Annotated in this window: 30 protein-coding genes and 2 riboswitches; of the genes, 12 read left to right on the top strand and 18 right to left on the bottom strand. The window is 72.1% G+C overall.

The window, feature by feature from the left end; all coding sequences use genetic code 11:
* The 6 genes from Ssi02_RS30295 to Ssi02_RS30320 form a co-directional block, all read left to right on the top strand.
* Nucleotides 1–988 (top strand): hypothetical protein (locus tag Ssi02_RS30295; protein ID WP_204030990.1); only part of this gene is annotated, 988 nt, incomplete at its 5' end.
* A 501-nt stretch (nucleotides 989–1,489) separates the two neighbouring features.
* Complete coding sequence (locus Ssi02_RS30300; protein ID WP_204030991.1) at nucleotides 1,490–2,452, top strand: SGNH/GDSL hydrolase family protein; 963 nt, start codon at nucleotides 1,490–1,492, stop codon at nucleotides 2,450–2,452.
* 92 nt (nucleotides 2,453–2,544) lie between these two features.
* Nucleotides 2,545–2,727, top strand: a riboswitch (cobalamin riboswitch).
* A gap of 29 nt (nucleotides 2,728–2,756) precedes the next feature.
* Nucleotides 2,757–3,770: an ABC transporter substrate-binding protein gene (locus Ssi02_RS30305; protein WP_239130096.1), complete on the top strand. Its 1,014-nt coding sequence runs from the start codon at nucleotides 2,757–2,759 to the stop codon at nucleotides 3,768–3,770.
* 2 nt (nucleotides 3,771–3,772) lie between these two features.
* Nucleotides 3,773–4,816, top strand: a complete 1,044-nt coding sequence (locus Ssi02_RS30310; RefSeq protein ID WP_204031089.1) for a FecCD family ABC transporter permease — start codon at nucleotides 3,773–3,775, stop codon at nucleotides 4,814–4,816.
* Complete coding sequence (locus tag Ssi02_RS30315; protein WP_204030992.1) at nucleotides 4,813–5,607, top strand: ABC transporter ATP-binding protein; 795 nt, start codon at nucleotides 4,813–4,815, stop codon at nucleotides 5,605–5,607. The genes Ssi02_RS30310 and Ssi02_RS30315 overlap by 4 nt, the downstream gene beginning before the upstream one ends.
* Nucleotides 5,608–5,732: 125 nt before the next feature.
* Nucleotides 5,733–7,127: a cytochrome P450 gene (locus tag Ssi02_RS30320; RefSeq protein ID WP_204030993.1), complete on the top strand. Its 1,395-nt coding sequence runs from the start codon at nucleotides 5,733–5,735 to the stop codon at nucleotides 7,125–7,127.
* Between the two features lie 156 nt (nucleotides 7,128–7,283).
* Here Ssi02_RS30320 and Ssi02_RS30325 read toward each other — a convergent pair whose 3' ends face one another.
* Nucleotides 7,284–7,814: a D-alanyl-D-alanine carboxypeptidase family protein gene (locus tag Ssi02_RS30325; protein ID WP_204030994.1), complete on the bottom strand. Its 531-nt coding sequence runs from the start codon at nucleotides 7,812–7,814 to the stop codon at nucleotides 7,284–7,286.
* Between the two features lie 112 nt (nucleotides 7,815–7,926).
* On the opposite strand from Ssi02_RS30325, the gene Ssi02_RS30330 reads away from it, so the two are divergent.
* From Ssi02_RS30330 to Ssi02_RS30345, 4 genes are all read left to right on the top strand, one after another.
* Nucleotides 7,927–8,601, top strand: coding sequence for a response regulator (locus Ssi02_RS30330; RefSeq protein WP_204030995.1), 675 nt, complete (start codon nucleotides 7,927–7,929; stop codon nucleotides 8,599–8,601).
* Nucleotides 8,598–10,031, top strand: coding sequence for an ATP-binding protein (locus Ssi02_RS30335; protein ID WP_204030996.1), 1,434 nt, complete (start codon nucleotides 8,598–8,600; stop codon nucleotides 10,029–10,031). The genes Ssi02_RS30330 and Ssi02_RS30335 overlap by 4 nt, the downstream gene beginning before the upstream one ends.
* Nucleotides 10,032–10,075: 44 nt before the next feature.
* Complete coding sequence (locus tag Ssi02_RS30340; protein ID WP_204030997.1) at nucleotides 10,076–10,657, top strand: GerMN domain-containing protein; 582 nt, start codon at nucleotides 10,076–10,078, stop codon at nucleotides 10,655–10,657.
* 228 nt (nucleotides 10,658–10,885) lie between these two features.
* A complete protein-coding gene (locus Ssi02_RS30345) occupies nucleotides 10,886–11,584 on the top strand; it encodes a B3/B4 domain-containing protein (protein ID WP_204030998.1) in 699 nt (232 codons plus the stop codon).
* 15 nt (nucleotides 11,585–11,599) lie between these two features.
* Here the strand turns inward: Ssi02_RS30345 and Ssi02_RS30350 are convergent, their stop codons facing one another.
* The 12 genes from Ssi02_RS30350 to Ssi02_RS30420 all read right to left on the bottom strand — a co-directional run bounded on the left by Ssi02_RS30350 (nucleotide 11,600) and on the right by Ssi02_RS30420 (nucleotide 51,218).
* A complete protein-coding gene (locus tag Ssi02_RS30350) occupies nucleotides 11,600–13,585 on the bottom strand; it encodes a dipeptide ABC transporter ATP-binding protein (protein ID WP_204030999.1) in 1,986 nt (661 codons plus the stop codon).
* Complete coding sequence (locus Ssi02_RS30355) at nucleotides 13,582–14,442, bottom strand: ABC transporter permease (protein ID WP_204031000.1); 861 nt, start codon at nucleotides 14,440–14,442, stop codon at nucleotides 13,582–13,584. The genes Ssi02_RS30350 and Ssi02_RS30355 overlap by 4 nt, the downstream gene beginning before the upstream one ends.
* 7 nt (nucleotides 14,443–14,449) lie before the next feature.
* On the bottom strand, nucleotides 14,450–15,370 hold the full coding sequence (locus Ssi02_RS30360) for an ABC transporter permease (RefSeq protein WP_239130098.1): 921 nt from the start codon (nucleotides 15,368–15,370) through the stop codon (nucleotides 14,450–14,452).
* Entirely contained in the window at nucleotides 15,367–16,905 is a 1,539-nt protein-coding gene (locus Ssi02_RS30365; protein ID WP_204031001.1) for an ABC transporter substrate-binding protein, read from the bottom strand. Before Ssi02_RS30365 ends, Ssi02_RS30360 begins: the two co-directional genes overlap by 4 nt.
* 233 nt (nucleotides 16,906–17,138) lie before the next feature.
* On the bottom strand, nucleotides 17,139–17,588 hold the full coding sequence (locus Ssi02_RS30370; protein ID WP_204031002.1) for a nuclear transport factor 2 family protein: 450 nt from the start codon (nucleotides 17,586–17,588) through the stop codon (nucleotides 17,139–17,141).
* A complete protein-coding gene (locus tag Ssi02_RS30375) occupies nucleotides 17,585–18,004 on the bottom strand; it encodes an ester cyclase (RefSeq protein ID WP_204031003.1) in 420 nt (139 codons plus the stop codon). Before Ssi02_RS30375 ends, Ssi02_RS30370 begins: the two co-directional genes overlap by 4 nt.
* A 96-nt stretch (nucleotides 18,005–18,100) precedes the next feature.
* Complete coding sequence (locus Ssi02_RS30380) at nucleotides 18,101–18,877, bottom strand: SDR family NAD(P)-dependent oxidoreductase (RefSeq protein ID WP_204031004.1); 777 nt, start codon at nucleotides 18,875–18,877, stop codon at nucleotides 18,101–18,103.
* A gap of 40 nt (nucleotides 18,878–18,917) precedes the next feature.
* Complete coding sequence (locus tag Ssi02_RS30385) at nucleotides 18,918–25,082, bottom strand: type I polyketide synthase (RefSeq protein WP_204031005.1); 6,165 nt, start codon at nucleotides 25,080–25,082, stop codon at nucleotides 18,918–18,920.
* A 41-nt stretch (nucleotides 25,083–25,123) separates the two neighbouring features.
* Complete coding sequence (locus Ssi02_RS38985; RefSeq protein WP_275410761.1) at nucleotides 25,124–33,574, bottom strand: type I polyketide synthase; 8,451 nt, start codon at nucleotides 33,572–33,574, stop codon at nucleotides 25,124–25,126.
* 19 nt (nucleotides 33,575–33,593) lie between these two features.
* Entirely contained in the window at nucleotides 33,594–38,459 is a 4,866-nt protein-coding gene (locus Ssi02_RS38990; protein ID WP_204031006.1) for a type I polyketide synthase, read from the bottom strand.
* Nucleotides 38,460–38,485: 26 nt separating this feature from the next.
* The gene (locus Ssi02_RS30415; protein ID WP_204031007.1) at nucleotides 38,486–47,986 is read right to left on the bottom strand and encodes a type I polyketide synthase; all 9,501 of its coding nucleotides are present in this window, start codon (nucleotides 47,984–47,986) and stop codon (nucleotides 38,486–38,488) included.
* A 568-nt stretch (nucleotides 47,987–48,554) separates the two neighbouring features.
* Nucleotides 48,555–51,218: a helix-turn-helix transcriptional regulator gene (locus Ssi02_RS30420; RefSeq protein ID WP_204031008.1), complete on the bottom strand. Its 2,664-nt coding sequence runs from the start codon at nucleotides 51,216–51,218 to the stop codon at nucleotides 48,555–48,557.
* A gap of 320 nt (nucleotides 51,219–51,538) precedes the next feature.
* Nucleotides 51,539–51,675, bottom strand: a riboswitch (SAM riboswitch).
* 204 nt (nucleotides 51,676–51,879) lie between these two features.
* Here Ssi02_RS30420 and Ssi02_RS30425 point away from each other — a divergent pair.
* A complete protein-coding gene (locus tag Ssi02_RS30425; protein WP_204031009.1) occupies nucleotides 51,880–53,583 on the top strand; it encodes a DUF885 domain-containing protein in 1,704 nt (567 codons plus the stop codon).
* A 203-nt stretch (nucleotides 53,584–53,786) separates the two neighbouring features.
* Here Ssi02_RS30425 and Ssi02_RS30430 read toward each other — a convergent pair whose 3' ends face one another.
* Nucleotides 53,787–53,960: a hypothetical protein gene (locus tag Ssi02_RS30430; protein ID WP_204031010.1), complete on the bottom strand. Its 174-nt coding sequence runs from the start codon at nucleotides 53,958–53,960 to the stop codon at nucleotides 53,787–53,789.
* Between the two features lie 538 nt (nucleotides 53,961–54,498).
* On the opposite strand from Ssi02_RS30430, the gene Ssi02_RS30435 reads away from it, so the two are divergent.
* Nucleotides 54,499–54,885, top strand: a complete 387-nt coding sequence (locus Ssi02_RS30435) for a MerR family transcriptional regulator (protein ID WP_239130101.1) — start codon at nucleotides 54,499–54,501, stop codon at nucleotides 54,883–54,885.
* Nucleotides 54,886–55,049: 164 nt separating this feature from the next.
* Here the strand turns inward: Ssi02_RS30435 and Ssi02_RS30440 are convergent, their stop codons facing one another.
* The 4 genes from Ssi02_RS30440 to Ssi02_RS30455 form a co-directional block, all read right to left on the bottom strand.
* Nucleotides 55,050–55,211, bottom strand: a complete 162-nt coding sequence (locus Ssi02_RS30440) for a hypothetical protein (RefSeq protein ID WP_204031011.1) — start codon at nucleotides 55,209–55,211, stop codon at nucleotides 55,050–55,052.
* A gap of 221 nt (nucleotides 55,212–55,432) precedes the next feature.
* Nucleotides 55,433–55,582 (bottom strand): GPGG-motif small membrane protein, encoded by a 150-nt coding sequence (locus Ssi02_RS30445; protein WP_204031012.1) that lies wholly within the window; start codon nucleotides 55,580–55,582, stop codon nucleotides 55,433–55,435.
* A 264-nt stretch (nucleotides 55,583–55,846) separates the two neighbouring features.
* The gene (locus Ssi02_RS30450; protein ID WP_204031013.1) at nucleotides 55,847–56,275 is read right to left on the bottom strand and encodes an SRPBCC family protein; all 429 of its coding nucleotides are present in this window, start codon (nucleotides 56,273–56,275) and stop codon (nucleotides 55,847–55,849) included.
* 170 nt (nucleotides 56,276–56,445) lie between these two features.
* Nucleotides 56,446–57,330: a bile acid:sodium symporter family protein gene (locus tag Ssi02_RS30455; RefSeq protein ID WP_204031014.1), complete on the bottom strand. Its 885-nt coding sequence runs from the start codon at nucleotides 57,328–57,330 to the stop codon at nucleotides 56,446–56,448.
* Nucleotides 57,331–57,671: the final 341 nt, after the last annotated feature.

Raw genomic sequence — 57,671 nt, forward strand, 5'->3', positions numbered from 1 at the left:
GGTCCACCGCCGCGCGCGCGGCGCCCGCCGCCGGCGGCGCGCCGCCGCCTGGAGCGCCCTCACCGCCGCGGGGGCCGCCGCGGTTGCGGCGGCGCTGGTCCTGCCGGGCCTCCTCATACCCGAGGAACCGCCGCGGGACGTCCACGCCGCGGCGACCAGATCCCCCGCCCCCGGAAAGGAGCGCTTCACCGAACCCGACGGCACCGTCTACCGCCGGCTGGGCCGTGTCAGGGTCGACTCCCCGATCCAGAAGTCGGCGTCCATCGAGGTGCCGCTCAGCGGCAAGCCTCTTGCGGTCCGGATGCCGTGTGTCAACCGCGGCATCCCGGAACCGCCGACGGTTACCGTGCGCGTGCCCGGCGTCGCGACCCCGTTCACCTTGGCCGATAAGTGGGCGAAGTACAGCGGCTGCGCGCACGGCACCGCCGTGGACGTCCAGCCGCTCCCGCCCACGGCCCGCACGGCGACGGTCAACGTCGAGGCGTTCATCATGCACCATCCGGTGACGAAGAAGCAGCCCCCGCAGATCTGGACCGTCGACGTCTACGAGTGGACGCCGCCGGCGGTCGCCGGCCCCCCGCCCCCATCCCTCAAGATGCCGCGCAGCCTCGGCGGGCCGGAGGGGAAGGTCCTCGACAAGCAGAGCATCACCTGGCCGCAGGCACGCGAAATCACCCTCGACGTGCCCTACACCAAGAAGGTGGCCGGCCTGGTCATCGCCTGCTCCGGCGGCATCGCCCACCGCTCACGCACGGATGTCTGGGTGAACGGACGCAAGCTGCCCGGCAGCAACGTCTGCGCCTCCCGTCCGAAGGACGGGAGCTACACCTTCACCATCTTGCGCCCGGATGTGGTGGCCGGCGGCGGCAGGCTCAAGGTCCAGGTCCGGTTGCGGACCGACCGCCCCGAATATCTGCGCCGGTCCGGCCGCATGACGGTCGCCGTCTACGGCAACCCGTTCCACCCGGCGCCCCCGCCTCCTCCCTGACGGGCTCGGCTGCGGTCCGCCCCACCTGACCTGGCCGGACCGCACCGAGCCTCACCCGGGTGAGACCCCACCAGGGCGAAGACGCCGGGCCCGCCCTGACCAGGACACCGGCCCCCTGGACCGGCCGCCAGAGACGCGGGCCACGCGGATCAGGCTCGTGCCGTACGGCAGGTGGCCCAGAACTTCGAGGCCGGCCATCCCTTACGACCGGACCCAAGCTCCGCTTCGAGCGCCCTCCGCGCCGCCGCCATCACCGACCGGGTCGCCAGCCGACTACATGCGACCGACTAGGAGCGTGGCCAGGTGGCGTAGCAACGGCCTGTCGCCGAGCGCATGCGTGCCACGCTCTGTGAGACGGCGGACGGTCACGCGATCTGGCCGGCCCGCTGATACCGGTGGAGGGTGATTTCGGGTCGACCCGTTCACGTCTCACCACGCTGCGCACGCGCATGCTCACTCTCCGCTATCGTGTTCTCCTCGTCTCGTGTGACAGGAGGGGCCGTGCCGGGTTCGCGTGTCCGTGCCGCGCTGGTGGGCGTCGCAGTGTGCGCAATGTACACGACGATCGCGGCTGCCGCTCCGTCGACCAGGGCATATTCGTGGGTCGCGCTGGGCGACTCCTTCACCGCCGGGGTCGTGCAGGCGGCTGGGAAGGAGTTCGAGCCGGTGCGTGACGGGTGTGCGCGCACGTCGCTGGCCTATCCGCAGGTGATCGCCGACCGGCTGGGGGCGGTGCTCAAGCTGACCAATGTGAGCTGTGCCAACGCCAGGATCTCGCACATCGCGAAGGAGGAGCAGGAGCCGGCCGGTCGCCACGCTCCCCCGATCTCCGCCGATCCCGATCGGCCCTTCGGCCCGGTGGCGGTGCAGCTCGACGCGGTGCGGCCCAACACCAACCTGGTCAGTGTGGGGGTGGGGAGCGGCACGCTTGGGTTCGGCGACATCCTCGTGAAGTGCATGGAGCTGGGGGCGGAGGCGCGGGGCGAAGGCTCACCCTGCAAGACACACTTCCAGGCGGAGCTGCCGCGCCGGCTGACGGAGCTGCGGGAGCAATACGACGAGATGCTCACGGCGATCCACGACAAGGCGCCCTACGCCAAGGTGATCACGGTCGGTTATCCCTACATCATTCCGCACGACGCGAAGAAGTGTGTTTACGGGAGCTTCACGGGGTTCGGCACGATCACCTGGGCCGACCTGGCGTGGTTGCGCACCCGCGTGCTCGAGCCGCTCAACACGGCGATCAGCCAGGTGACCGAGGAGCAGGGCGACATTCACGTCGACCTATACGAGCCCGGCCGGAAACACAGCGTGTGTGACAAGGCCAACGGCCAAAACTGGGTCGACGGCCTCTATAGCCGCTACCCCGACAGCCCCGCCCTCATCCACCCCAATGCCAAGGGCCACGCCGACACGGCCAACCGCGTGGAAGACGCCCTCCTCATCGCAGTCGGCCTGGACTGACCTGCGGGGACATGAAACTGCCACAGCCGGATCCCCGGAATCCGGTCAAAGGATTGGCTTTGCCGTACCTGGCCCCGGGTGGTGTTTGCTGGAACGGTGCGAATACGCTTTTGTCCGTCAACATCGCGATGGAGGCCAGGAAGCCGGTGTGAATCCGGCGCGGTCCCGCCACTGTGACCGGGGAGCGGACCCCACTGTGACCACTGCGTAAGCGGGAAGGTCGGGGCGAGTGTTGAGCCGGGAGTCAGGAGACTGGGCTGTCGCGTTCGTCCCTACGAGGCGCGTGGACACCTCAGGAGGCTGCGTGTTCGGCATTGCCCGACCCTTTTCCCTTGCCGTCGCCACAGTGACGGCTGCCGTGTTGTTGTCCGCCTGTGGTGGCGCCACTCCCAAAGCCACTCCCCAGGCCGCCCCCGAGGCCGCAAAGGAAAGCCATCAAGCGGGGTTCCCCGTCACGGTGGACAACTGCGGGGTAAGTGTGACGTTTAAGGCGCCGCCCAAGCGGGTGGTGACGATTCACCAGCATCCGGCGGAGTTGATGCTCGCGCTCGGGCTGGAGAAGGCGATGGTCGGCACGGCCTTCCCCGACTCCGCCGTGCTGGAGGAGTATCGCGCGGCCTATGAGCGTGTGCCGGAGCTGGCGAAGAAGGAGCCGTCGTTCGAGACGGTGCTGGAGGCCGATCCCGACCTGGTCTACGGCGGTTACGCCAGCGCGTTCACCGAGAAGGAGGGCCGGGGCCGCAAGGCCTTCCAGGACGCTGGTGTGAACACCTATCTCAACCTCGAATACTGCCCGCGCGAGAAGCTGAGCGTGGAGCAGGTCTACGAGGAGGTTCGCACCGTAGGGAAGATCTTCGGGGTGAACGACCGGGCCGAGGCGCTCGTAGGGGAGATGAGGAAGCGTCTCGACACCGTCGCCGCCGCCGTCAAGGACGTGAAGCCGGTGCCGGTGTTCGTCTACGACAGCGGCGACAAGTCGGCCTTCACGGCGGGCGGGGCCGGCATGGGCCAGGAGATGATCCGGCTGGCCGGCGGTGAGAACGTCTTCGGAGACCTTCGCAAGGTGTTCGGCGACGTGTCGTGGGAGCAGGTCGTGGAGCGCAAGCCGGAGGTGATCCTGATCTACGACTACGCGGGGGCCGGTTCGGTGGAGGACAAGAAGAAGTTCCTCCTCTCCCACAAGCCGCTCGCCGACGTGCCCGCCGTCAAGAATCAGCGTTTTCTCGTCGTGCCGCTGACCGCGACACTCGTCGGGGTGCGCCCGCCTGCCGCAGTGGAGGAGCTGGCGCGTTTCCTGCACCCGAAGAGCTTTTCGTGACCATGCGCTTCACGCTGGTCGTGGGGCTTCTCGCAGGTGCGCTGGCGGTGGCGATGACGGTCGCGCTCGGTGTGGGCGCCGTTCAGGTGCCGCCCGCCGAGGTGTGGGGCATCGTCGGGCACCGGCTGGGGTTGCCCTGGCCGGCCGAGGTGTCCTGGACGCGGGCCCGCGAGACCATCATCTTCGACGTGCGCGCCCCGCGTGTGCTGCTGGGCGCGGTGTGCGGGGCGGGGCTCGCCGCCGTCGGCACGGCGATGCAGGCGCTGGTCCGCAATCCGCTGGCCGACCCCTATCTGCTCGGCGTCTCGTCGGGGGCGTCGTTCGGCGCGGTGACGATGATCGTGCTGGGCACGACGTTGTTCGGCACGCGCGGGTCGCTGCCGTTGGCGGCGTTCGCCGGGGCGCTGGCCGCGATGGTGCTGGTGTTCGCGGCGGCGCGGGCCGGCGGCGGTGTTTCGTCGCTGCGGCTGGTGCTGGCGGGGGTGGGGGTGGCGTCGGTGTTCGCGGCGCTGACCAGTTTTCTGCTGCTGACCGCCGAGCGCGGGAACGAGGCCCGCGAGGTGTTGTCGTGGACGCTCGGCGGGCTCGGCGGCGTCGGCTGGGACACGTTGTGGCTGCCGCTCGCGGTGCTGGTGGCGGCCTCGGTGTTCCTCATGACGCAGGCGCGCAACCTCAATCTGCTGCTGGCGGGTGAGGAAGCCGCCGCCACCATGGGGCTCGCCGTGGGGGCGTTCCGGGTGCGGATGTTCGTGCTGCTCTCGCTGGTCACGGGTGTGCTGGTCTCGGCCGCCGGGCCCATCGGGTTCGTCGGCCTGATGGCGCCGCACGCGGTGCGTGTCCTGGTGGGCGGCGACCATCGGCGTGTCATGCCGGCCGCGATCCTGGGCGGCGCGATCTTCCTGGTGCTGGCCGACGTGGCGGCCCGCACGATCAGCGCGCCGCAGGAGATCCCGGTGGGAGTGCTGACGGCGCTCTGCGGCGGTCCGTTCTTCCTGTGGCTGATGCGGCGCGGAAGCAGGCGCGCCGAGGGAGGTGCGGCGCTGTGAACGACGCGTACGGCACAAGCCCGGCAGGCCGCCTCGACGTCGACGGCGTGTCCCTCAGCGCGGGGACGTTCCGCATCGTGCGCGACCTGTCGCTCACCGCCGCCCCCGGTGAGGTCGTCGGTCTCGTCGGCCCCAACGGCAGCGGCAAGTCCACTCTTCTCCGCTCGGTCTACCGCGTTGTGCGTCCGGCGGCGGGGCGGGTGTCCGTGGACGGGCAGGACGCGTGGTCGATCGGATCGCGGTCCTACGCCCGGATGGTGGCCGCCGTGGTGCAGGAGGCGGCGTCCGTCGAAGGCGACCTCACCGTGCGGGAGGTCGTGGCCATGGGGCGCACGCCGTACAAGCGGCTGCTCGACGGCGAGACGCCGGACGACCGGCGGGCGATGACGACCGCCCTCGACGGCGTCGGCGCCGCGCATCTCACGCACCGCACCTTCACCCACCTGTCGGGGGGTGAGAAGCAGCGGGTGCTCATCGCGCGGGCGCTCGCCCAGCGGCCGGCGCTGCTGGTGCTCGACGAGCCGACCAACCACCTGGACATCCGCCACCAGCTCGACGTGCTGGCCCTGCTGCGGCGGCTGCCCGCGACGGTGCTGCTCGCCTTGCACGACCTCAACCTGGCCGCCGCCTTCTGCGACCGGATGTATGTGCTCAAAGCCGGGCAGGTAGCCGCCAGCGGCCCGCCCGCCGAGGTGCTCACCCCCGCACTCATCTCCGAGGTGTACGGCGTGGCCAGCGAAGTAGCCGTACATCCTCGCACTGGCACACCTCAGGTGACATACCTGACTTAGGGAGGGAAACTTACTTACAGGTCACGACAACCACCACACGTGGGCAAGTATCCCCGGTCTCCCCCGCCTGCCTAGGGTGAAAAGGCGAGCGTATGTGACACGTCAAACAGCATAAGGGGAACCACTTGTCTGCCGCCGACGTGAACGCCCCACTAGCCGCACCCGGGCAACCGCGGAGGATTCCCCGGGCCTCCGGGGGGCTGCCGCTGATCGGGCACAGCCTTCGCCTGCTGCGGGATCCGCTTCCGCTCCTCGACTCCCTGTCCGCCTACGGCAACCTCGTCAGCGTGCGTGTGGGCCCCCTGGACCTGATCTTCATCTGCGATCCGGCACTGGCCCGCCGCGTGCAACTGGACGACCGCACCTTCGACAAGGGCGGGGCGCTTTGGAGGCGCATCCGCGAAACCCTCGGCGACGGGCTGCTGACGTGCCCGCACAGCAGGCACCGCCGCCAGCGCCGCCTGACCCAGCCGGCGTTCAACTCGCCCCGGATGCCCGGCTACGCCAAGACGATCGGCGACGAGACCGCCGCCCTCCTCGCCACCTGGCACAACGGCAGGCTCGTCGACGTCGTGGCCGAGACGACGGAACTCAGCATGCGCATCGCGCTGGCCACGATGTTCTCCACCGGCCTGCCGCCCGAGTCGCGCGACCACTTCATCGCCGATCTCGACGTACTCCTCCAGGGTGCCTACCGCCGCTCGCTCACGCCACCCGCGATCACCCGCCTCCCCACGCCCGGCAACCGCCGCTATCTGCAGGCCGGCGAACGTATGCGGCACATGCTGGAGACCATCGTGGCCGAACGCCGCGCCCGCGGCGGCGACCGGGGCGACCTGCTGTCGGCGCTCCTCGCCGCCCGCGACGAGGAGGCCGATCCTGCGGTTGGCGAGTCGGCCAGGTTGTCCGACGGCGAGGTCATCGACCAGGTGGTCACGTTCTTCACCGCCGGGTCCGAGACCACCGCGGGCATCGTCCAGTGGGCGCTGCACGAACTCACAAAGGCCCCCGAGGTGGCCGAGCGGGTGCGCGCCGAGGTCGACGAGGTGCTCGCGGGGGCGCCGGCCGGCATCGAGCACCTGCCGCGCCTGGCGGAGACCGGCAGGGTCGTCTCGGAGATCCTGCGGCTCTACCCGCCCGGCTGGTTCGTCATGCGGCAGGTCACCGCCGACATCGACCTCGGCGGCCACCGCCTGCCTGCGGGCTCGACCCTGGTCGTCAGCAGCTATGTGATCCACAACCGGGCCGACCTCTACGAGAACCCGCGGCACTTCGACCCCGCCCGGTGGCTTGATCCCGGCCGCTCGTCCCCGCAGAACGACGCCTACTTCCCGTTCGGCATGGGCGCCCGCAAGTGCATCGGCGACCAATTCGGCCGGCTTTCGAGCACACTCATGCTGGCGGACATCATGGCGAAGTGGCGGCTGGAAGCCGTGCCCGAGCATCCGGTACGGCTGGAGGCCGGGTTGACGCTGCGCCCCGCGGGCTTGAAGCTCCGCGCGATCGCCCGCACCCCGTAGCCCTCCCGTCCGTCGACCCGGCCCGGTGCGTGTTCGCCCGGCGGAGTTTCATCGCGGCGTTCTTCCACCGGCGTCTGAGGCGGCGCGGCGGTGGTCTGCTCGGCGGGCCGTCGGCGAGGTTCCCGGAGTTCGTGCACGTGCCCCGACTAGCTGATCTCAGCCTGCGGCGGTGGCGTCGGGTTTGAGGTCGGGGCAGCGCCGCTCGCGGGCATAGCGGTAGGAGAACTCGAAGTGCCACCACTCATTGGCATAGATCCGGCACAGGCCGTACCTACCGTTTGTGCTCTCCAGCCAGCGTGCGGCGGGCTCCGGGCCGACGTCGATCGCCAGGCCCTTCACGTGGGCCGATTTTTCGGGCGGCAACACATATTCACGGGCTTTGGCGGCTGAGCCGTACTTCCGCACGGCCTGGCGGAACTCGCTCCGCTGCTGCTCGGCGGTGCGGTAGCCCGAGGTGATGTGCAGGGTGTGACCCGCCGCCGCGGCGGCCTTGGCCGCGCGGTGGTAGGCCTTGCGGGTGCCGGGGGTGAGGCCGCCCTTGGGGGTGTCCGCCGTGCGAGGGGCGGGGTCCCGCCGCACGGCGTCCGCGGACTGTTCGGGGAGTACGGCGCAGCCGGTGAGCATCGCCAAGATCACCATGGCACCGGCTACGAGCGCCGAAGGCGGGTGGTTTCTCTCGTTTTTCACAGGACCCAGGCTGGAAAGACGAGGACCTGACCACGTCCATGGATTGTCATGGTCGTGCCACAGAATCGGCCCCCAGTCCGGTTTAGGTGTGTTTTGCCTGGATACTGGGGTCATGGCTCACGTACTACTCATCGAGGACGACCCGGCGCTGCGCACCGGGCTCGGCATGGGCCTGCGGCAACAGGGGCACACGCTCCATGAGGCGGCCACCGGCGAGGAGGGGCTGGACCTGCTCCGGGCCGTGCTCCCCGACATCGTCGTGCTCGACCTGATGCTGCCGGGCATCGATGGGTTCGAGGTGTGCAGGCGGATCCGCGCCGCCGGCACCACCCCGATCGTCATGCTGACCGCCCGCGACGACGACCTCGACGTCGTCAGCGGTCTTGAGGCGGGCGCCGACGACTACGTCGTCAAACCCATCCGCCCCCGCGTGCTCGACGCGAGGATCCGTGCGGTGCTGCGCCGCGCGGACCACACGCCGACCGGGCCCGAAAGGTACGGCGAGCTCACCGTCGACAGGGGCGCCCTCACGGTGACACGCTCCGGGGAGCCGATCGCGCTGACGCCGACCGAGTTGCGCATGTTGCTGGAGTTGTCCCGCTCGCCGGGCCAGGTGATGTCCCGGCAGCACCTCCTGCAGGCGGTGTGGGAGCACGACTACCTCGGGGACTCCCGCATCGTGGACGCCTGCGTGCAGCGTCTCCGCGCCAAGATCGAGGAGAACCCGTCGCAGCCCGTCTACGTGCGAACGGTGCGCACCTTCGGCTACAGGTTCCACCCCGCGTGAGAGGCCGCCCGCTGCTGCGCGGCCTGCGCCCGCGGCTCATCCTCGCCTTCGGCGCGCTCGCCTTGATCACGGCGGTCGGCACCACCGCCGGGTCCTACTTCGAGGCACGCCGGGTGATCCTCAAGGAGGTGCAGGACAGCGTCGGCATCCGCGTGCGCGACACACTGCGCGAACTCGCCCCCCGCCTCGACCAGCCGCTGACCGACGCCTCGCTCGGCTTGATCCTGGGAGCGCTCAACACCCCCGCGGGCAACGACGAGGTGGCGGTCGTGCACCGGGGCCGGGTGCTGGAGGACATTCCCGGCACGGTGGCGCGGGTGCCCGCCGAACTGCGGGAGGAGGTACGGCGCACCGGGAATCTCACCTTTCAGCGCTTCAATCGGGATGGCAGGCCGTTCTTCGCCGTGGGAACCACCATCGCGATCACCCGTCCCGTCGGGGACGACATCCCGCCCGAGGTCTATGTGGTGGTGGACATGGCCGCTCAGCAGCGCAACCTCGCCACTGTCGGCACGACCTCCGTGCTGATCGCCGCGGGCGCGCTGCTGCTCGCCGTCGGCCTCGCCGTTTTCTTCGCACGGCAGGTGCTCCGGCCGGTGCGCGACCTCGGAACCGCCGCCAGGCGTATGGCCGAGGGCGACCTCACCGCCCGCCTGCGCCCCGTCGGCCACGACGAGCTCGCCGACCTGGCCGCGACGTTCAACCGGACCGCCGCGGCGCTGGAGGACACCCTCAAGGAGCTGCGAGACCGGGAGAGCGCCGCCCGCCGGTTCGCCGCCGACGTCTCCCACGAGCTGCGCACCCCCGTCGCGACGATGATGGCCGTGGCCGACGTGCTCGACGTGGAGGCGGCCCGCGCGGGCGGCGACCTGCCGGTGGCCGCCCGGACCGTCGGCGAGGAGGCCCGCAACCTCGCCGGGCTGGTCGAGGAGCTGCTGGAGATCTCCCGCTTCGACGCGGGGGTGGCGGCGCTGACCCTCAACACCGTCGACCTGGCCGATGCCGTACGCGCCTGCCTGCGCACCAGGGGCCGCAAGGACACCGTACGCACCGATCTGCGGGACGGCGTCGTCGCCGATGTCGATCCGCGCCGGTTCGGCGTGATCATCGGCAACCTCGTCGGCAACGCCTTCCGCCACGGGGCACCTCCGGTCGAGGTACGGCTGCGCGCCGACGGGGCCGACGCCGTCGTCGAGGTGGCCGATCGAGGGCCGGGGCTGCCGGAGGGGCTCGGGGATCGGGTCTTCGAACGGTTCGTGAAGGGTGACGCCGCCCGCACCCGCATCCTTGGGCACTCGGCGGGGTCGGGGCTCGGGCTGGCGTTGGCGTGGGAGAACACCCGCCTCCACGGCGGCACGCTCACGGCGGGCCCCAATCCGGGGGGCGGGGCCCTGTTCGTCTTGCGGCTTCCGCTGGGGGGAGTGCGGTGAGGGGCTTCTCGATGGTTGCGGCCTGGAACGCTCCACTGAGGGCCGTGAGGTCGGGAAGCACGCGTGGCCGGGCCGCGTCGGGAAGCACGCGGGGCCGGGCCGGTCCCTCACCCGGCGCGGGCACTCCGGCCCGGCGCCGGCCCGGCGCACGCACGCGGCACGGTGTTCGCCGTGCGACGACGAGTTCCCTGCTCACACTGCTCGCGGCCGTGGTGATGACCGGGTGCGGCATCCCGGCCTCCCTCCCGTTCGACGCGGGCCAGCCGCCGGGAGGTCTCGGGTCGGGTGAGCGCCTGTTCTTCGTCTTGGACGGCAGGCTGCAATCCGTGGCCCGGGTGGGCCCCGGCATGCGGGAGCCGGTCTCGCGCCTGCGTCTCCTGTTCGCCGGACCCGACGAGGACGAGACCGCGAGCGGCTTGAGCACCGCGCTCCCCGCCGGGCTCACCGTCGCCTCGGCCTCCTCCGACGGCACACGCCTCCTGCTCTCCCTGAGCGGAGCCGCCTCGATCCCGAGTCTCGGACTGCGTCAGATCGCCTGCACGGCGGCCGAGGACGACCTCTTCGACGTCCGCATCACCCTCGGCGACCGCCCCCTGGGCACTCACTCCTGCCCGACCGACCTTTAGCCGCGAGTCCTCTCCTCGCCCCCTCTTGAGCCGGCCTGCCACCCGGCCGCCGACGGTCGCAAATGGTCCGCAAAACCGAAACAAGAATGGCCCTGCCTATCGGACCATTCACTCGGCAGGCTGAACTCTCGCCGATGGGTTGGACTTCAGCGTGCCGATTGCCGCAGAGTCAACCTGCCGATTCAACCTATCGATCGTCATGTCCGTCAACAGAGGTCCGACATATCCATGTACTTGCAGCACTCCTCCGCCATCTGGTCGGAGTTCCCCGAGCTTGTCGCGGGCGCGGTCGTCGCCGTGGGCGTTTCCGGCCGTGCCGACGTCGACGAGCGGATCGCGAGATTCACCGCCGTCGCCGAGGCGCGCCTGGCCACCTCCTCCGAAGCGGAGTTCCCCGAGATTCAGGCCTGGCGGCGGACCTTCTCCAAGATGGGCCTCAAACCGACCCAGTATCGCTGTGCCTCCGAGGCGCTGCTCCGGCGGTTCAAGAAGGAGCGGGTGCTGCCGCGCATCCATCCGCTGATCGACCTGTGCAACGCGATCTCGGTGGCCTTCGCCGTGCCCGTCGCCGCGATCGACCTCGAAAGGGTCGAAGGCGGCCTCGACGTACGGCACGCCAAGGGCGACGAGCACTACCTGACCTTCGGCGGCGACACCGAGCACCCCGCCCCCGACGAGGTCGTCTTCGCGGACGCCGCGGGACGGGCGCACGCCCGGCGGTGGACCAACCGGCAGAGCGGCTATTCGGCGGTCCGGGAGTCCACCCGCGCAGTCGTCATCGTGGCGGAGGCCATGCACGAGTCGGCACGCGACGACGTGCCCGCGCTGATCGCCGCGATCGCGGAGGAGGTCGGGGCGGCCTGGCAGACCACACCTCGCAGCGCGATCCTCACCGCCGCCTCCCCCCGCTTCGAGTTCGACCGCTGAGCCGCCACCACCCCCTCAGCCGGCAACCTCACGGACTCCCGGCAGGACGGGCACCGCGGCCAGCAGTTCCTTGGTGTACGGCTGCGCCGGGTCGCGGAACAGCTTCTCCACCTCGCCCGTCTCCACGACCTTGCCGTCTTTCATCACCACGACCCGGTCGCTCACATGGTGGATCACGCCGAGGTCGTGGGAGATGAACAACATCGCGAGGCCGAGGTCTCGTTGCAGGGCCACCAGCAGGTCCAGGATCTGGGCCTGGATGGAGACGTCCAGCGCCGAGACCGGTTCGTCGCAGACGAGCACGTCCGGGGCGGGGGCCAGGGCGCGGGCGATGGCGACGCGCTGGCGCTGGCCGCCGGACAGGTCGCGGGGGCGCCGGGCGAGCGTGGCCGCGGGGAGGCCGACCTGGTCGAGGAGGGCAGCCGCGCGGGCACGCTTCGCGGCCCGTCCCCGGGTCCCGGTGCGGGCGACGGCGTCGCCGAGGAGGCGTTCGACGGTGTGGCGCGGGTCGAAGGAGCTCAGCGGGTCCTGGTAGACGGCTTGGATGCGGGTCCTGCGGGTGCGGCGCACCCTCTCACGCACGCCGCTCCACAGGTGCCCGTCGAACAGGACGGTGCCCTGGTCGGGTTCGACCAGGCCGAGCACCATGCGGGCGACCGTGGTCTTGCCCGAGCCGGACTCGCCCACCACGCCGAGGGTCTCGCCGGGGTGGAGGTGCAGCGACACCCCGTCGACCGCCGTGTGCCAGGTGCCGTCGGGGCTGCGGAACCGCTTGCCGACCCCGTGAACCTCGATCAGGGGCACCACCGCATCGGGCACCACGCGGGGCACCGCGACGGCGGTGGCCTGCGCGGGTGCACCTGGCGGGAGGCCGGGGTGGTGGCACGACACGCCCTGCCGTTCGGAAGGCAGGTGGTCGCGGCAGGTGTCGTCGGCCAGCGGGCATCGGGCGGCGTAGGGGCACCCGCCGTGGACGCCCACGACACGGCCGCCGACAGCGGGATCGGGCGACGCTCCCTCACCCCCGGCACTCGCCGGGGAGGCACCGGCACCTGCGAAGGCGCCACGGGAGCGGGACGTGCCTTCCGCGTCGTCCGATGAGGGGGGAGCACCACCCGTGACCCGGGCGACCGGGGTCGACAGCGGCGTGCCCCGAGGCCGGGCGGAGGGAACCGCGGCGAGAAGGGCCTGAGTGTAGGGATGCCGAGGCGAGGTAAGCACCTCCCGGGCAGGGCCGTGCTCGACGATCAGCCCCCCATACATCACCGCCACCCGATCGGCCAACCTCGCCACCACAGCCAGATCGTGACTGATAAGCAGGACCCCGGCCCCACGGTCCTTGAGCCTGCCCAGCAGATCGAAGATCTGTGCCTGCACCGTGACGTCGAGCGCCGTCGTGGGTTCGTCGGCGATGACGAGATCCGGCCCCGCGGCGATCGCCGAGGCGATGAGAGCCCGCTGCCGGAGCCCCCCGGAGAGCTGGTGGGGATGCTGACGGGCCCGCCGCGCCGGGTCAGGCACCCCGACGTCGCCGAGCAGCCCGAGCACCCGCCGCGCCGCCTCGCCACGCCGCGTGAGGCCGTGGGTCAGCAGAGGTTCGGCGATCTCCGCCCCGACGGTGCGCAGCGGGTCGAGGGAGACGAGGGCGTCCTGCAGCACCAGGCCGATGCGCCGCCCCCGGACGGCACGCCATCCCCTCTCGTCGAGCGTGGTGAGATCGTGCCCTTCGAAGGTCAGGGCACGTGCGGTGACGTGGGCCTTCGCGCCGGTGAGGCCGACCAGGGTGCGGGCGGTGACGCTTTTGCCCGACCCCGACTCCCCGACGATCGCCAGGCATTCGCCTCGCTCCAGGCTGAAGGAGACGTTCCGTACGGCGCGGACCTCCTCCCGCCCGGTGCGGAAGGTCACGCTCAACCCGTCGACGACCAGCAGGTCGGGCGGATGACCTGCCGTGCTTCGCCGTACCTCCGACTTGACGGAGCTGTCTGCTGCGGGGGTCACCTGGGGGCCCTCCTGGTGAAGCGGTTCTGCGCGGCGCGGCCGACGATGTTGACCGCGATCACGGTGAGGGTCATCGCGCCGCCGGGGAACACCCCGAGCCACCACGCGGTGGACAGGTAGTTGCGGCCCTCCGACAGCATGACCCCCCACTCCGGGGACGGAGGTTCGGCGCCGAAGCCGAGGAAGCTGAGGCCGGAGGCGGCGATCAAGGCGGTGCCGAAGCCGACGGTGGCGAGCACCAGCAGCGGGCCGAGCGCGTTGGGCAGGACATGCCGCACGACCAGGACGGACTGCCGCAGGCCGAGCGCGCGGGCCGCCTCGACATAGCCGCTGCGCACCACGACGAGCGCCTCAGCCCGCACGATCCTTGCATAGCCTGGGATGAAGGCGATCGCGATGGCGAACATCACGTTGCCCGAGCCTTCGCCGAGCACGGTGATGACGAGCAGCGCCAGCAGCATGGTCGGCAGCGACAGCAGGATGTCGACGAGACGCATGAGCACCTGTTCGGCATATCGCATGCCCACGACGGCGAGCAGCCCGATCAGCGCGCCGCCCGCCACGGCGAGGACGGTGGCGCCGAGCCCGATCAGCAGCGACGGCCGGGTGCCGTGGACGACGCGGGTGAACTGGTCGCGGCCGAGCTGGTCGGTGCCGAACCAGTGCGCGGCGCCCGGCCCGCGCATCGCGCCCGCCGGGTCGATGGCGATGGGCGATAGGTCGCTGAACAGCCCGGGGGCGACGGCGAAGGCGGCCACCACCACAAGCACGGCCCAGGCCGCGACCTCCGGCAGGCGCCCGGCGCGCCACTGCACGCGACGGACGGGTACGGCACGGGCCGGCGAGAACGTGGTCACCGTATGCTCACCCCGCCTTCAGCCGCGGGTCGACGACCGCGTAGAGCGCGTCGACGACGGCCGAGATGACGACGAACACCACGGCCGACAGCAGCACCACGCCGATGACTACGGGCATGTCCTTGTTCGACACCGCCTGCAGGGTGAGGGCGCCGACGCCGGGCCGCCCGAAGACCGTCTCGACCAGCACGGCGCCGCCGAGCAGCGACCCGGTGAGCCACCCGGTGAGCGTCGCCAGCGGCACGGTGGCGTGCCTGAGGGTGTGCCGCACGCGGACGGCGGTGTGGCTGAGCCCCCTCGCCCGCGCGGTCACCGCGAACGGCTGCGCCAGCGCGGCCTCCAGCCCCTCACGCAGCACCTGGGCGAGCATGCCCGCGATGGGCAGGGCGAGCGTGACCGCCGGGAGCACGAGGGCGGAGATGCCTTCACCGCCGACGACGGGGAACATCCCGAGCTGGAACGAGAAGACGGTGAGCAGCAGGATGCCCAGCCAGAAGGAGGGCAGCGACACCGCGGCGAGTTCCCAGGCCGTCGCGACGGCGCGGCCGGCCCGCCGCCCCGCCGTGACCACTGCGGAGAGCACGGCGAGGGCGACGGCGAGCGCTATCGCGGCCAGGGCGAGCTGCGCGGTGGGCCAGAGCTGCTCGGCGAGCAGCCCCGCCACGGGCCGGCTCAACTGGTAGGAGTCGCCGAGGTCGCCGCGCACGAGCCTGCCGAGATAGTGGAGATATTGCACGACGATGGGCCGGTCGAAGCCGTATTCCGCGCGTATCTGCGCCTTGACCTGCTCGGAGGCGGAGGTCGCGGGCCCGAGCAGGGCCGCGACCTTGTCCCCCGGGATCAATTCCAGCGCGGCGAACGCGAGGGTCGCCGCGCCGAGGAGTACGGCGAGAGCCGAGGCGGCCCGCCTGATCAGGACGGCGATCACCGCTTGGTGGTCCAGACGTTGTGGAAGCTCGGCCAGGTGTTGGCGTCGGTGACGAGCCCTTCGACGTGCTTGCCGTAGCCGAGGGCGTTGGTGCCGGTGTAGATGGGGATGGCGAGGGCCAGGTCGATCACCCGCTTCTGCACCTTGCCGTAGAGCTCGGCGCGGACCTCCCGGTCGAGGGTCTTGCGTCCGGCGTTCGTCCAGGAGTCGATGTCGGCGTCCTTGGCGAAGGTGGCGTTCTGCCCGCCCTTGGTGGCGTGGTTGGCGCTGTTGAACAGCAGCCAGAGCACGTCGGGCTCGAACCGGCCCCACGAATAGTCCGCGATGTCCGCCTTACCGCCGTAGACCTGGGCGGTGTAGGTGCCGATGTCGTTCTGCGGGCGGTTGGCCTGGATGCCGACCTTCTTCAGCTCCGCCTGGAACGCCTGGCCGAGGATGTTGCGCTGGTCCCTGACATATTGCGCGGGCAGCAGCGGCCACTCGACGACGAGGCGTTTGCCGTCCTTGGTGCGGTAGCCCTCGGAGTCGCGGGCCGTCCACCCCGCTTCGTCGAGCAGCTTGCCGGCCTTCACCGGGTCGTGGGGCACGCTGTTCTCCAGCGAGGCGTCGTAGCCCGGAGTGGAGGGCGAGAGGGGGCTCCACGCGCGCTTGTACTGCCCGAAGTAGAGGCTCTTCACGTTGAGGTCGACGTTGAGCGCGTGCTGGACCGCCTTGCGCACCTTCTCGTCGCTGAACGGCGCCTTGGAGACGTTGAGATAAAGCGAGTAGTTGCCGCCCGGATGGTCGCTGCGCAGCAGCTTGAGCGCCGGGTTGGCCTCCACAGCCTTGATGTCGGTGGGCTGCACGGCGGCGGCCAGGTCGATCTGGCCGCTGTTCAGTGCGCCGACCCGGACCGACGCCTCGGGCAGGAAGCGGATGGTCAGCTTGTCGAGGTGGGCGGGACCGGCGTTGGCGGAGGTCTTCGGCGGCCAGACGTAGGCGGGGTTGCGCTTGAGGACGAGGCTCTGCCCCTTGCTGTAGCTTTCCACCACGAACGGGCCGGTGCCGACCTGGGCGGGACCACCCGCGCCGAAGACGGCGCCGCTCGCCTTGATGGCCTTGGGCGAGTAGAAGCCGAGGTAGGCGGTGCTGGCGGCCTGGAGGAAGGGGGCGAAGGGCTCCTTGAACCGCACCTTGATCTTGTGGGTGCCGAGCACGTCGCTGCCGGCGTAGGGGCCGAGGAGGCTCGCCGCGAGCTGTGACTTGGTCTTGGGGTCGGCGATGCGGTCGAAGTTGACCTTGACGGCCTCGGCGTCGAAGGCGGTGCCGTCGGTGAACTTCACGTCCTCTCTCAGGGTGAAGGTGTAGCTTTTCAGGTCTTTCGCGATCTCCCAGGAGGAGGCGAGCCACGGGTGGAACTCCCCCGCGGTGTCCTGGGAGATCAGCGAGTCGAAGACGTTGCGCTGGATCGCGCCGGTGATGTCCTGCGGGCTGACGTGGATGTCGAAGGAGACCGGTTCGGTGTCGGCCGCGTAGGTCAGCGATCCCCCCTTCACCGGTCCCCCTGGCGAGGAGGACGCTGGCACAGCCGTTGGGGGTGCGGAGGAACCGCATGCGGCGACCACGACCAGTGGTGCGACCAGCAGTGCAGTGCGGAGGGATTTCACAATCGACGGGCGCATTTCACCGCTCCGGTAGTTCAGGGAGAAGAAGGAATTCAGAGGTCATGTGGGTGTCGGGGGTGGAGGCCGCCGGGGCCGCCGCTCAATGGGCGGCCCCGGCGGCGAGGTCAGTGGAACAGCCCTTCTTCCAGCGGGAAGCGCGGCGCGGAGACGCGGAGCCGGATGCGCCACCCTTCGGGTGTGCGCGCGAAGGTGTCGAGGAAGTCGCCGTTGTGCGTGCTGCCGTCGGCCAGGACGGCGATGTAGCGGCTGCGGCCCCGGACCACACCCTCGCGGTCGGCCCACAGGTAGGTGTCGAGCGTGTGGTGGTCCGGGCCGGCGGCCCCGATGGCGAGGGACAACTCGCGGATGGCGGCCAGGCCGCGCACCACCCGCCCGGTCTTGCGCAACTCGATGGCGGCGTCCTCGGTGAAGACCCGGTCGAAGACGTCCACCTGCTGGTTGTCGAAGGTGTGGGTGAACAGCGCCAGCAGCCGCTGAACCGCGGCGGTGTCCTCCGAAGAGAGGGCCTCGGCGGTCGGCTGGGGCGTCTCGATGAGGCCGGCCACGGCGCTCATGCCCGGGGCTCAAGGAGCTGGCTCTGAATGCCCAGCCGGTCGGGTAGCACCCTGTAGCGCACGATCTTCCCGTCGCGGAAGGTGATCGTGCTGATGCTGTGCCCGACGAAGTGCCGCCCGGTCGGCGGCACGCCGAACAGGGGACCCTGCTGGACGCCCTCGATGCGCCAGAAGACCACGACGCGGTCGTCTTCGGCGACGGTGTCGAGCACGCTGGCCTTGACGTCCTTGACGGTCGCCCACACCCCCTCGACGTGCTGGCGGAAGCCCTCCCGGGCCAGCGCCACGGCGTCCGCGCCGAGGGTCTCGTCCACCACGTCCTCGGCGACGATCTCGTCCACGAGCTCGGGTCGGTGATTCGTGATCACCTCTTCGTAGAGACGACGCGCGACTGCCTTGTTACTCTCCGTGCTCACAATAGAACTCCTTGTCATGAAGGTGGGCCTGAATCAGGGGATTGATGAGGCTGGCGGGGCTGCTCCGATGTACGGCGAAGCCAAGGGGACCGATCGTCAGCGGGGCGGCTCCCCCGGGTAGGACGGCGGCAGCAGCACGCCGCCGTTCGCGCTGAGCCCGCCGTCCACCGGGATGGTCACCCCGGTGATGTAGGAGGCGGCGGGCGAGGTCAGGAACCAGACCACCTCCGCCTGCTCACGCGGATCGGCCGACCGGCCGAGCGGGATCCGCCCGATGACCGCGGGCCCCAGCGTCGGGTGGGAGATCACGCCCGAGGTCATCGCGGTGGCGGTCAGCCCCGGCGCGATCGCGTTGACCCGGATGTTCTCCACCGCGTAGTCGATCGCGACGCCGCGGACCAGGTTGACGACCGCGGCCTTGGAGGCGTTGTACGCCCACGTGGACGGATCGCCCCGCAATCCCGAGACCGACGACGTCACCACGATCGACCCGCCGCCCTCGGCGCGCAGCGCGGGCAGGGCCGCCCGGATCCCGAGCGCGACCCCCCGCACGTTGACCGCGAGGACGTAGTCGAACCGCTCGATCGCCCCCGGCGAGTCCAGGGGTCCCGCCCCGCCGATGCCGGCGTTGAGCACGACGGCCGAAAGGCCGCCGAACCGGCTCAGCGCGAGCTCGACCATGTCGTGGCTGGTGGATTCGGCTGCCACGTCGCCGACGTAGGTGACCACCCCCGGCAGCGCGGCGAGCTTCTCCAGGCCGTCGGGCGCGACGTCGACCGCCACGACCTTGGCCCCTCGCTCGGCGAACAGTTCGGCCGTCGCCCGCCCGATCCCGGACCCCGCGCCGGTGACGACCACTACGTGGTTGCTCATCTCTGCCTTTCTGTCACTTGTCTTGTGGAAAGTGCTGTTCTCAGAAGTTCCGGCCGTGCTCAGGAGCGCTGAGCCGACGAGGTAGCCCGCCGACCCACTCCCTGACCGCCTGGACCGTCGTCTCGGCGTGCTCCTCCAGCACCGTGAAATGGTCGCCCGGCACGTCGGCCGACTCGTGCGGCAGCGGCCAGAACGCGCGCCAGTCCAACCGGCCCGTAGGGTCGACGACGGTCCCGCGCAGCGGTTCCTCCGCGCGGATCACCAGGGTGCGCCCGCCGATCGGCCGGGGACGCCAGTCCGCGAGGATCCTTCCGTACCAGCCCATCGTGGTGAGGCTCGCGTCGCTCCAGATCATCTGATAGCGCTCGATGCGCTCGACCATCCCGGTCAGCATCGCCTCAAGCCACCAGTCGCGCATGCCTTCGAGCGTCGGACTCTCGATCGGGTAGGTGTCGATCAGCGCCAGCCCTGCGGCGGGCAGGCCTCTGCTCTCCAGCTCCTCGGCCACCGACTGGGCGATGCAGCCGCCCATCGAGCGCCCGAGGATCGCGTACGGCCTGCCGCGCACAAGCCGTTCGACCGCGTCGGCCTGCATCCCGATGTAGGTCTTCTCGCTGTCCGGCAGCGACTCCTCCTCACGGTAGCCGGGTGAGGGCAGCACCCACACGTCGCGCTCGCCGCTCATGCTGTGCCCGAAGCGTGCGTATTCGTGCGGCCCGGAGATCGCACTCACCGCGGGGAAGCACACCAGCGCGACCGCGCCGTCGCCCTCGGCCAGCCGGATCGGTTCCTTGGCGTGGGCGTCGGCCTCCTCCGGGCCGAAGCCGGTGCGCAGGTGGGAGGCCACACCGATGAGTTCGGCGGCGGCGGCGAACTGCCGCGCCCCGACCAGGCCGCGATAGAGCGTCGACAGCGGCCCGTGCCGCTCGTCCGGTGTCGCCCGCGGCCCCTCGTCGACGGTCTCCAGATCGCCGAGCGCACCCAGCAGGTAGCGGGCGAGGGCCGCCGGCGTCGGCTCGTCGAACGTGACGGTCGCGGGCAGCCGCAACCCCGTGGCCGCGTTCAGCCGGTTGCGGAGTTCGACCGCCGCCAGCGAGTCGAGCCCGAGCTCACTGAACCCGCGCTCGTGGCCGATCGCCTCGGGTGTCGTGCCGAGCGAGACCGCCACCTCCGCGAGCACCAGGTCGAGCAGCACACCTTCCCGCCTGCCCTCTCCGGCCTCGCCGAGCCGCCGCAGGAGCGACGGCCCCGCCTCCACGGGCCGCGCGGCCCGCCGCCTGCCGCGCACCAGTCCGCGCAGCAGCGGCGGAAGCCCGTCGCCCTGCCGCCGGAACACCGCGAGGTCCAGCGGAGCGGGAGCCACAACCGCCCTCCCGGCGAGTTCCGCCCGGTCGAACAACGCCAGGCCCTCCGCCGTCACCATCGGCCGCAAACCACTGCGTACGGCACGAGCCCGGTCGGCCTCGCTCAAATGCGCCGTGACGCCGGACGGCTCCGCCCACATGCCCCACACCAGCGACAACGCCGGCAACCCCAGGCTTCGCCGATGCTCGGCCAGCGCGTCGAGGAAGGTGCTGGCCGCCGCGTAGTTCCCCTGTCCTGGACCGCCGAACAGGCCCGCGAGCGAGGAGTACAGCACGAACGCCGACAGATTCCGGTCCTTGGTGAGTTCGTGCAGGTGCCAGGCGGCGCCGGCCTTGGCGCGCAGCACCTCGTCGACGGCCTCCGGAGTGAGCGAGGTGATCAGGCCGTCGGCCACCACTCCGGCCGTGTGCACCACGGCGGTCAGCGGATGTGCGGGCGGCAGGGCGTCGATCGCCGCCGCCACCGCGTCCCGGTCCGCCACGTCGGCCTCGGCGAACCGCACGTCGGCTCCGAGTGCGGCCAGCTCGCCCTTGAGCTCCGCGGCTCCCGGAGCTCGCCCACCGCTCCTGCTCAGCAGGAGCAGGTGGCGCACACCTCGGGTGGCCACCAGATGGCGGGCTATCGCCGTACCGAGCACCCCGGTGCCGCCGGTGATCAGCACGGTGCCGTCGGGGGACCACGTCCACTCGTCATCCCCCGTCTGGGGCGCGGGAACGACGCGGGTCAGCCTGGGCGCGAGAACCCTGCCGCCGCGCACGGCCACCCGGGACTCCCCGGCCGCGAGAGCGGTGAGCGCGGCACTCGTCAGCTTGGACGTCGTCGTCTCCTGTTCGGCGGGGTCCAGGTCCACCAGCGTGATGAGGCCCGGGTGCTCTGCCTGGGCCGAAAGCACCAGCCCCCAGAGGGAGGCGGTCGCCAGGCCGGGGCTCTCCCCGTCCGCCGCGGCCACCGCGCCCCGCGTCGCCACCACGAGTCTCGCCGGCTCCCGCCGCTCCCCCGTGAGCCATGTGCGCAGCCGGGCGAGCAGGTCGTGCACGCCGACGTGCGCAGCTGCGGGCAATTCCACATCCCGGGGTGGTTCGACCAGGAGAACGTCCAGGTCGGTATCGACCGCTGCCGGTCCGGACTGCTCGGGCACCTCCGTCCAGACGACCTCGAACAGGGAGTCCTGGCCGGCCGCGCGGGCGGCGTTCACCTGATCGGCGGAGATCAGCCGGGCGCGCAGCGCGTCGATCGAGACCACCGACACACCCGTGCCGTCGGCCGCCTCCAGGGACAACTCCTCCGGCCCGCGCAGCGTCAGCCGTACCCGCAACTCGGTGGCACCTGAGGCGTGCAGCCGCACCCCGTCGTAGGCGAACGGCAGCCGGCTCCACCCCTCGGGTGTGTCGCGCAGGCCGTGGTGCGCCGCGATGTGAAGGGCGGCGTCGAGCAGCGCGGGATGCACGCCGAAGCGGGCGGCGTCCACGTGGTGGGCGGCGGGCAGTTCGACCTCGGCGTAGAACTCGTCACCTCGCCGCCAGGCGCGGGACAACCCTTGGAAGGCCGGGCCGTACTGGAGCCCTGCGTCGGCGAGCACCTCGTAGACGCCGTCCACGTCGAGTGGCTCAGCGCCGGTCGGCGGCCACTCTCCCCAGATCGGAGGGCTCTCACCACCGGCGGCCTTGCTCAGGGTGCCGCTCGCGTGCCGCGTCCACACGACGCCCGCGTCGGCGCTCTCGACCCGCGAATGCACCGTGACGGCCCGCCGCCCGTCGCCGCCGGGCTCGGCCACCGCCACCTGGACGTGCACCCCGCCGCGCTCGGGCACCACCAGCGGCGTTTCGACCACCAGTTCGTCCAGCGAGTCGAGGCCGAGCTCGTCGCCCGCGCGTACGGCGAGCTCGACCAGCCCGGTGCCCGGCACGATGACCGTGCCCATCACGGCGTGGCCGGCCAGCCACGGGTGCGTGTGCAGCGAGAGGCGGCCGGCCAGCACCACCCCGTCGGTGTCGGCAGGGGAAAGCGAGGCCGCGAGCAGGGGGTGACCGACCGCGCCGAGGCCCAAGCCGCCCGGGTCGCCCGCGCCCGGCTTCACCGGGTCGAGCCAGTAGCGTTTGCGCTGGAACGCATATGTGGGCAGGTCAATGTGCTCGCGCGGCTCGGGGAAGACGGCGTCCCAGTCGATGCGGCTGCCGTGGACGTGCGCGGCGCCGACCGCCGAAAGGAGGGTCTCCGCCTCCGGGCGGTCCTTGCGGAGTGCCGGAACGAGCAGTCGATCGTCGCCCGCGAGGGACTCCTGCGCCAGCGCGGTCAGCACACCGTCAGGCCCAAGTTCCAGGAAGGTCGTCACGCCGCGGGACTCCAGCTCGGTCACCACGTCCCCGAAGCGGACCGCCTCGCGCACCTGCCGCACCCAGTAGCCGGGGTCGGCCGGCTCGGCGGCCGACAACACGAGGCCCGTCACGTTGGACACCACGGGGATGTCCGGCTCCCCGGCCTTCACGAACGCGACCACGTCCCCGAAGTCGGCCAGCATGTCGTCCATGTGGGCCGAGTGGAACGCGTGCGACACCCGCAGACGGCGAGTACGGTGGCCGCGCCCGGCGAACTCCTCCGCCAGCTCCAGCACCGCCGCCTCGTCACCCGACACCACGACGGAGGAAGGCCCGTTCACCGCGGCGATCGACACACCGGCCCGATCGGCGACCTGGGACAGCACCTCCTCCTCTGAGGCTCCTATCGCCACCATCGCCCCGCCCTGCGGAAGCGCCTGCATCAACCGGCCACGAGCCGCCACCAGCCGCGCCGCCTCCGCCAGAGGCCAGACTCCGGCCACGCACGCGGCAGTCAGCTCACCGATCGAATGCCCGGACACATAGTCGGGACGCACACCGAACGACTCCAGCAGCCGGAACAGCGCATACCCGACCGCGAACAGCCCCGCCTGCGCATAAACGGTCCGGTCCAGCAGCCCCTCGGTGCCCGGCTCCCCGAACACCACCGCCCGCACGCCGTGCGGCACATGCCCGGCCAAGTGCCGGTCCAACTCCGTGACCGCCTCGTCGAACGCCGCCGCGAACACCGGGAACCGGGCGTGCAACTCCCGCCCCATCCCGGCCCGCTGCGACCCCTGACCGGTGAACCACACCGCGAGCCCGCCCCCGGCCCGCCCCCGCACGACAGCCGTCGCCTCGCCCGGCCAGGTGACCTTAGCCGCGGACGTGTCTTCAGCAAGCGCCTCAAGCCCGGCCAGGAATCCCTCCCGATCGGCCGCCACCACGACCGCCCGCTCCTCCAGCACCGCCCGCGACGTCGCGAGCGACCAGCCCACATGCGCGGGAGGCACCTCCGGCGAGTCCGACACCAGCGCCGCCAGTGCCTCCGCCTGCCCGCTCAACGCCTCGGGCGACCGCGCCGACAACACCCAAGGAAGCGTCACGTCGGAAGGACCTCCGGGCAGCCCCGGAACCTCCTCAGGTGCCTGCTCCACGATCACGTGCGCGTTGGTCCCGCTCACCCCGAAGGCCGACACCCCACCCCGCCGCGACCGGCCGGTCTCCGGCCAGGGGCGGGCCTCGGTGAGGAGTTCCACGGCCCCCGCCGACCAGTCCACGTGCGGTGAGCGTTCCTCGGCGTGCAGGGTCCGCGGGAGTACGCCGTGCCGGATGGCCTGCACGAGCTTGATGACGCCCCCCACTCCGGCGGCGGCCTGCGCGTGGCCGATGTTGGACTTGAGCGACCCCAGCCAGAGCGGGTCACGTTCACCCCGGCCTCTGCCGTACGTCGAGAGGATGGCCTGCGCCTCGATCGGGTCGCCGAGGGAGGTGCCGGTGCCGTGGGCCTCGACGACGTCGACGTCCGCCGCGGTGAGCCCGGCGGCCGTGAGGGCCTGACGGATGACGCGCTGCTGAGAGGGACCGTTGGGCGCAGTCAAGCCGTTCGAGGCGCCGTCCTGGTTGACCGCGCTCCCCCGCACCACCGCCAGCACCCGATGCCCCAGCCGCACCGCATCAGACAACCGCTCCACCACCAGCAGCCCGGCCCCCTCGGCCCAGCCTGTGCCATCGGCCCCCGCACCAAAGGCCCGGCACCGCCCATCCACCGACAACCCGCGCTGACGTGAGAACTCCACAAACCCCACCGGAGACGACATCACCGACACCCCACCGGCAAGCGCCAGATCCGACTCTCCCGACCGCAGCGACTGCACCGCCAGATGCAACGCCACCAGCGACGACGAACACGCCGTGTCCACCGTCACCGCCGGACCCTCAAACCCCAGCGCATAAGCAATGCGGCCGGACGCGACACTCCTCAAGGTGCCGATGCCGAGATAACCCTCCAGCTCCTCGGGGGCCTCGTGCGGCACGGGCGCGTAGTCGCCTCCGGCGAGACCGGCGAAGACGCCGACCTTGCCGCCCCGCAACCCGGCCGCGTCGATCCCGGCCTGCTCAAGCGCCTCCCACGCCACCTCCAGCAACACCCGCTGCTGCGGATCGGTCGCCAGCGCCTCACGCGGCGAGATGCCGAAGAACTCGGCGTCGAAGTCCGCGACGCCGTCGAGGAAGCCGCCGTGCCTGGTGTAGGAGGTGCGGGGGTGGTCGGGGTCGGGGTCGTAGAGGGCGTCCAGGTCCCAGCCCCGGTCGGACGGGAACTCCGTGATCGCGTCCCGGCCCTCCGCCACCAGCTCCCACAGATCCTCCGGCGACCGCACCCCACCCGGGAAACGGCACGCCATACCCACGATCGCGATCGGCTCGCGGCGGCCGGACTCCACCTCGCGTAGGCGTTTTTGCAGGTTCTGCACGTCGGCGACGGCGCGCTTCAGATATTCGCGGAGTTTTGTGTCATTGGACATCGCAGGTTGTTTCCTTCACGTGTTGCGGCGACCGCGACTGTTCAGAGGGACTCGTAGTCGTTGTCGAGCAGCTCGAACAGCTCCTCGTCGGTGGCTGTGGCGACGTCGAACACGTCGTCGTCGCCGGCTGAGGGCTCTGCCGTACCCCACCGGTCGAGCAGGGTGCGCATGCGGGTGAAGAGTTCGGTGTGTTCGGGGTCGTCGCGCTGGACGGAGGCGAGCACGGTCTCCAGGTAGTCGAGGGAGGCCAGGGCGGAGGGGAACCGTACGGCCTCCCCACTGGAGAACTCCTCCCGCAGGTAGCCGGCGATGGCGGCGGGGGTGGGATAGTCGAAGACGAGGGTCGCCGGCAGGGTTAGGCCTGTCGCGTTGCCGAGGCGGTTGCGCAGGTCGACGGCGGTCAGCGAGTCGAGGCCCAGTTCGCGGAAGGCGCGGCCGGTCTCGACGGTGCCGGGATCGTCGTGGCCGAGGACGATGGCCGACTCGGTGCGCACGAGGCGGAGTAGGGCCTCGTCGAGTTCCTTGCCGGACAGTCCGGAGAGTGCGAGGGCCGGCGCGGCGGGCCGGTCGGCGAGCGAGGGGAGCTCCGCCGCGCGGCCGGCCGACGGGAGGGTGTCGAGCCAGTAGCGGCGGTGCTGGAAGGCGTAGGTCGGGAGCGGCACACGGCCGCCGCCCGCGCCGAGCGCGGGCTCCCAGTCGACCGCGACTCCGCGCACGTGCACCTCGGCGACCGAGGTGACGAAGCGCGGCAGTCCCCCTTGATCCCTGCGGAGGGTTCCGGCGACGGCGGCCCCGGGCCTGGCCGATGCCTCCAGGGTCTCCTGGAGGGCGGCGGTGACCACCGGGTGGGGGCTGATCTCGATGAAGACGTCGTGGCCGCGTTCGGCGAGGGTGCGGACGGCCTGCTCGAACCGTACGGTTTCCCGCAGGTTGGTGTACCAGTAGCCGGCGTCCATCGTCGTGGTGTCGAGCACGTCGCCGGTTACGGTGGACAGCAGCGGCACCGCGGCCGCACGCGGGGTGACATCGGCGAGCGCGGTCAGCACCTCGTCGCGGACGGCCTCGACCTGCCGCGAGTGTGAGGCGTAGTCCACGGGGATGAGCCGTGCCCGCTCCCCCTCCTCCTTGACCTGGGCGACGAACTCGGTGACGGCCTGCGGTTCCCCGGCGACGACCACGGCGGCCGGGCCGTTGACGGCGGCGACGGAGATGCCGCCGTCATAGGCCGCGAGCCGCGCATCGACCTCGTCGCGCGGGAGGGCGATCGAGGCCATCGCGCCGGTTCCCGCCAGGGCGAGGACGGCGCGGCTGCGCAGCGCCACGACCTTGGCGGCGTCGTCGAGGGACAGGGCCCCGGCGACGTAGGCGGCGGCGATCTCGCCCTGGCTGTGGCCGGTGACGGCGTGAGGGTGCACGCCATATGAGCGCCAGAGAGCGGCGAGCGACACCATCACCGCCCACAGGGCGGGCTGCACGACGTCCACCCGGTCCAGGCCCGGCGCCCCCTCGTCTGCGCGCAGGACGCCGGAGAGGGACCAGTCGACGTACGGCGAGAGCGCACTTTCGCAGGCCGCGATGCTGTCGGCGAACACCGGGGAGGTGTCGAGCAGTTCGACCGCCATCCCCTCCCACTGCGACCCCTGACCGGGGAAGACGAACACGGTCCTGCCCTCGGTGTCGGCCACTCCCCGCACCAGGTTCGCCGCCGACTCTCCGGCGGCGAGCGCGGCCACCCCGGTGAGCAGCCGGTCCCCGCCCTCGCCGGCAACGACGGCCCGGTGCTCGAACAGAGCGCGGGTGGAGACCAGCGAGCGCGCCACGTCCGCAGCGGGGACCGGGCCGCCGGAATCCAGGTGAGCTCTCAGCGTTGCGGCCTGGCCGCGCAGGGCTTCGGCCGTACGGGCCGACAGGACCCACGGCAGGACCGACGGCGGCTGGGCGTCCTCCGGTGCGGCGGCGGGCAGCGGGTCGGCCTGTTCGATGATGACGTGGGCGTTGGTGCCGCTGACGCCGAAGGACGACACTCCCGCGCGGCGGGGCCGCCCGGTGCGGGGCCACTCCCTGGTCTCTGTGAGCAGTTCGACCCGGCCCGCCGACCAGTCGACGTGCGGTGTGGGCTCGTCGACGTGCAGCGTGCGCGGCAGCACGCCGTGGCGGATGGCCTGGACCATTTTGATGATCCCGGCGGCTCCGGCGGCGGCCTGGGTGTGGCCGAGGTTGGATTTGAGGGAGCCGAGCCACAGCGGGGTGTCGTCCGGCCGGTCCCGGCCGTAGGTCGCGATGAGGGCCTGGGCCTCGATCGGGTCGCCCAGGGTGGTGCCGGTGCCGTGGCCCTCGACGGCGTCGATGTCGCCGGGCGTCAGGGCGGCGCCGGCGAGCGCCTGGCGGATGACACGCTGCTGGCTGGGGCCGTTGGGGGCGGTCAAGCCGTTGGAGGCGCCGTCCTGGTTGACGGCGGTGCCGCGCACGACGGCGAGCACCTCGTGGCCGAGGCGCCGGGCGTCCGACAGCCGCTCCACGAGGAGCAGCGCCACCCCCTCCGCCCAGCCGGTGCCGTCGGCCGCTCCCGCATATGCCTTGCAGCGGCCGTCGGCGGCCAGTCCGCGCTGCCGGGAGAACTCGACGAACACGGCGGGAGAGGCCATCACGGCGACACCTCCGGCCAGCGCCAGGTCCGATTCGCCGCTGCGGAGCGACTGCACGGCGAGGTGCAGGGCCACGAGGGAGGAGGAGCAGGCGGTGTCGACCGTGACGGCGGGACCTTCGAACCCGAAGGAGTAGGCGATGCGGCCGGAGGCGACGCTGCCGGCGTTGCCGTTCGCGATGAAACCCTCCAGCGGGGTGGGGGCCTCGCCGACGCGGGGCGCGTAGTCGTGGTACATCACACCCGCGAAGACACCGGTTCTGCTGCCGCGCAGGGTCCGCGGGTCGATGCCGGCGCCTTCCAGCGCCTCCCAGGCGGTCTCCAGCAGCAACCGCTGCTGCGGATCGGTCGCCAGAGCCTCGCGCGGCGAGATGCCGAAGAACTCGGCGTCGAAGTCGCCGGCCTCGTGCAGGAATCCGCCGTGGCGGGTGTAGGAGGTGCCGGGGTTCTCCGGGTCGGGGTTGAAGAGCCGCTCGATGTCCCAGCCCCGGTCGGCGGGGAACTCCGAGATCGCGTCCCGGCCTTCGGCCACGAGCCGCCACAGGTCGTCGGGCGACCGCACGCCGCCCGGCAGGCGGCAGGCCATGCCCACGATGGCGATCGGCTCGTCGGCCGGCGCCGCCGCCGGGGTGGGGGCGGCCGGCTCGGCCCGGTCTCCGGTCTTCTCGGCGACGAGGAACGCCGCGACCGCCTCGGGGGTCGGGTGGTCGAAGGTGAGGGTGGCGGGCAGGCGCAGGCCGGTGGCGGCGTTGAGCCGGTTGCGGAGTTCGAGGGAAGTGAGGGAGTCCAGGCCGAGGTCGGTGAAGGCGCGGTGCGCGCCGACGGACTCGACGCCGGTGGAGAGTACGGCTGCCGCCTCAGCCCGCACCAGCTCCAGCGCCTCGGCGGCGCCGAAGACGGACAGGGGGGTGGCCGTGGCCTCGGGCCGGCTTCGCCGCACCAGGTTCCGGAGCAGGGGCGGCACCTCGCCGCGGCCCCGGTTGAGAGCCGGCAGGGTGAGCGGTGCGGGGACCACGGTGGGCAGGCCGGTCTCGCGGGCGGCCCGGAACAGGTCGAAGCCCTCGTCCGCGTCCAGTTCCCGCACGCCGAGCCGTGCGGTGCGTGCCCGGTCGGCGTCGGTCAGGTGGGCGGTGACGCCGCTGGTCCCCGCCCACAGGCCCCAGGCGAGGGAGAGCGCGGCCAGGCCGCTTGCGCGGCGGTGGGCGGCGAGGGCGTCGAGGAACACGTTGGCCGCGGCGTAGCCGGCCTGGCCCGCGCTGCCCAGCACCCCGGCGACCGAGGAGAACAGGATGAAATCGGCGAGGTCGAGGTGCTTGGTGAGGTCGTGGAGGTGCCAGGCGGCGTCCACCTTGGGGTGGAGGACGTGGTCGAGGCGGTCGGAGGTCAGTGAGCCGAGGACGCCGTCGTCGACGACTCCCGCTGTGTGCACCACGGCGGTGAGGGGATGTTCGGCGGGGATCGTGTCTAGGACGCCTGCCAGGAAGGAGCGGTCGGCGACGTCGCCTGCGACGATCGTCACCTTTGTGCCTTGGGCGGACAGCTCAGCGGCCAGTTCCCTCGCGCCGGGGGCCCGGTCGCCGCTGCGGCTGACCAGGACGAGGTGGCTTGTGCCGTACTCGGCGGCGATGCGGCGGGCGAACAGGGCTCCCAGGGTGCCGGTGCCGCCGGGGATCAGCACGGTGCCTTCGGGGTTCCAGCGGCCGTCGGAGGCGGTCCGGCCGTGTGGAGCGGGCCGGGTCAGTCGCGGCGCCAGGATCACGCCGCCGCGCACCGCCACCTGGGGTTCGCCCCCGGCCACAGCCGGCAGGGCGACCCGCAGATCCTGTGCTCCGCCGTCCGGGTCGAGGTCCACCAGGCCGATGCGGCCGGGGTGCTCGGACTGTGCCACGCGCACAAGCCCCCACACGGGTGCGGCGGCGAGGTCGGGGCTCTCCCCGTCTCTGGCTGCGACGGCGCCCGTCGTCACCACGACCAGGCGGGACGCCGCGTACCTCTCATCGGCGAGCAACCGCTGAAGCCGCTCCAGCACCTCCCAGGCCGTCTCGTGGGCGGCGGTCACGACTTCCTTGCCCACCTCGGGGGTGACGGGGACGACCAGGAAGTCGGGGCCGGGAACCGGGTCGCCGTCGAACGCGGTCGTCGGAGCTGTCCCGGTGGTCTCAACACCGATTTCAGTCCAGGTCACCTCGAACAGCGAGTCCGGGTCGATCCCTGCACTCTTCACCTGGCCGGCGGAAACCAGCCGTGTCCTCAACGAGGCGACCTCGGCGACCGGCGCACCCGCGGCGTCGTCCACCCGCACCGACAGCTCGTCGGGGGCGAGCGCCGCCAACCGCACCCGTACGGCGGAAGCCCCCGTGGCGTGCAGCCGCACCCCTCGCCACGCGAACGGGAGGTGGTTCTTTTCCGTGGGCGTGGTGGGAAGGGCATCGAAAGCGAACACGTGCAGAGCGGCGTCCAGCAGCGCCGGATGCAGCCCATAGCCTTTGGCGCTCTCCTTCTCCGGGAGGGCAACCTCGGCATAGAGGACCGAGTCTCGCCGCCACGCCGCCCGCACCCCTTGGAACGCCTCGCCGTAGTGCAGCCCGGCGTCGGCCAGCGCCTCGTAGAACCCCTCGGCCGGGATGGGGTCGGCACCCGGGGGTGGCCATTCGGTCTCGCCGGGAGGGACCGGGTCGGGGTGTGTGCCGAGTGAGCCGGTCGCGTGGCGGGTCCACGGGGTCTCCGGGGACGCGTCGCCGGGCTTCGAGTGGACGGTGATCGTACGGTGGCCGTTCGCATCGGGTTCGGCCACCTTGACCTGGATGTGCACCCCGCCGCGCTCGGGCAGCACAAGCGGAGCCTCGATCACCAGCTCGTGCAATGTGTCGAGGCCGACCTCGTCCCCGGCGCGGATCGCGAGTTCCACGAATGCGGTGCCGGGAAGCAGCACCGTTCCACCGACGGCGTGGTCGGCCAGCCACGGATGCGTCTGCGTCGACAACCTGCCGGTGAGCAGCACCCCCTCGCCCTCGGCCAACCGCACCACGCCGCCGAGCAGGGGGTGCTCCGCCGTACCGAACCCGAGGTGGGCCGGGTCACCGGTCGCGGAGTCCTCCAGCCAGTAGCGCTTGTGCTGGAAGGCGTAGGTCGGCAGGTCGACGTGCCCGCGCGGCTCGGGGAAGACGGCGTCCCAGTCGACGCGGCTGCCGCTGACGTGCGCGGCGCCGACCGCCGAGAGAAGGGTCTCTGCCTCTGGGCGGTCCTTACGCAGGGCCGGAAGGAGCAGCGGTGCCTCGCCGGTCAGGGACTCCTGGGCCAGGGCGCTCAGCACGCCGTCCGGCCCAAGCTCCAGGAATGTCGTGACACCGTGTGACTCCAGCTCGGTCACCACGTCCCCGAACCGCACGGCCTCGCGCACCTGACGCACCCAGTAGCCGGGATCGGCCAGTTCATCTGCAGTGGCGACACGTCCGCTCAGGTTGGACACCACGGGAAGCTCGGGCTGAGCCGCCTCAACCGAGGCCACGACCTGCCGGAACTCGGCCAGCATCCCGTCCATGTGCGCCGAGTGGAACGCGTGCGACACCCGCAGACGGCGAGTACGGTGCCCCCGCCCGGCGAACACCTCCGCCAGCTCCAAGACGGCGGCCTCGTCACCCGACACCACGACGGAGGCAGGCCCGTTCACCGCGGCGATCGACACACCTGCCTGATCCGCGAGCGCCGAGACTTCCTCCTCGGAAGCACCCACCGCCACCATCGCCCCACCCTGCGGGAGCGCCTGCATCAACCGGCCACGAGCCGCCACCAGCCGCGCAGCCTCCGCGAGCGGCCACACCCCGGCCACACACGCGGCAGTCAGCTCACCGATCGAGTGCCCGGACACATAGTCGGGACGCACCCCGAACGACTCCAGCAGCCGGAACAGGCCGTAGCCCACCGCGAACAGCCCCGCCTGGGCGAACACGGTCCGGTCCAGCTGCCCCTCGGTGCCCGGCTCGCCGAACACCACCGCCTTCACGGGATGCTGCACGTGCCCGGCCAGGTGCCTGTCCAGCTCGGTGACGGCCTCGTCGAAGGCCGTCGCGAACACCGGGAATCGGGCGTGCAGCTCCCGTCCCATCCCGGCCCGCTGCGAGCCCTGACCGGTGAACCACAACGCGAGCCCGCCACCTGCCCGCCCCCGGACGACAGCCGTCGCCTCGCCCGCCCAGGTGACGGGATCTGCGGACGTCTTCTTGGTGAGCGACTCAAGCCCGGCCAGGAACCCCTCGCGGTCGGCGGCCACCACGACCGCCCGCTCCTCGAGCACCGCCCGCGACGTCGCGAGCGACCAGCCCACGTGCGCAGGCGATACCTCCGGCGAGTCTGACAACAACGCCGCCAGCCGCTCCGCCTGCCCGCTCAACGCCTCGAGTGACCGCGCCGACAACACCCACGGAAGCGTCACCCCGGAAGGACCTCCGGACAGCGCCGGGACCTCCTCGGGTGCCTGCTCCACGATCACATGAGCGTTGGTCCCGCTCACCCCGAAAGCCGACACCCCGGCCCGCCGCGGACGGCCGGTCTGCGGCCACGGACGGGACTCGGCCAGCGGCGCCACGGCCCCGCTCTCCCAGTCCACGTGCGGCGACAACTCCTCCACGTGCAAGGTGCTCGGCAGCACCCCGTGGCGGATGGCCTGCACCGTCTTGATGAGCCCGGCCACACCCGCCGCCGCCTGCGTGTGCCCGATGTTGGACTTGAGCGACCCCAGCCAGAGGGGTTCCCGTTCACCTCGATCTGTGCCGTACGTCTCGATGAGGGCGTGCGCCTCGATCGGATCGCCGAGGGAGGTGCCGGTGCCGTGGGCCTCGACGGCGTCGATCTCGGTGGGAGACAGTCCTGCGGCGACGAGTGCCTGCCTGATGACCCGCTGCTGAGACGGCCCGTTGGGCGCCGTCAAGCCATTGGACGCGCCGTCCTGGTTGACCGCGCTCCCCCGCACCACCGCCAGGACCCGATGACCCAGCCGCACCGCATCCGACAACCGCTCCACCACCAGCAGACCGGCCCCCTCAGCCCAGCCTGTGCCATCGGCCCCCGCACCAAAGGCCCGGCACCTGCCGTCCACCGACAACCCGCGCTGACGCGAGAACTCCACAAACCCCACCGGAGACGACATCACCGACACCCCACCCGCAAGCGCCAGATCCGACTCCCCCGACCGCAGCGACTGCACCGCCAGATGCAACGCCACCAGCGACGACGAACACGCCGTGTCCACCGTCACCGCCGGACCCTCAAACCCCAGCGCATAAGCGATCCGCCCCGAGGTGACGCTGGCCGCGTTGCCGATGCTGAGGTAGCCGTCCACATGGGCGGGTGTGGCCGCCAGCCGGGCGGCGTAGTCCTGGCCGTTCATGCCGGCGAAGACGCCGACCTTCCCGCCCCGCAACCCGGCCGCGTCGAACCCGGCGCGCTCAAGCGCCTCCCACGCCACCTCCAGCAACACCCGCTGCTGCGGATCGGTCGCCAGCGCCTCACGCGGCGAGATGCCGAAGAACTCGGCGTCGAACCCGGCGATGTCGTCGAGGAAACCGCCGTGCCGCGTGTAAGACGTGCCCGGGACGTCCGGGTCGGGGTCGTAGAGCGCCTCCAGGTCCCAGCCCCGGTCGGACGGGAACTCCGTGATCGCGTCCCGGCCCTCCGCGACCAGCTCCCAGAGATCCTCCGGCGACCGCACCCCACCGGGGAACCGGCACGCCATCCCCACGATCGCGATGGGTTCGCGGCGCTCCTCGTCGGCCTTCCGCAGGCGTTCGCGTGCGTCGTGCAGCTCGGCGGACACCCGCTTGAGGAGGTACCTGATCTGGTCCTCAGCCACTGTTGGAACCTTTCTCTTTTTAGGAGATGCCGAGCGTCCGGCCGATGAAGTCGAGCAGTTCGTCGTCGGTCGCCGACGACAGCTCACCGGCGACCTCGTCGGCTGCCGTGGGGCCGCTCCACTTCGCGACGACCCCCCGCAGCCGCGCCGCCGCGGCCTCGCGCTCGGCGCGGTCGACCGCGGCGCGGGAGAGCAGGGATTCGAGCGCCTCGATCCCCGCCAGCACCGACGTGATGGTGACGTCGGCCGCCGGCACGATCTCCCGGTGCAGGTGGTCGGCGATGGCCGCAGGGGTGGGGTGGTCGAAGACCAGGGAGGCCGGGAGCCGGAGCCCGGTCTCCCCGGTCAGCCTGTTGCGCAGTTGCACTGCGGTGAGCGAGTCGAACCCTTGGTCGCGGAGGGGCTTGTGCGGATCCACCGCCTCGGGGGAGGAATGTCCCTGGACGGCGGCGATCTGGCCGCGCACGAGCCGCAGCAGCGCCGGCACACGCTCGCTCTCGGGCAGCTCGCCGAGCCGCCGCGCAAGGTCGTCCTGGCCGTGCCGTACGGCGGGAGCCTGATCGGCGAACAGCGCCTCGGTCTCGGGCAGTTCGCGGATCAGGGGGTGCGGCCGGTCGCGGAAGAGCACCGGCCAGTCGACGTCGGCGATCACCAGATGCGTCTCGTCGCCGGCGAGTGCCGCGCCGAGGGCGGCGACGGCCTGCTCGGGGGGCATGCCGGCGAGGCCGTGCCGGGCGAAGTGCCGTTCGGCGTCGGAGGCGACGATGCCGCCGCCCGCCCACCTGCCCCACGCGAGGGAGGTGGCCGGCAGGCCGTCGGCGCGGCGCGCGGCGGCGAGGGCGTCCAGGTAGGCGTTGCCGGGCGCGTAGTTGCCCTGCCCCGCGACGCCGCAGACACCGGCGATCGAGGAGAACAGGATGAAGGCCGACAGGTCGTGGTCCTTGGTGAGTTCGTGCAGGTGGCGGGCGCCGAGCACCTTGACCCTGGCCGCGCGGTCGAGCTGCTGCGGGGTCAGGTCGGAGATGAGGGCGTCGTCCAGCACGGCCGCCGTGTGCACGACGGCGGTGAGCGGGTGTGCGGCGGGGATCGAGGCGATGACCTCGGCCAGGGCCGCCCGGTCGGACACGTCGGCGGCGGCGAACGTCACCCGCGCCCCGAGCGCGGCCAGCCGCTCCCGCAGCTCCGCCGCGCCGGGTGCGGCGTCGCCGCGCCTGCCGACGAGCAGCAGGTGCGCGGCTCCCCGCGCGGCGAACCACTCCGCCACCCGGCCGCCCAGCGCCCCCGTGCCGCCGGTGATGAGCACGGTGCCGCCCGGCTCCCACGTGTCGAGGTCACGGGCCGAGGGTGACCGTATCAGCCGCCGGGCGAGCACTCCCCCGCCGCGCACTGCCGTCTCCACCTCGCCGCCACCCGCGACGAGGGACGCCACGAGTGTCCACTCCCGGTCGCCGGTCTCGGCGGGCAGGTCGATCAGGCCGCCCCAGGTGTGCGGGGCCTCGACGGCGGCGATGACGCCGAGCCCCCAGGTCAGCGCCTGTTCCGGGCCGGTCACCGCGTCGGTGGCCCCTGTCGTCACGGCCCCCCGGGTCAGGCACCACAGCCTGCCTCCGGCCTCGGTGTCGTGCAGGGCTTGGAGCAGCGCGACGTTGGCCGCGTGGCCCCACGGCACGGCCGAGTCGCCGAGATCGCCTTGGGCGAGCGCCAGGAGCGAGACGACACCCGCGACCGGCCCGTGCTTGACAAGCGCGTCGGCCAACTCCTGCCGGTCCGGGTGCTCGACCGGCAGCCGTACGGCATGAGCCCCGCGCCCCGCCAGCGCCCGCACCGCCGCCTCGCCGTCGGGTGCGTCGCGCCCGGTCACCACAATCCAGGTGCCGGTGAGCCGGCCGGCCTCCGGCTGCGGCACCGGCCGCCACAGCAGGCGGTAGCGCCAGGAGTCGACCGCCGAACGTGTGCGCCGCCTGTCCCACCAGGAGGCCAGCGCGGGCAGCACCGCGCCCAGGGCGTCACGGTCGGAGCCGTCGCCCAGTGTGTCGGCCAGCGTGCCCACGTCGTTGGCGGCGACGAGCTCCCAGAACTCGTCGTCGGGCGCCCGCCGCTCCTCGGGCGACTCGGTTCGGGTCGGTTCGAGCCAATAGCGTTTGTGCTGGAAGGCGTAGGTCGGCAGGTCGACGTGCCCGCGCGGACCGGGAAAGACGGTGTCCCAGTCGATGCCGGCGCCGTTGACGTGGGCGGCGGCGACGGCCGACAGGAGCGTCTCGGCCTCGGGGCGGTCCTTGCGCAGCGCCGGAACGAGCAGCGGTGCCTCGCCGGTCAGGGACTCCTCGGCCAGGGCGCTCAGCACACCGTCCGGCCCAAGCTCCAGGAATGTCGTGACACCGTGTGACTCCAGCTCGGTCACCACGTCCCCGAACCGCACGGCCTCGCGCACCTGACGCACCCAGTAGCCGGGGTCCGCCAGTTCATCTGCCGTGGCAACACGACCGGTCAGGTTGGACACCACGGGAAGCTCAGGGCGAGCCGCCTCAACCGAGGCCACGACCTGCCGGAACTCGGCCAGCATCCCGTCCATGTGCGCCGAGTGGAACGCGTGCGACACCCGCAGACGGCGAGTACGGTGCCCCCGCCCGGCGAACACCTCCGCCAGCTCCAGCACGGCAGCCTCATCACCGGACAGAACCACCGAAAATGGTCCGTTCACCGCGGCGATCGACACCCCTGCCTGATCCGCGAGCGCCGAGACCTCCTTTTCGGAAGCGCCCACCGCCACCATCGCCCCACCCTGCGGGAGCACCTGCATCAACCGGCCACGAGCCGCCACCAGCCGCGCCGCCTCCGCCAGTGGCCACACCCCGGCCACACACGCGGCCGTCAGCTCACCGATCGAATGCCCCGACACGTAGTCCGGACGCACCCCATACGACTCCAGCAGCCGGAACAGGCCGTAGCCCACCGCGAACAGCCCCGCCTGCGCATAAACGGTCCGATCCAGCAGCCCCTCGGTGCCCGGTTCCCCGAACACCACCGCCGTCACCGGATGCGAAACGTGCCCCGCCAAGTGCCGGTCCAACTCCGTGACCGCCTCGTCGAACGCCGCCGCGAACACCGGGAACCGGGCGTGCAGCTCCCGCCCCATCCCGGCCCGCTGCGAGCCCTGACCGGTGAACCACAACGCGAGCCCGCCCCCGGCCCGTCCCCGCACGACAGCCGTCGCCTCGCCCACCCAGGAGATTTGCCCGACGGGCACCCCCTGGGCCAGCTCCGCGAGCCCCGCCAGGAAGCCCTCCCGCTCGGCCGCCACCACCACGGCCCGCTCCTCCAGCGCCGCCCGGGACGTCGCCAGCGACCACCCCACATCGCCAGGCGACACCTCCCCCGAGCCGGTCACCAATGCCGTGAGCCTCCGTGCCTGCCCGGTCAGCGCCTCGGGCGACCGCGCCGACAACACCCACGGAAGCGTCACCCCGGAAGGACCTCCGGACAGCGCCGGCGCCTCCTCGGGTGCCTGCTCCACGATCACGTGGGCATTGGTGCCGCTCACGCCGAACGCCGACACCCCGGCCCGCCGCGGACGGCCGGTCTGCGGCCAGGGGCGCGTCTCGGTGAGCAGCTCCACCGACCCGGCCGACCAGTCCACATGCGGCGACGGCTCGCCGGCGTGGAGGGTGCGCGGCAGGATCCCGTGCCGGATGGCCTGCACCATCTTGATGACGCCCCCCACACCCGCAGCAGCCTGGGCGTGTCCCACGTTGGACTTGAACGACCCGAGCCAGAGCGGTTCGCCGCCTTCCCGGCCTCTGCCGTACGTCGCGAGGATGGCCTGCGCCTCGATCGGGTCGCCGAGGGCGGTCCCCGTGCCGTGCGCCTCGACGGCGTCGACCTCGGTCCCCGACAACCCGGCCGAGGCGAGCGCCTGCCTGATGACGCGCTGCTGGGAGGGGCCGTTGGGGGCGGTCAGCTGGCTGCTGCGGCCGTCCTGGTTGACGGCGGAGCCGCGGATGACCGCGAGCACGCGGTGGCCGAGGCGGCGGGCGTCGGACAGGCGGGTGAGGGCGACGAGGCCGACGCCCTCGGCCCACGAGGTGCCGTCGGCGGCGGCGGAGAACGCCTTGCAGCGGCCGTCGGGGGCGAGGCCGCGCTGGCGGCTGAACTCGATGAACATGCCGGGTGTGGCGAGCACGGTGGCGCCGCCGGCGAGTGCGAGGGAGCATTCGCCGGCTCTGAGGGCCTGGACGGCGAGGTGGACGGCGACGAGGGACGACGAGCAGGCGGTGTCGACGGTGACGGCGGGGCCTTCGAGTCCGAAGGAGTAGGCGATGCGGCCGGAGGCGACGCTCGACGTGGTGCCGGTGAGGACGTAGCCGTCGGTCTGCCGGGCGGGCACGTGGTGCAGGCTCGGGCCGTAGTCCTGGGCGATGACCCCGACGAACACGCCGGTGTCGCTGCCGCGCAAACCCAGCGGGTCGACGGCGGCGTTCTCCAGCGTCTCCCAGGCGGTCTCCAGCAGGAGCCGCTGCTGGGGGTCGGCGGCGAGGGCCTCGCGCGGCGAGATGCCGAAGAAGTCGGCGTCGAACCCGGCGGCGTCGTAGAGGAAACCCCCTTCCCTCAGGTAGGTCTTGCCGCTGCGGTCCGGGTCCGGGTCGTAGACGCCGTCGGTGTCCCAGCCTCGGTCGGCGGGGAAGGGGCCGATGGCGTCGCGTTCGGCGAGCACCAGGTCCCACAGGGCCGCCGGTGAGTCCGCCCCGCCGGGGAAACGGCAGGCCATGCCGACGATCGCGATCGGCTCGCTCCCCGCGGACTCCACGTCGTGGAGGCGCCTGCGGGTCTGCTGGAGCTGTACGGTGACCCGATTGAGGTAGGAACGGAGCTTCTCTTCGTCCGTCATGCGTGATCCACCTTCTTGGATGCCGGTCACGAGAGCTTGAGCTCGTTGTCGATGAGGTCGAACAGTTCGTCGTTGCCGGCGGCTGCGATGGCGTCGGCGTCGAAGTCGGAGGGGCCGCCGGCAAGCCCGCCGGGGCCGCCGAGCCGGCCCAGCAGGTCGCCGAGCCTGCGTGCGGCCTGTTCGCGCACCGCGGCGCCGACGCCGTCCAGCAGGGCCGCTTCGAGCCGGTCGAGGTCGGCGAGGGGGTCGGCCTCAGGGGGCGGCGGGGCCAGCAGCGTGTGCAGATGGCCGGCGACCGCCTCCGGGGTGGGGTGGTCGAAGGTCAGGGTGGTGGGCAGGCGCAGGCCGGTGGCGGCGGTGAGCCTGTTGCGCAGCTCGATGCTGCTGAGGGAGTCGAACTCGGCGTCGAGGAACCCCCGGTCGGGCTTGATCGCCTCCGGTGAGGGGTGGCCGAGCACGGCTGCCGCCGTACTCCGCACGAGGTGCAGCAGGCGGCGGCGCCGCTCGGCCTCGGGCAGGCCGGCGAGGTCGCCGAGACCCTGCGGGGCGGCTGCCGCGGGGGCCGCGGCGCGGCGGTGCGCCGGCCTCCGCACAAGCCCGCTGAGCAGCGGCGACGCGTCGGCGGACGGGTTGAGTGCGGCGGTCACGTGCAGCGGTCCTGGGGCGGCGAGGGCCGCGTCGAGCAGATCGAGCGCGTGGCCGGTCGGCATGGGGGCCAGGCCGCCTCTGGCGAGTCTCGCCAGGTCCGTCGCGCCGAGGTGGCCGGTGAGGCCGCTGGCCTGCTCCCAGTGGCCCCAGGCGAGGGAGGTGGCGGGCAGGCCGCGTGTGTGCCGCTGCACGGCGAGGGCGTCGAGGAGGGAGTTCGCGGCGGCGTAGTTGGCCTGGCCCGCGTTGCCGAGGAGGCCGACCGCCGAGGAGAACAGCACGAAGGCGGACAGGTCACGATCGCCGAGGAGGTGGTGCAGGTTCCAGGCGGCGTCGGACTTGGCGGCGAACACCCGGTCGAGTTGCGCGGTGGTGAGCGAGCCGGTGAGCCCGTCGTCGAGCACACCCGCCGTGTGCACGACCGCCGTCAGCGGGTGCTCGGCGGGCACCTCGCCGAGGAGTGCGGCGAGCTGCGCCCGGTCGGCGACGTCGGCCGCCGTGATCCGCACCTGTGCGCCGAGGGCGGCGAGCTCGGCCTGAAGTTCCGCCGCGCCGTCGGCGGCGGGCCCGCGTCTGGAGGCCAGCAGCAGGTGGCGTGCGCCGTGGCGGGTGACGAGGTGACGTGCGGTGAGGCCGCCGAGGGTGCCGGTGCCTCCCGTGACGAGCACCGTGCCGTCCGGGTCGAGCGGAGCGGGGAAGGTGATCACGAGCTTGCCGGTGTGCCGGGCCTGGCTGAGGTGCCGCAGGGCGTGGTGGGCGTGCCGGGCGTCCCAAGCGGTCACCCGCGGCGGGTCGAGCACACCGCTCTCGAACAGCGCGGCCAGCTCGCCGAGCAGCTCCCCGACGCGGTCGCGGTCCACGTCGAACAGGTCGAATGCCTGGTAGGAGGCCCCTCGGTGCCGCGCCGCCACGTCCTGCGGGTCGCGCTGGTCGGTCTTGCCGAGTTCGATGAACCTGCCGCCGTCGGCCAGCAGCTCCAGCGACGCGTCGGTGAACTCGTGCGCCAGCGTGTTCAGCACCACGTCCACTCCGCGCCCGCCGGTCGCCGCGCGGAACCGGTCCGCGAACTCGACGGTGCGTGAGGAGGCGATGTGGTCGTCGGCCAGGCCCTGGGCCCGGAGGGCAGGCCACTTGGCCGGCGAGGCCGTGCCGTAGACCTCCGCACCCCAGTGGCGGGCGAGCTGCACGGCGGCTGTCCCGACACCGCCGGTGGCGGCGTGCACGAGAAGCCGCTCGCCGGGGCGCAGCCCGGCGAGGTCCGCCAGGCCGTGGTAGGCGGTGAGATAGACGACGGGTACGGCTGCCGCCTGCGCGAACGTCAACCCGGCGGGCATGGGGGCGAGGTAGCGGCGGTCGGTGACGGCGGCCGGTCCCGCGGTGCCGTGGAAGAGGCCCATGACCCGGTCGCCCGGCGCCAGGCCGGTCACCCCCTCGCCGACCTCCAGCACGACGCCCGCGCCTTCGGCCCCGATGCGGGCGCCGCCCGGATACATGCCGAGCGCGATGAGCACGTCGCGGAAGTTCAGCCCCGCCGCGCGCAGCGCGACCCGCACCTCGCCCGGCGCGAGCTCGCGCTCGGCCTCGGGTGCCGGCAGCAGCGCGAGGTTGGCCAGGGTGCCGGGAGTGGTGACGTCGAGCCGCCAGGCGCCCGCGCCGGGCGGCCGGAGCGCGTCGTCGGGGCCCGGAAGCGCGAGCCTCGGCGCGAGGACCTCGCCGCGCCGCACCGCGAGCTGAGTCTCACCTGTGGCGAGCGCACATCCGGCCGCCGCCCACGACTCGGGCGTCTCGTCGACGTCCAGCAGCACGAAGCGGCCGGGGTGTTCCGTCTGCGCGGTGCGGACCAGCCCCCACACTCCCGCCGCCGCAGGGTCGAGCACGTCCTCCCCCTGGTGGGTGGTGACGGCCCGGCCGGTGACCAGCACCAGCGTCGCCGCCGCGAACGTGTCGTCGGCCTGCCACTCCCGCACGAGGGTAAGCACGCGCGCCGCGAGCTCCCTCGCGGCCTCGGGCATCGGCCCCTCGCCTGCGACGGGCACCAGCACGAACGGCGGGGGCGTGGCACCGCCGGCGAGCGCCGCGCGCAGGGTGGCCAGGTCGGGGCAGCGGACGAACGCAGCCTCCCCGGCCGGCGCGAGCACACGAGCGAGAGGAGCGTCTCCGATCACGACCGGCGGTGTCGCGAGCAAGGGCTCCGTCGACGGCTGCGCGTTCCACTCGACCGTGTACGGCACAGCCGTCCGTGCCCTGCCCCCCGGCTTGGCGGTCGGCCGCAACGTGAGGGACTCGACGGTCACGGCCGGTGCCCCTTCGGCGTCCCACGCCTCGATCGCCACCCGGTCGGCGGCCGATCGTGTGACGCGGACCCGCAGATGTCCGGCCCCGGCCGCGTGCAGGGCCACGCCGTTCCACACGAACGGCAGCAGCGTGCGCACGTCGCCTGCCGTGTCCTCCGGTTCGCCGTGGGCGTCGAGGGCGACACCGATGGCGGCGTGCAGCACGGCGTCGAGCAGGGCGGGGTGGGCGTTGAACCCCACGGACTCGCTCACCTGGTCGCCGTCACCTGCCACCACGTCCGCGTACACCGCGTCCGGGGTGCGCCACACCGCACTCACGCCTCGGAAGGCCGGGCCGTAGCCGTAGCCCCGGCCGGCCAACCGGTCGTAGAGGTCGGCCACGTCGACCGCTTCGGCGTTCGCGGGCGGCCAGGCGGCACCCGTGCGGGTCGTCTGAGGGGGGCCACCGGCTATGGGAGCGAGCACGGCGGTCACGTGGCGAGTCCACCCGGACTCTCCCTCGGCTGACGTGTTCGAACGCTCGGGCTCCGCCGTACGCGAATGCACGGTGAGGCCGCGGCGGCCCTCCTCGTCGGCGGGGGCGACGAACACCTGGAGGTCGGCCGTCCTGTGATCCGGCAGCGGCAGCGGGGCCTCCAGGGTGAGCTCCTCCACCTGCCCGCCCCCGGTCCGGGCGGCGGCGTGGAGAGCCAGTTCCAGGAAGGCGGTGCCGGGAAGCAGGACCTCGCCGTGCACGGCGTGGTCGGCCAGCCACGGGTGGGTGCGGGTGGACACCCGGCCGGTGAGGAGTGTGCCGCCGCCTCCCGCCAGCTTTGCGGTGGCCCCGAGCAGCGGATGCCCGGCGTCCTCCAGCCCGATCCGGCTCGCCTTCCCGTGCGGGGCGGGGGTGTCCAGCCAGTAGCGGCGGCGCTGGAATGCGTAGGTGGGCAGGTCGACGACCTTCGCGGCGGTGCCGGCGAAGGCGCTCCGCCACTCCACCGGCAGGCCGTGCACGTGTGCTCGGGCGAGCCCCTCGGCGAACGCCTCGGCCTCCGGCCGGTCGGCGCGCAGCAGCGGGGCGAACACGGCGGCGGAGTCGTCCAGAGAGGTGTTCGCCAAGGCGGTCAGGACGGCGTCGGGACCGAGTTCGAGATAGGCGGTGACGCCGAGGTCGTGGAGGGTGCGCAGGCCGTCGTGGAAGCGTACGGCGTCGCGGATGTGCCGCACCCAGTAGCCGGGGCCGGTGAGTTCGGCGGCCGTGGCGAGGCGGCCGGTCACGTTGGAGACGACGGGGAGGCGGGGCGGGGCGAACGTGAGCGTCTCGGCGACCGCGCGGAAGTCCTCAAGCATCGCGTCCATGTGCGGCGAGTGGAAGGCGTGGCTGACGCGCAGCCTGCGCGTCTTGCGCCCGCGCTCACGCACCTGGCTCTCGATCAGGTCCACGAGGTCGGCATCGCCCGAGACCACCACCGAGGCCGGGCCGTTGACCGCCGCGAGGGAGACGCGGCCGGCGTGCCCCTTCAGCAGCGGTACGGCTTCCGCCTCGGAGATCTGAAGCGCCGCCATCGCCCCTGAAGCGGGAAGAGCCTGCATGAGCCGCCCCCTGGCGGCGACCAGCGCGGCGGCGTCGGCCAGTGACAGCACTCCGGCGACGTGGGCGGCGGCGAGTTCGCCCACGGAGTGGCCGACGAGGTGACCGGCCCGCACCCCGAAGGACTCGACGAGCCGGTGGAGGGCGACCTCCAGCGCGAAGAGCGCGGGCTGGGCGAACTCCGTCGTGTCGAGCGCGGCGGCCTCGGGTGTGCCCGGCTCGGCGAACATGATTTCGCGGATCGAGGCCCCTCCGGCCAGGTGGTCTCCGAACGCGGCGTCGACCTCGTCGAGTGCTCTGGCGAAGACAGGATGGGCACGGTAGAGCTCCGCCCCCATGCCGGGCCGCTGACTGCCCTGCCCGGTGAAGAGGAAGGCGGTACGGCTCGGCCCCGCACCCTTGACCGCGGCCCCCGTGATCAAGCCGGGTGTTCCGCCGTCGGCCAGGTGGCCGAGCCGGGCGAGGAGTTGTGCGCGGTCGTTCCCGGTGAGCACGGCGCGGTGCTCGAAGCTCGCCCTGGTGGTGGCGAGCGACAGGCCGACGTCGGCGGCGCTCACCCCTGGGGCGGCGGCCAGGTGCTCGCGGAGCCGTACGGCCTGCCCGCGTAGCGCCTCCTCGGACGCGGCCGACAACACCCACGGCACAGGGGCGCCGGTCGCTTCCGTCCCCCGGCCGGCCACGTCATGCCGGCTCTGCCGCACCGTCTGCTCGTCGGGCACGTCGGGTGCCTGTTCGAGGATGAGGTGTGCGTTGGTGCCGCTGATGCCGAAGGACGACACCCCCGCCCGGCGTGGGCGGCCGGTGGCGGGCCACGGGGTGACGCCGGTGAGGACCGAGACGCCGCCGGAGGTCCAGTCGACGTGGGGTGAGGGGCTGTCGTGGTGGAGGGTGCGCGGCAGGGTGCCGTCGCGCATGGCGTGCACCAGGGCGATGACGCCGGTCACCCCGGCGGCGGCCTGGGTGTGGCCGAGGTTCGACTTGGACGAGCCGAGCAGCAGCGGCCGGTCCGAGGGGCGGTCCCGGCCGTAGGTCGCGAGGATCGCCCCGGCCTCGATGGGGTCGCCGAGCGTGGTGCCGGTGCCGTGGGCCTCGACGACGTCGACGTCGGAGGGGCGCAGCCCGGCGTCGGCGAGCGCCTGGCGGATGACATGCTCCTGGGAGGGGCCGTTGGGCGCGGTGAGGCCGTTGCTCGCGCCGTCCTGGTTGACGGCGCTGCCGCGGATCAGCGCGAGCACGGTGTGCCCGTGGCGCAGCGCGTCGGACAGGCGCTCCAGCATGACCAGCCCGGCCGCCTCGGCCCACGCCGTCCCGTCGGCCGCGGCGGAGAAGGGCTTGCACCTGCCGTCGGGGGCGAGGCCGCGCTGGCGGCTGAACTCCGTGAACATGCCGGGTGTCGACATCACGGTGACACCCCCGGCGAGGGCCAGGTCGCACTCGCCGTCGCGGAGGGCACGCACCGACAGGTGGAGCGCGACGAGCGACGACGAGCAGGCGGTGTCGACGGTGAGCGCCGGGCCGGTGAAGCCGAAGGTGTAGGCGAGCCGGCCGGAGGCGACGCTGGTGAGGCTGCCGGTGAGGGTGTGGCCCTCGTAGCCGGGGGGCGCCTCGTGCAGGCGGGGGCCGTAGTCCTGCGGCATCGTGCCGACGAACACGCCGGTGCGGCTGCCGCGCAGGGTCGCCGGGTCGATGCCGGCGCGTTCGCACAGCTCCCACGAGGTCTCCAGGAGGAGCCGCTGCTGCGGGTCCATCGCGGTGGCCTCGCGGGGGCTCAGCCCGAAGAAGGCGGGGTCGAAGCGGTCGGCGTCGTAGAGGAAGCCGCCGTGGCGGGTGTAGCTGGTGCCGGGGCGGGCGGCGTCGGGGTCGTAGAGGCCGTCGAGGTCCCAGCCGCGATTGCCGGGGAAGGGGCCGATGGCGTCGGTGCCGGACAGCAGGAGCCGCCACAGCTTCTCCGGGGTGTCGGCGTCGCCTGGCCACCTTCCGCTCGTCGCCACGATCGCGATCGGCTCGCCGGAGCGCTCGCGAACCGTCGCCTCGGCCCTGTCCCGGCCGGAGCCGGGGGTGAGGAGGTTCTCGAGGTGGAGGGCGACGGCCAGCGGAGAGGGCCGGTCGTAGGTCAGCGTCGCCGGCAACGCCAGGCCGGTGGCCTCGGCGAGGCGATCGCGGAACTCGACCGAGCCGAGGGAGTCGAGGCCGAGATCCTTGAACGACGCGTCCGGGTCGACGTCCTCGCCGCTGCCCTGCCCGAGCACCAGCGCGGCGGCGGTGCGCACCGTTTCGAGCAGCTTGAGCCCGGGTTCGGCGTCCGCGACGGGCTCTGGGGGGATGTGGCCCGGGGCGGACTGCGAGTCCTTCCCGGTCTCAACGGAGGTGCCGAGCCACAGGTGGCGGCGCTGGAAGGCGTAGGTGGGCAGCGGCACCCGGCGGGCGCCCCCGGGCAACGCGTCGGGCCACCGTACGGCGACGCCCGCGGTGTAGAGGTGCGCCAGGGAGAGCAGGAACCGCCGTGGGCCGCCCTCGCCGCGGCGCAGGGTGCCGGCGACCACGGGAGCGGGGCCGGGGACGCCGTCGAAGGTCTCGCGGATGCCGCCGACAAGCACGGGGTGGGGGCTGCTCTCCAGGAAGACGCCGTAGCCGTCGGCGTGGGCGGCCTCGACGGCCTGCCGGAGTTCGACGGTGTGGCGGAGGTTGCGATACCAGTAGCCGGCCGTGAGGCGTGCGGTGTCGAGTCTGCCGCCGGTCACCGTGGAGTAGAAGGCCAGGTCGGCGGCCTTCGGTGTGAGGTGCGAGAGCCGGTCGAGCACCTGGTCGCGCACGGCCTCGACCTGGGGTGAGTGGGAGGCGTAGTCGAGGGGGACGATTCGCGTCCTGACGCCCGCCCGCCCAAGTTCGGCGAGGAGTTCGGCCAGGGCCGCCGGGTCGCCGGAGACGACGGTGGAGTGCGGGCCGTTGACTGCGGCGACGCTGATCGAGTCGAGCCAGGGGGCGATCCTTTCGCGCACCTGGTCGGCGGGAAGGGCGATGTGGGCGACGGTGCCGGTGCCGGACAGGGTGGCGAGCACGTGGCTGCGGAGCGACACCGCGGCGGCGGCCTGGTCGAGGCTGAGCGCCCCGGCGAAGCAGGCGGCGGCGAGTTCGCCCTGGGAGTGGCCGACGACGGCTCCCGGCTCGACGCCGAGGGCACGCCAGACGTGGGCCAGCGACAGCATGACGGCGAACAGCGCCGGTTGCACCACGTCGACCCGGTCGAGGGAGGGTTCGCGGGCGGTGCCGTACACGAGGTCGTGGAGTGACCAGTCGTGGTGCGGGGCGAGGGCGTCGGCGCAGTCGGCCAGGTGGGCGGCAAACAGCGGGGACCGTTCGGCCAGTTCGCGGGCCATGCCCTGCCATTGGGAGCCCTGGCCGGGGAAGACAAAGACGGTGCCGCCGGTGTCACGCCGCGTGCCCCGCACGAGGGCCGCCGACTGGCCGCCGTCCGCGAGGGCGCGCAGGCCGCCGAGCAGCGTCTCCCGGTCGTGGCCGACCACGACGGCGCGGTGACGGAACTCCGTGCGGGTCGTCACCAGGGAGTGCGCGATGTCGGCGACCTCGCCGGCGTGGAGCGGTCCCCCCTCTTCCGTGTGCCGGAGCAGCCGCGCCGCCTGGTCGCGCAAAGCCGCCTCGCTCTTCGCCGACAGCACCCACGGGACGGGCGGGGACTCGCCGGCCGGGCCGGTGAAGCGGACCTGGTCGTCCGGCTGCGTTTCACCAAGGGAGGGCGGTTCGCCGACGATGAGGTGGCAGTTGGTGCCGCCCATGCCGAAGGAGCTGACGCCGGCCAGCAGAGGGCGCTCGGGGTGGGGCCAGGGGCCGGACCGGGTGCGCACGCGCAGGTTGAGGTCGTCCAGGGGGATGCGGGGGTTGGGGCGGTCGAAGTTGAGGCTTGGGGGCAGGCGGCGCCGGCTGATGCTGAGGGCGGTCTTGAGCAGGCCGACGATGCCGGAGGCGCCTTCGAGGTGGCCGACGTTGGTCTTGGCGGAGCCGACGTGGAGGGGGTCGCCCTGGGGGCGGGCGGCGCCGTAGGCGGCGCCGAGGGCGGTGGCCTCGATCGGGTCGCCGGTCTTGGTGCCGGTGCCGTGCAGCTCGACATATTGCACGTCGGCGAGGTCCACGGCGGCGGCGCCGGCGGCCAGGCGCAGGACCTCGCCCTGGGTTTCCGGGCCGGGCACGGTGAGGCCGTCGGTGGCGCCGTCGTTGTTGGCGGCGCTGCCGTGGATGACGCAATAGACGCGGTCGCCGTCGGCGAGGGCGCGGGCCAGGGGTTTGAGTACGACAACCCCGCCGCCCTCGCCGCGTGCGTAGCCGTTGGCGCGGCTGTCGAAGGTGTAGCTGCGGCCGTCGGGTGACAGTCCGCCGAACAATTCCGCGGCGCGGGTGCTCTCGGGGACGAGGTTGAGGTTGACGCCGCCTGCGATGGCCAGGGTGGTCTCGCCGGTGCGGAGGCTCTCGCAGGCGAGGTGGACGGCGAGCAGCGACGACGACTGGGCGGAGTCGACGGTGAGGCTGGGGCCGCGCAGCCCGAGCGTGTAGGAGACGCGGTTGGCGATGACGCCGCGGCTGAGGCCGGTCAGGGTGTGGCGGGTCGCGGTGCCGGCGCGGTGCAGCAGCAGGGCGTAGTCGGAGGCCATCGCGCCGATGAACACTCCGGTACGGCTGCCCGCCAGCGTGGCCGGGGGCAGTCCGGCGTCCTCCAGCGCCTCCCAGCCGAGTTCGAGGGCGAGCCGCTGCTGGGGGTCCATGGCCTCGGCCTCGCGCGGGGAGATGCCGAAGAACTCGGGGTCGAAGCCCGCGACGTCGTCGAGGAAGGCGGCGAAGCGGATGCCGGCGCCTTCGGGAGAGTGGGAGCGGTGTCCCGGCGGCATCTCCCTGATCGCGGACTCGCCTCGGTCGAGCAGGCGCCAGAATGCCTCGGGGTCGGGTGCGCCGGGCAGTCTGCAGGCCAGTCCGACGACGGCGACGCCTGCGGCTGTGGAACCGCTCACCTCAACCTCTTCCCGCTCGCCGGCCGGTGCCTGCGGCATTGCGGACGCACGTTGCCGGGATCCCACCGGGTGAGCGACGGCTGCGCCGTACGTTTATGGGAGTGCGGGGGTAAATCACCACGTGCACAGCAGACTGCCCCTCATGTTTTAGCGGATTACGCCGGATGTCGAATCCCTCACCCGTCACGGAACGTGGAGTGAAAGAGTTCACTCAGTCTCGGATGGCTTCATGAGAATTGCTCCGGACTGAGGTAAATCCTGGCGGTTCTCGGGCTTCCGGGGCACCCCTACCAGCCCCTCTTATCCCCTATTCGACCCTTTCGGGGTATCTAGAGGGGTCCGCCATCGAAAGGAAGGCACGAGAAATCGACCTCACGGAAGAACCCCGCAAGGGCATGCCTAATATACGGGCTCTCCGATTCCCGGAAATCCCTTTTTCCGAGGGGACGGATGGAATATATTCGCCGCAATCAACCAGCGGAAAAAGGGGCCGACAGGACTGGCCCCACCGCGAAACAACCCTGCCGGGGGCGACCGCATTACGCAGCCGCCCCCGGTGGGGACGGCTCTACCCGGCCAGGTCGGCCTCCAGGTTGGCGAGGTCGATGCGGCGGGAGACACCCAGCTTGCGATAGATCCGCGTCAAGTGCTGCTCGACCGTGCTCACGGTGATGTAGAGCTTGGTGGAGATCTGCCGGTTGGTGAACCCCTGGGCGGCCAGTGCGGCGACGCGGCGTTCCGCGTCGCTGAGGTCGGGTGTGCCCGCCCCCGCCCGGATGCCCCGCGCCCCCACCATTGCCCCGTTCCCCAGCCCCGGGCCGCCCCCGGCCTGACCGGCACTGAGCAGGGTGCGGCTGAGGCTCTCGCGGAGTGGTTCGGCCCGGCAGGCACGTGCGATGCGCAACGCGCGGTGCTCGACCGCGCGGCCCAGCGCCGTGTCGCCGAGGTCGTGGTGGGCGGCGCTCAGGTCGGCCAGCGTGTGGGCCAGCTCGAACCGGTCGCCGGCGACGCGGAGGATCTCCGCCGCCTTCTCCAGCAGCGCGGGCCGCTCCGGCGCGCTCACCACCGCGGCGCGCAGCCGCAGGGCCAGCCCGCGGGTGCGGAAGGAGCCGGGCGGGAGGCGTAGCAGCTGCTCGTCGGCGAGTGCCCTTGCCGCCGTGGTGCGGCCCATCGCCAGGTTGGCGCGGCCGGCGCCGACCCGCCAGGGCACCAGGCCGGGGTGGTCGATCCCCCACGCCGCCATGAGCGCGCCGCAGCGTTCGAAGTCGGCCAGTGCCGTCTCGTGCCTGCCGCAGGCGAGATGGTATGCACCTCGGGCGTGCAGGTAGTGCAGCCCGGCGGGGGTGCGGAACATGGCATCCGGCACGGGAACCGCGAGATATCGCGCCGCGTCCTCATATTTGCCCATCGCGACCTTGGCCGTGACCATCGTGGCGAACGGCACTCCGATGGCCACCCCCCAGCTCTCCAGGCGGATGTGGGTGATGGCGGCCCGGACGCACTCCTCGGCCATGTGCGGCTTGCCGAGCCGTATCGCCGTCTCGGCGCGCACGGCGGCGAACATGCCCTGCCAGCTCGGGCTGCAGTGGATCGTGGTCTGTTCGAGCAGCGGCTCGCACCAGCGGGCGGCGCGGTCCGCGCGGTCGGCGTAGATCAGCGTGCTGAGCGCCGTGATGAGCGTCTCCAGGGCGCCCGTGCCCATCGGGCAGCTCTCCAGCACCGCCTCCGCCCTCGCGACCGCCTGCTCCCCGTCGCCGTCCGCCATCAGAGCCGACAGCACCTTCCACCCGCTTGCCGCATCGACGGCTCTTCGGGAGGTGGTCACCCGGCCGTGCGCCGCGTCTGTCCGGGCGTGGGACGCCACCTCGGCGCGCAGATCGGGATACCAGAAGGCGACCCAGTCGCGGGCGGCTTGAACCGCCCCGTTCCGGTCCGTCCCGGGGGTGTGGCCCGCCTCCTCCAGGCGGCGCAGGGAGCCCAGCGCCTCTTCCTCCCTGCCGTGCCAGGAGAGGTACTTCACATATCGCGCCGCGGTGCCGGACCGCAGCGGACCGGGCACGGCGACGTGCGGCACCTTCCCCGCCTCCGGTAACAACAGGTCGGTGTCGTCCTTCCGCACAAGGCCGCGGAGCGGAGGCGCAGCGGACGTGCCCCTGCTCGTGCATAGGACCGTGTTCGCCGGGACGGCGACCTCCCCGGGACGGATCGCCCTCAGTCTCCGCAGGGGTTCGGCGGCCCCGGCCTCCCGGCCCGGCCCGGACGCGGCCCGCGAACCTGCCGTCAAAGCCCCAAGAGCCTGTACGGCACGAGCCGCCGCCTGCGTTCCCTCGCCGAGCAGCCCGGCGAGCAGCCGCCCCGGTTCCCGCTCGCTCGCGGCGTCTCCCTCCGCACCGCCCGCGGGCCGCCCCAGCCGGTAGGCGCGGCTGCGCAGGGCGCGGTGGAACGCCGCACCGGCGACCGGGCGCTCAGGCGGGGCCGCAGGGTCGCGCCGCGCCGCCTCCTCGTAGTCGTCGAGCAGGGCGCCGACGAGCAGCGGGTTTCCGCCGCTCAGGTCGTGCATGTCGCGAGTGAGGCGCCGCGCGGCACCCTCGCCGTGCCGCGCGGCGACGGCCTCACTCACGGACTCCGGTGACAAAGGCTCCAGCCGTACATGCTCATGATGGGGCTGGCAGGCGAGCTCGGCGCCGAACTCGGGGTTGACGGGCACCGCGGACTCGCGTTCGGTCAGCACGACGAGGACGGGTGCCGACCGGATGCGGCGCACCAGATAGAGCAGCAGGTCGAGCGTTTGCGGGTCGGCGTGGTGGGCGTCGTCCACGCAGAGCACGACGGGGGCGCGCCCGGCGAGTGTCAGAATCACGGCGCAGAGCCCTTGCAGCATGCCGGGCGGGATCGAGCCTGCCGGGCCGGGGTCGAGGACCGACGGGCCGCGGGCGAAGGTCCAGTTGTCCAGCATCCAGCCGACGCGTCCCGCCGCCTCGGCGTCGACGCCCGGCACCTGGAAGAACTGGCGGAACACCGCCAGCGGGTGGTCTCTCTCCATGAGCGATCCGCTCGCGCTGAGTACGGTGGCGCCCGAGGTCGCGGCGTAGTCGGAGAACTCGCCGAGCAGGACGGTGCGGCCGCTTGCGACGGGACCCGCCAGGGTCACCACGGCTCCCCTGCGCTTGGCGCACTGTTCATAAGCTCGTCGCAGCCGGTCGAATTCGCTCTTACGCCCTATCAAATTCATCTGACTCTCCGCCGAGAATTCCCGTCGAGCATTTGTGCATACGGTCCCGCGGTGGTGGACCGTGGAGGGAGCCGTGCATGGGTGTGGCGTCCCAGGTGAAGGTGCATCTATGGAACCGGTCGCGGCTTCGCGGGGTTCTCCCGGCCGCCGGACGGCCCGCGATTCCGGGTGAGGCATGGCCGTCACCCGGAACGACGCGGAAGACGCGTGGGGTGCTTGAGATAAAGGGGCCGGGCACGGCGAACGTCCGCCTCGGCCCAGGTGTCAACGGACTTGCAAGGTCGCACCATGGCAATCTCCACCCTCGACACAAGTCGAGGCATCTGTGCTTGTGGCGCTGCTCCGGGACCTCCGCGCGATGCCCGGTCTCACGCCACCTGGCTTCCCCCCGGGGCACCCCGCCACAGTGGAGGGTTGCCGGCCAGCTAGCCGGGGCTTGACGCTGGCACTCCTTGCCCGCTACCTATATTTCCTACCTGTTTAGTCTACAAATGCCCGCGTTTGAACGTCAAGCAAGATCCGGTCGGACGCGGGATCCGGTCCACGGGCGCGTGACCGCGGCCGATGCCCGTAATCGTTGACCGCGCGTTATAGGACATCCAATAATCACCCCTGGTACGCGACAGGCGATACGCACGCGACGGGTGGCGCAGGAGGTTCGATGGGTTCGGCGGGGGACGACGGCGGGAACGCACGGCTGCGGGAGCTCGGTGACGACTACTTCGCCACGGCGATGGCGGCCGAGCCGTTCGAGGCGTCCATGCTCGGGGTGGGCGGATACGACGCCCTGGTGCCCGACCCGGGGCGCCCCGCTCGCGCGGCGCTCGTCGGCGAGCTCACCCGGATCGAGACGGCGCTGGCCGGGATCCCGCAGGAGACGCTCGGCGAGGCCGACACGGTGACGGCGCGGAGCCTGGCCAGGGCGCTCGGCGACAGCCGTACCGAACTGGAGCACGGCCTGCGCGACGTGGCGGTGACCGCGAGCATCATCGGGCCGCAGATCGAGATGCTGCACTCGGTGGCCTTCCTCACCGTGACCGACGCGCAGCGCGCCGGAGACTACCTGTCCCGCCTCGGCGGGATCGGCGACTACCTCGACGGGTGGCGCGGGGTCTACCTCGCGGCCAAGGAGGAGGGCCGGTTTCCGGTGCGCGCCGGGGTGCGCCAGGCGATCGGGCAGCTCGACGGATATCTCGCGGGCGACGTCGCCGCCGATCCGCTGCTGAAGCCGGTGGCCTCGGGCGGCGAGCCGGCTCTGCCGTACCGCGACGAGGCGGCCCGGCTGGTCGCCGAACGGGTGCGGCCGGCCCTGCGGCGCCTGCGCGACACCCTTGAGCAGGAACTGCTACCGGTCGCGCGAGGCGAGGACGAGGTGGGCGTCTGCCACATCCCCGGCGGGGGCGCCGCCTACGAGGACGCCGTACGCCGGCACACCACGACCACGCTGACGCCAGAGGAGATCCACCGGATCGGGCTCGACGCGATCGCCCGCCTCCGCGAGGAATACGCGGAGATCGGCGGGCGAGTGTTCGGCACCACCTCGGTGCCGGACATCCTGAGCAACCTCCGCGACGACCAGGCGCTCCGTTTCTCCTCGTCGGCGGAGATGGTGCGCTTTGTGGACGAGGCCCTCGGGCGTGCGACCGCGGCGGCCGGAGACTGGTTCCCCGCCTACGACATCCCCGCGTGCGTGACCGAGGAGATGGACGAATTCGAGGCGGGGAACGCCCCCGCGGCGTATTACCGGCCGCCGGCGGTCGACGGCTCCCGGCCGGGCATCCACCGTGTCGCGACGGTCAACCCCGGCGAACGCTCCCGCTTCGAATACGAGGCCATCACCTTCCACGAGAGCATCCCCGGTCACCATCTGCAGATCGCAGTGTCGCAGACGCTCAAGGACCTGCCCGACTTCCGGCGTTTCCTCGGCACCAAAATCACCGCCTATGTGGAGGGCTGGGGGCTCTACGCCGAGCGGCTCGCCGACGAGATGGGCCTCTACAGCTCCGACCTGCAGCGGCTCGGCATGATCTCGACGGATGCCTGGCGGGCGTGCCGCCTCGTCGTCGACACCGGGCTGCACCACTTCGGCTGGACCCGGCAGCAGGCGGTCGCCTACATGCTCGCCAACACCGCGACCTACGAGGCGAACATCATCAGCGAGGTCGAACGCTACATCTCGTGGCCCGGCCAGGCCCTCGCCTACATGATCGGCCGCCGCGAGATCGACCGCATCCGCCGCGAGGCCCGCGGCACACTCGGGGCGCGCTTCGACATCAAGGAGTTCCACCGCCAGGCCCTGGGCAACGGGGCACTCGCCCTCGACGTGCTCGACGACGTCGTCACCCGGTGGGCCGCGACGTCCTGACCCTCGTACGGCGAAAGCCCGCTTGCCCCTCGCCCGCACGGGCGGCGCCCCGTGCGGGCGGGCCCGTGCGGGCGGGAGCCCCCGCTGACGCCCCGGCCGGGCGGCTGCGGCTGCCGTTCGCCGGAGCGGACGTGCTTCAGCCGCCGGGGGTCGTGGCGGTGCGGACGTACTTCAGCCGCCGGTTCACCGGGAGCGGACGTGGCTCAGCCGCCGGAGGTCGTAGCGGTGCGGACGTGCTTCTCCACGGAGGTGTGCTTCGGGCTCCACCCCAAGTCGGCGCGGGCGGCGTGGCCGCGCACCCGGCTGTTCGAGCCGAGGGCGTACACCGCGGGCTCGTAGCCCCACAGGTCGACGGCGTCCGCGATGTCCAGGCGCATGATGGCTGTTTACTGCCATTTGCCAGAAAGAAAATCTCTAGCGGTCACGCTAGACATTTGCGCTGGGCGGGGGTAGAGTTCCTGTCATCGCAAGGGATGAATCCACGAGGGTAGCAGGAAGAGCATCACGATGAGCTGCCCGGACGCACGTGGACAGCAAGATTGAAGTGAGAGAGGGCAGAAGGTCGGATTGCCGCGGCCAGTGCAGTTGAAAGAAGGGCCGGGGCGGTGGACGCGCTGCCGCCGTAGGAAGTCGACACAGCTGTCGAGGGGTCGACGTAGGGATAAATCGGAAGGAGTGTTAAACGCCATCAGGATCGGCCCGTCGTCGGCCACGAGACGCCGGACGGGCACCGCAGCTCCACGAACAGGACGGTGGTCTACGGTCACGCTTATGCGATCCCAGCACCCCCGCCGTATCGGGCGGCTGGTGCGGAAATAGGTGAACCGGTCTCATGACCGGTCGATGGTGTTAAACCTCATTCGGGCCCCGGCGCATCATGGCGCCGGGGCCCCTGCCCGCATTTGGGAAGGTTGTATGGATCAAACACACCAGGCTTCGTCCACCGGCTCCGGGCGAGACCGGCCCCGCCACAGCCACGGGCCGGTCGGCGCCTCGCAAGACAGTCCCGAGCTCCGGTTTGACGATGAGGACTACCCCGCCTACAGCATGGGCCGGGCCGCTGAGATCCTCGGTGTCACCCAGGCGTTCCTGCGCAGTCTCGGCGCCGCCAAGCTGATCACGCCGCTGCGGTCGGAGGGCGGCCATCGCCGCTTCTCCCGCTACCAGCTGCGCCTGGCCGCTCGCGCCCGCGAGCTCGTTGACGCCGGCACCGCCCTGGAGGCGGCCTGCCGCATCATCATCTTGGAAGACCAGCTCGCCGAGGCACTGCGCATCAACGAAGAACTACGCCAGGGCCGCTGACCCCATCCGGCGCCCATGACACCCGGAGAAGGCGGCTGGAGACCGAGGGCGAACACCCCGTTCACAGCCTGGCGCGCGACCGCCGGCGGTGCACCGCACGCCTCAGCCGGGGGCGGTGTGCCGGCGGGCTGCCGCCGGCGTTCGCCTGCGGGCCGTTGCTGCGCCTATTGCAGGTTGCCCGCGGCGTCGGCGTCCGGTTGGTCACCGTCCTGCACTGGTAGCGGCGCGTTCCCGGCCGGGCGGCACGCGCCGGCCAGGCCCGTCACCCGCTCCAGCCACGTCTGCAGTCGTATCGGCACGCCCACCGGGTCCGGTCCCGCGGTCATCGTGCCTCCTGGCCTGCGGCTGCGGGGCGGCGGCGTTTGAGCGGCGGGCGGGCCGTTCCTCTCCGGGGCGCGTCCCCGGCGGGCGCTCTAGCGCGCGTGCCCATGATCGTCATTTACGGTGATCACAGGCGCGGAGGAACACCCGCCACCATGGCGACTTCCGCTCGGACCGCCCAGGGCCGCGGCAGGCGTCACCGCGCCCGCGCCGGTGACCGGCCCGCTCACACGTTGAAGAGGCTCACGCCACCCGGGCCGACGAGCAGCCCGAGCACGATCAGCACGATCCCCCAGATGACATCGCGGCGCGCGACGAGCACGTAAACGCCCCCGATCACCAGGGCCACGGCAAGAATCCACAGTAGAGTTCCCATGAACGACCCATGCCCCGCATAGGCGGCAAACACTCCGAGATCGACCAACGCCCAGGTCGCGGGGCGTTCCGCTCACTCGTCACCGGCGGGGTTCCGGCCTCTCGGGGCGGTAGCGAGCGTTCGGCGCGGCCAGTGGCACTTCACAGGCGGGTGGCGGCAGCGGGCGAAGTCTCGCACGGGGGCTTGGGCGTCGCGTGGTGCCGGGCGAACCTCGCGCTTCGCGGGCAGGTGGGGATTGTGTCATCGCCGCCAGGTCCGCTCAGCTCACGGGCGGGTGGCGGACAGGTGGGCGAGGCGGCGGAGTGATGTCCGCAGGAGCGCCTCGCTCAGGGGGCCGGCGAGGATCCAGCCGGCCCGGCCGATCGGGCCGAAGGGGAGGTCGAGGGACTCCGACCACGAGATCGTCGAGGTGCCGGGGGCGGTGTCGCGCACGTGGAACACGCCGGTGCCGCGGATGAGGCGGCCGGTGTGCTCGACCGCCACCACGTGGGGCGGCTCCCAGCGGGTGATGGTCATCGTGTCGAGGAACCCGGCCGGGCGAAGGCCGCTGAAGGCGGCGAGACGGCTGCCGACGCTTCTGCCGTCGCCCTCGGTCACCTCGGCCGTGGTCAGCACCATCCATTCGCGGTGCCGGGGCCAGTCGGTGAGCACGGCGAACACACGCTCGGCGGATGCGCCGGCCTCGACGGTCACCGTCGTCTCTACATGGGCCACAATGTCATTGTGCCTCGGCGGGTGCGTCGGCCTCGACCGTCACCCCCTTCATCTTCGCGGCGATCCCGGCCGTCGCCCACGCCCCCACATGAAGCACGATGTCATCGACGGGACTCGGTCTCACTGTTTGAACAGGATCGAAGAGCACGTCAGGTGGCGGCGGCGGTCTCCTCACGGCCGGCGGCGCTGCGCCGTACCAACAAGCCCGCGGCAGCGGCGGTGAAGAACATGAGGATGCCGTAGACCGCGGCGGGAATGGCCATCTCTCTGTTGTTGAGCAGGGTGGGGCTGAGGCCGATGGTGATGGCCAGGGTGCTGTTGTGGATGCCGATCTCCATGCAGGAGGCGATGGCCTGCCGCCGATCGACTCCGCCGAGGCGCGGCACCCAGTAGCCGACCGCGAGGCTGACGACGCTGAAGAGAAGCGTGATGACGCCGACGGCGGCGATGTATCCGATCATGTTGTGCCGGTCCTGGTAGATCGCGGTGGCGACCACCGCGAACAGGATGACGCCGGAGGCGATGCGCACCGGGTTGTCCATGCGGGCCGCGAAGCGGGGGGCTCTCGCCTTGACGAACATGCCGAGCGCGACCGGCACGAGGACGATCGCGAACACCTGCACCGTCTTGTCGAGCTGCAGGCCGACCGCGTTGCCACCCTGGTAGAAGTAGCCGACGGCGAAGTTGGTCACGAGCGGCAGGGTGACGACCGCGATGACCGAGTTGACGGCCGTCAGTGCGATGTTGAGGGCGACGTCCCCGCCGAAGAGATGGCTGTAGAGGTTGGCGGTGGTGCCTCCCGGGGAGGCGGCCAGCAGCATCATGCCGACGGCGAGGCCCGGTGCGAGGCCGAAGAGGAGGACCAGCCCGAAGCAGATGAGGGGAAGGATCACGATCTGGCAGATCAGCGCCAGAATCGCGGCCTTGGGATGAACGGCGACACGCCGGAAGTCGTCCAGGGCGAGACCTAGACCTAGGCCGAACATGATGATCGCGAGAGCGGCGGGCAGGAACACTCCTAGCACAGCGGGCATGTGCGTCGTCCTTCGCGGAGGGCTGGGGGGTAGGCGCGGCGGCGGCGGCGGACCGGACGAGGCGGGCCGCAATAGCGGACCGGACGTGGAGCGCGCGGGCTTCAGCGACCCCGGTCGTCGGTGAGCGGGTCGTGAGCAGAACCCACTAGTAGCACTTGGCGGTAACACTGGCTAGTGACAGGAAGGTCGCGATCGTGTCTCCGCAGCTCCGGGCGGTCCGGAGCTGCGGAGACAGCTCCGGGCGGTCCGGAGAGCGGCGGCTTCACAGGCGGAGTTCACCGGAGAACACCTGCCCGAAAACAGCGGACGGCGGCGGCCCCCACCGGGCCGCCGCCGTCCGG

Source organism: Sinosporangium siamense (assembly GCF_016863435.1).
Taxonomy (GTDB): Bacteria; Actinomycetota; Actinomycetes; order Streptosporangiales; family Streptosporangiaceae; genus Sinosporangium; species Sinosporangium siamense.

Bases quoted from the DNA above. Each gene is read 5' to 3' on its own strand.
- Ssi02_RS30310 (WP_204031089.1), top strand. From the start codon at position 3,773: ATGCGCTTCACGCTGGTCGTGGGGCTTCTCGCAGGTGCGCTGGCGGTG.
- Ssi02_RS30330 (WP_204030995.1), top strand. From the start codon at position 7,927: ATGGCTCACGTACTACTCATCGAGGACGACCCGGCGCTGCGCACCGGG.
- Ssi02_RS30345 (WP_204030998.1), top strand. From the start codon at position 10,886: ATGTACTTGCAGCACTCCTCCGCCATCTGGTCGGAGTTCCCCGAGCTT.
- Ssi02_RS30370 (WP_204031002.1), bottom strand. From the start codon at position 17,588: ATGAGCGCCGTGGCCGGCCTCATCGAGACGCCCCAGCCGACCGCCGAG.
- Ssi02_RS30380 (WP_204031004.1), bottom strand. From the start codon at position 18,877: ATGAGCAACCACGTAGTGGTCGTCACCGGCGCGGGGTCCGGGATCGGG.
- Ssi02_RS30385 (WP_204031005.1), bottom strand. From the start codon at position 25,082: ATGTCCAATGACACAAAACTCCGCGAATATCTGAAGCGCGCCGTCGCC.
- Ssi02_RS38990 (WP_204031006.1), bottom strand. From the start codon at position 38,459: ATGACGGACGAAGAGAAGCTCCGTTCCTACCTCAATCGGGTCACCGTA.
- Ssi02_RS30420 (WP_204031008.1), bottom strand. From the start codon at position 51,218: ATGAATTTGATAGGGCGTAAGAGCGAATTCGACCGGCTGCGACGAGCT.
- Ssi02_RS30425 (WP_204031009.1), top strand. From the start codon at position 51,880: ATGGGTTCGGCGGGGGACGACGGCGGGAACGCACGGCTGCGGGAGCTC.
- Ssi02_RS30430 (WP_204031010.1), bottom strand. From the start codon at position 53,960: ATGCGCCTGGACATCGCGGACGCCGTCGACCTGTGGGGCTACGAGCCC.
- Ssi02_RS30435 (WP_239130101.1), top strand. From the start codon at position 54,499: ATGGATCAAACACACCAGGCTTCGTCCACCGGCTCCGGGCGAGACCGG.
- Ssi02_RS30440 (WP_204031011.1), bottom strand. From the start codon at position 55,211: ATGACCGCGGGACCGGACCCGGTGGGCGTGCCGATACGACTGCAGACG.
- Ssi02_RS30445 (WP_204031012.1), bottom strand. From the start codon at position 55,582: ATGGGAACTCTACTGTGGATTCTTGCCGTGGCCCTGGTGATCGGGGGC.
- Ssi02_RS30455 (WP_204031014.1), bottom strand. From the start codon at position 57,330: ATGCCCGCTGTGCTAGGAGTGTTCCTGCCCGCCGCTCTCGCGATCATC.